This window comes from uncultured Pelagibacterium sp., assembly GCF_963972885.1.
GTDB classification, from domain to species: domain Bacteria; phylum Pseudomonadota; class Alphaproteobacteria; order Rhizobiales; family Devosiaceae; genus Pelagibacterium; species Pelagibacterium nitratireducens.
This window is the reverse complement of the sequence record NZ_CAXAXY010000014.1, coordinates 1-45,080: the sequence shown is the minus strand read 5'-3', so window position 1 is coordinate 45,080 and position 45,080 is coordinate 1. Positions and strand designations below refer to the sequence as shown.

The 45,080-nt window shown below is 60.9% G+C and carries 46 protein-coding genes and 1 pseudogene; 28 read left to right on the top strand and 19 right to left on the bottom strand.

Annotation, left to right across the window (positions count from 1 at the left end; translation table 11 throughout):
* Positions 1-212: 212 nt before the first annotated feature.
* On the bottom strand, positions 213-1,415 hold the full coding sequence (locus tag AACZ55_RS04425; RefSeq protein WP_339643528.1) for a pyridoxal phosphate-dependent aminotransferase: 1,203 nt from the start codon (positions 1,413-1,415) through the stop codon (positions 213-215).
* Between the two features lie 169 nt (positions 1,416-1,584).
* On the opposite strand from AACZ55_RS04425, the gene AACZ55_RS04420 reads away from it, so the two are divergent.
* Positions 1,585-2,010: a CBS domain-containing protein gene (locus AACZ55_RS04420; RefSeq protein ID WP_338609762.1), complete on the top strand. Its 426-nt coding sequence runs from the start codon at positions 1,585-1,587 to the stop codon at positions 2,008-2,010.
* A gap of 55 nt (positions 2,011-2,065) precedes the next feature.
* Here the strand turns inward: AACZ55_RS04420 and AACZ55_RS04415 are convergent, their stop codons facing one another.
* Positions 2,066-2,476: a hypothetical protein gene (locus AACZ55_RS04415; protein WP_339643525.1), complete on the bottom strand. Its 411-nt coding sequence runs from the start codon at positions 2,474-2,476 to the stop codon at positions 2,066-2,068.
* 312 nt (positions 2,477-2,788) lie between these two features.
* Here AACZ55_RS04415 and AACZ55_RS04410 point away from each other — a divergent pair, with 312 nt between their 5' ends.
* Positions 2,789-3,382: a thymidine kinase gene (locus AACZ55_RS04410; protein ID WP_338609760.1), complete on the top strand. Its 594-nt coding sequence runs from the start codon at positions 2,789-2,791 to the stop codon at positions 3,380-3,382.
* Positions 3,383-3,384: 2 nt separating this feature from the next.
* Positions 3,385-3,780, top strand: coding sequence for an acyl-CoA thioesterase (locus AACZ55_RS04405; RefSeq protein ID WP_338609759.1), 396 nt, complete (start codon positions 3,385-3,387; stop codon positions 3,778-3,780).
* Between the two features lie 117 nt (positions 3,781-3,897).
* Here the strand turns inward: AACZ55_RS04405 and AACZ55_RS04400 are convergent, their stop codons facing one another.
* Positions 3,898-4,548, bottom strand: a complete 651-nt coding sequence (locus AACZ55_RS04400) for an MOSC domain-containing protein (protein ID WP_339643520.1) — start codon at positions 4,546-4,548, stop codon at positions 3,898-3,900.
* 164 nt (positions 4,549-4,712) lie between these two features.
* Here AACZ55_RS04400 and AACZ55_RS04395 point away from each other — a divergent pair, with 164 nt between their 5' ends.
* Positions 4,713-5,360, top strand: a complete 648-nt coding sequence (locus tag AACZ55_RS04395) for a peptidase inhibitor family I36 protein (RefSeq protein WP_339643517.1) — start codon at positions 4,713-4,715, stop codon at positions 5,358-5,360.
* Between the two features lie 221 nt (positions 5,361-5,581).
* Entirely contained in the window at positions 5,582-5,974 is a 393-nt protein-coding gene (locus tag AACZ55_RS04390; protein WP_338609756.1) for a septal ring lytic transglycosylase RlpA family protein, read from the top strand.
* A 628-nt stretch (positions 5,975-6,602) separates the two neighbouring features.
* On the opposite strand, the gene AACZ55_RS04385 is transcribed toward AACZ55_RS04390, so the two are convergent.
* Both AACZ55_RS04385 and AACZ55_RS04380 read right to left on the bottom strand, forming a co-directional pair.
* Positions 6,603-7,574 carry an iron-siderophore ABC transporter substrate-binding protein gene (locus AACZ55_RS04385; RefSeq protein WP_339643514.1) on the bottom strand — a complete coding sequence of 324 codons (972 nt, stop codon included), beginning with the start codon at positions 7,572-7,574 and terminating at the stop codon, positions 6,603-6,605.
* Between the two features lie 262 nt (positions 7,575-7,836).
* Complete coding sequence (locus tag AACZ55_RS04380; RefSeq protein ID WP_339643511.1) at positions 7,837-9,834, bottom strand: methyl-accepting chemotaxis protein; 1,998 nt, start codon at positions 9,832-9,834, stop codon at positions 7,837-7,839.
* 728 nt (positions 9,835-10,562) lie between these two features.
* Between AACZ55_RS04380 and AACZ55_RS04375 the strand changes: the two genes are divergently transcribed.
* Both AACZ55_RS04375 and AACZ55_RS04370 read left to right on the top strand, forming a co-directional pair.
* Positions 10,563-12,419 carry an ABC transporter ATP-binding protein gene (locus AACZ55_RS04375; RefSeq protein WP_339643508.1) on the top strand — a complete coding sequence of 619 codons (1,857 nt, stop codon included), beginning with the start codon at positions 10,563-10,565 and terminating at the stop codon, positions 12,417-12,419.
* Complete coding sequence (locus AACZ55_RS04370; protein WP_339643505.1) at positions 12,416-14,320, top strand: ABC transporter ATP-binding protein; 1,905 nt, start codon at positions 12,416-12,418, stop codon at positions 14,318-14,320. The genes AACZ55_RS04375 and AACZ55_RS04370 overlap by 4 nt, the downstream gene beginning before the upstream one ends.
* A 52-nt stretch (positions 14,321-14,372) precedes the next feature.
* On the opposite strand, the gene AACZ55_RS04365 is transcribed toward AACZ55_RS04370, so the two are convergent.
* The 3 genes from AACZ55_RS04365 to AACZ55_RS04355 form a co-directional block, all read right to left on the bottom strand.
* On the bottom strand, positions 14,373-14,561 hold the full coding sequence (locus tag AACZ55_RS04365) for a hypothetical protein (protein WP_338609751.1): 189 nt from the start codon (positions 14,559-14,561) through the stop codon (positions 14,373-14,375).
* 188 nt (positions 14,562-14,749) lie between these two features.
* Positions 14,750-16,096 (bottom strand): HD domain-containing phosphohydrolase, encoded by a 1,347-nt coding sequence (locus AACZ55_RS04360; protein ID WP_339643502.1) that lies wholly within the window; start codon positions 16,094-16,096, stop codon positions 14,750-14,752.
* 63 nt (positions 16,097-16,159) lie between these two features.
* Positions 16,160-17,614, bottom strand: a complete 1,455-nt coding sequence (locus AACZ55_RS04355) for an FAD-dependent monooxygenase (protein WP_339643499.1) — start codon at positions 17,612-17,614, stop codon at positions 16,160-16,162.
* Between the two features lie 256 nt (positions 17,615-17,870).
* Between AACZ55_RS04355 and AACZ55_RS04350 the strand changes: the two genes are divergently transcribed.
* Both AACZ55_RS04350 and uvrB read left to right on the top strand, forming a co-directional pair.
* Positions 17,871-18,926 carry a hemolysin family protein gene (locus tag AACZ55_RS04350; protein WP_339643496.1) on the top strand — a complete coding sequence of 352 codons (1,056 nt, stop codon included), beginning with the start codon at positions 17,871-17,873 and terminating at the stop codon, positions 18,924-18,926.
* A gap of 140 nt (positions 18,927-19,066) precedes the next feature.
* On the top strand, positions 19,067-21,604 hold the full coding sequence (gene uvrB, locus AACZ55_RS04345) for an excinuclease ABC subunit UvrB (protein ID WP_339643494.1): 2,538 nt from the start codon (positions 19,067-19,069) through the stop codon (positions 21,602-21,604).
* Between the two features lie 345 nt (positions 21,605-21,949).
* On the opposite strand, the gene AACZ55_RS04340 is transcribed toward uvrB, so the two are convergent.
* From AACZ55_RS04340 to AACZ55_RS04330, 3 genes and pseudogenes are all read right to left on the bottom strand, one after another.
* On the bottom strand, positions 21,950-22,984 hold the full coding sequence (locus tag AACZ55_RS04340) for a DUF262 domain-containing protein (RefSeq protein ID WP_339643491.1): 1,035 nt from the start codon (positions 22,982-22,984) through the stop codon (positions 21,950-21,952).
* Position 22,985: 1 nt separating this feature from the next.
* Positions 22,986-23,360, bottom strand: a complete 375-nt coding sequence (locus tag AACZ55_RS04335; RefSeq protein ID WP_339643488.1) for a hypothetical protein — start codon at positions 23,358-23,360, stop codon at positions 22,986-22,988.
* 72 nt (positions 23,361-23,432) lie between these two features.
* Positions 23,433-23,495 (bottom strand): annotated as a pseudogene (locus tag AACZ55_RS04330) (FRG domain-containing protein); the annotation flags it as partial.
* 632 nt (positions 23,496-24,127) lie between these two features.
* Here AACZ55_RS04330 and AACZ55_RS04325 point away from each other — a divergent pair.
* The 4 genes from AACZ55_RS04325 (at position 24,128) to AACZ55_RS04310 (ending at position 26,980) form a co-directional block, all read left to right on the top strand.
* Entirely contained in the window at positions 24,128-24,697 is a 570-nt protein-coding gene (locus AACZ55_RS04325) for a hypothetical protein (protein ID WP_339643485.1), read from the top strand.
* 711 nt (positions 24,698-25,408) lie between these two features.
* Positions 25,409-25,918, top strand: coding sequence for a pyridoxamine 5'-phosphate oxidase family protein (locus tag AACZ55_RS04320; RefSeq protein WP_339643482.1), 510 nt, complete (start codon positions 25,409-25,411; stop codon positions 25,916-25,918).
* 230 nt (positions 25,919-26,148) lie between these two features.
* On the top strand, positions 26,149-26,649 hold the full coding sequence (locus tag AACZ55_RS04315) for an SH3 domain-containing protein (RefSeq protein ID WP_339643479.1): 501 nt from the start codon (positions 26,149-26,151) through the stop codon (positions 26,647-26,649).
* A gap of 115 nt (positions 26,650-26,764) precedes the next feature.
* Positions 26,765-26,980, top strand: a complete 216-nt coding sequence (locus AACZ55_RS04310) for a hypothetical protein (RefSeq protein ID WP_338609741.1) — start codon at positions 26,765-26,767, stop codon at positions 26,978-26,980.
* A gap of 61 nt (positions 26,981-27,041) precedes the next feature.
* Here the strand turns inward: AACZ55_RS04310 and AACZ55_RS04305 are convergent, their stop codons facing one another.
* Positions 27,042-27,485 (bottom strand): hypothetical protein, encoded by a 444-nt coding sequence (locus AACZ55_RS04305; RefSeq protein ID WP_339643475.1) that lies wholly within the window; start codon positions 27,483-27,485, stop codon positions 27,042-27,044.
* Positions 27,486-27,639: 154 nt separating this feature from the next.
* On the opposite strand from AACZ55_RS04305, the gene AACZ55_RS04300 reads away from it, so the two are divergent.
* From AACZ55_RS04300 to AACZ55_RS04275, 6 genes are all read left to right on the top strand, one after another.
* Positions 27,640-27,849 carry a hypothetical protein gene (locus AACZ55_RS04300; protein WP_338609739.1) on the top strand — a complete coding sequence of 70 codons (210 nt, stop codon included), beginning with the start codon at positions 27,640-27,642 and terminating at the stop codon, positions 27,847-27,849.
* Positions 27,850-27,948: 99 nt separating this feature from the next.
* Entirely contained in the window at positions 27,949-28,707 is a 759-nt protein-coding gene (locus AACZ55_RS04295) for an SDR family oxidoreductase (protein WP_338609738.1), read from the top strand.
* Positions 28,668-30,578, top strand: coding sequence for an excinuclease ABC subunit UvrC (uvrC, locus tag AACZ55_RS04290; RefSeq protein ID WP_338609737.1), 1,911 nt, complete (start codon positions 28,668-28,670; stop codon positions 30,576-30,578). The genes AACZ55_RS04295 and uvrC overlap by 40 nt, the downstream gene beginning before the upstream one ends.
* 20 nt (positions 30,579-30,598) lie before the next feature.
* The gene (pgsA, locus tag AACZ55_RS04285) at positions 30,599-31,180 is read left to right on the top strand and encodes a CDP-diacylglycerol--glycerol-3-phosphate 3-phosphatidyltransferase (protein WP_338609736.1); all 582 of its coding nucleotides are present in this window, start codon (positions 30,599-30,601) and stop codon (positions 31,178-31,180) included.
* On the top strand, positions 31,177-31,428 hold the full coding sequence (moaD, locus tag AACZ55_RS04280) for a molybdopterin converting factor subunit 1 (protein ID WP_338609735.1): 252 nt from the start codon (positions 31,177-31,179) through the stop codon (positions 31,426-31,428). The genes pgsA and moaD overlap by 4 nt, the downstream gene beginning before the upstream one ends.
* 1 nt (position 31,429) lies before the next feature.
* Positions 31,430-31,876: a molybdenum cofactor biosynthesis protein MoaE gene (locus AACZ55_RS04275; protein ID WP_339643470.1), complete on the top strand. Its 447-nt coding sequence runs from the start codon at positions 31,430-31,432 to the stop codon at positions 31,874-31,876.
* Between the two features lie 53 nt (positions 31,877-31,929).
* On the opposite strand, the gene AACZ55_RS04270 is transcribed toward AACZ55_RS04275, so the two are convergent.
* Complete coding sequence (locus tag AACZ55_RS04270) at positions 31,930-32,820, bottom strand: branched-chain amino acid aminotransferase (RefSeq protein ID WP_339643468.1); 891 nt, start codon at positions 32,818-32,820, stop codon at positions 31,930-31,932.
* A gap of 207 nt (positions 32,821-33,027) precedes the next feature.
* On the opposite strand from AACZ55_RS04270, the gene AACZ55_RS04265 reads away from it, so the two are divergent.
* A complete protein-coding gene (locus tag AACZ55_RS04265) occupies positions 33,028-33,483 on the top strand; it encodes a MarR family transcriptional regulator (RefSeq protein ID WP_338610645.1) in 456 nt (151 codons plus the stop codon).
* Between the two features lie 13 nt (positions 33,484-33,496).
* On the top strand, positions 33,497-34,330 hold the full coding sequence (locus AACZ55_RS04260; protein ID WP_338609732.1) for an undecaprenyl-diphosphate phosphatase: 834 nt from the start codon (positions 33,497-33,499) through the stop codon (positions 34,328-34,330).
* Here the strand turns inward: AACZ55_RS04260 and AACZ55_RS04255 are convergent.
* The 6 genes from AACZ55_RS04255 to AACZ55_RS04230 all read right to left on the bottom strand — a co-directional run bounded on the left by AACZ55_RS04255 (position 34,286) and on the right by AACZ55_RS04230 (position 38,477).
* Positions 34,286-35,410: an AI-2E family transporter gene (locus AACZ55_RS04255; protein ID WP_339643530.1), complete on the bottom strand. Its 1,125-nt coding sequence runs from the start codon at positions 35,408-35,410 to the stop codon at positions 34,286-34,288. The two genes, AACZ55_RS04260 and AACZ55_RS04255, sit on opposite strands and share 45 nt — an antisense overlap.
* Positions 35,411-35,565: 155 nt before the next feature.
* Entirely contained in the window at positions 35,566-35,907 is a 342-nt protein-coding gene (locus AACZ55_RS04250; protein WP_339643465.1) for a tRNA-binding protein, read from the bottom strand.
* Positions 35,904-36,719 carry a pyrroline-5-carboxylate reductase gene (gene proC, locus AACZ55_RS04245; RefSeq protein ID WP_339643462.1) on the bottom strand — a complete coding sequence of 272 codons (816 nt, stop codon included), beginning with the start codon at positions 36,717-36,719 and terminating at the stop codon, positions 35,904-35,906. Before proC ends, AACZ55_RS04250 begins: the two co-directional genes overlap by 4 nt.
* A complete protein-coding gene (locus AACZ55_RS04240) occupies positions 36,716-37,216 on the bottom strand; it encodes a YbjN domain-containing protein (RefSeq protein ID WP_338609729.1) in 501 nt (166 codons plus the stop codon). Before AACZ55_RS04240 ends, proC begins: the two co-directional genes overlap by 4 nt.
* 269 nt (positions 37,217-37,485) lie before the next feature.
* Entirely contained in the window at positions 37,486-38,220 is a 735-nt protein-coding gene (locus tag AACZ55_RS04235; protein ID WP_339643458.1) for a metallophosphoesterase family protein, read from the bottom strand.
* Positions 38,221-38,225: 5 nt separating this feature from the next.
* Positions 38,226-38,477: an accessory factor UbiK family protein gene (locus tag AACZ55_RS04230; RefSeq protein WP_014131331.1), complete on the bottom strand. Its 252-nt coding sequence runs from the start codon at positions 38,475-38,477 to the stop codon at positions 38,226-38,228.
* Between the two features lie 137 nt (positions 38,478-38,614).
* On the opposite strand from AACZ55_RS04230, the gene lgt reads away from it, so the two are divergent.
* The 7 genes from lgt to pth all read left to right on the top strand — a co-directional run bounded on the left by lgt (position 38,615) and on the right by pth (position 44,524).
* Positions 38,615-39,412 carry a prolipoprotein diacylglyceryl transferase gene (lgt, locus tag AACZ55_RS04225; protein ID WP_339643455.1) on the top strand — a complete coding sequence of 266 codons (798 nt, stop codon included), beginning with the start codon at positions 38,615-38,617 and terminating at the stop codon, positions 39,410-39,412.
* A complete protein-coding gene (locus tag AACZ55_RS04220) occupies positions 39,405-40,487 on the top strand; it encodes an SAM-dependent methyltransferase (RefSeq protein WP_339643452.1) in 1,083 nt (360 codons plus the stop codon). The genes lgt and AACZ55_RS04220 overlap by 8 nt, the downstream gene beginning before the upstream one ends.
* Positions 40,488-40,504: 17 nt before the next feature.
* A complete protein-coding gene (pgeF, locus tag AACZ55_RS04215) occupies positions 40,505-41,275 on the top strand; it encodes a peptidoglycan editing factor PgeF (protein WP_339643449.1) in 771 nt (256 codons plus the stop codon).
* A gap of 150 nt (positions 41,276-41,425) precedes the next feature.
* Positions 41,426-42,358, top strand: a complete 933-nt coding sequence (locus tag AACZ55_RS04210; RefSeq protein WP_339643446.1) for a ribose-phosphate pyrophosphokinase — start codon at positions 41,426-41,428, stop codon at positions 42,356-42,358.
* Positions 42,359-42,614: 256 nt separating this feature from the next.
* Positions 42,615-42,878, top strand: a complete 264-nt coding sequence (locus tag AACZ55_RS04205) for a hypothetical protein (protein ID WP_339643444.1) — start codon at positions 42,615-42,617, stop codon at positions 42,876-42,878.
* Between the two features lie 181 nt (positions 42,879-43,059).
* Positions 43,060-43,701, top strand: a complete 642-nt coding sequence (locus AACZ55_RS04200; protein ID WP_339643441.1) for a 50S ribosomal protein L25/general stress protein Ctc — start codon at positions 43,060-43,062, stop codon at positions 43,699-43,701.
* A gap of 112 nt (positions 43,702-43,813) precedes the next feature.
* Entirely contained in the window at positions 43,814-44,524 is a 711-nt protein-coding gene (gene pth, locus AACZ55_RS04195; RefSeq protein ID WP_339643438.1) for an aminoacyl-tRNA hydrolase, read from the top strand.
* The last annotated feature ends 556 nt before the right edge of the window (positions 44,525-45,080 follow it).

Genomic DNA, 45,080 nt, shown 5'->3' with positions numbered 1-45,080 from the left:
GCGGGCCATATTCGGCTTGTCGATGAGCGACGCGCCTTCTCCTCCTCCCTAGGCCCCTCGCTCCCGGCAACCGAGCGAATGATGTATCCTCCTCCCACATCCTTCGCTCAACCGACCTGAGCCGTCTCCTCCTCCCTCGGCAGGGTCGTAAACTGAGAGATTAGGGCTTTGCCCTCGATCAAGGCTCCGTCTTCGGACGGAGCCTCTTTTTTTCACTGCACGCCCGAGCAAAACGCTTCGATCCGGTCCATCGCATCGGCAAGCTGGCTGTCCGAGGCCGCATAGGAAATCCGGAAATGGCCGGCCAGCCCAAACGCCGACCCATGGACGAGCGCCACGCCATTCTCCTCGAGCAGCGCCATCACCACGTCTTCATCGGTGGCCAGAACCCGCCCACCGGCGCTGGTCTTGCCGATCAGCCCCTTGCATGACGGAAACACATAGAACGCCCCTTCAGGCGTCAGGCAATCGAGCCCTGCGAACGTGTTGAGGCGCCCGACCACATAGTCGCGCCGCTTCTGAAACGTCGCCCGCCAGTCCGCCAGAAACCCCTGCGGCCCATTGAGCGCCTCCACGGCCGCCCATTGCGAGATCGAAGGCGGATTGGTCGTCGACTGGCTCTGGAGCTTGAGCATGGCCTTGAGAATTTCCCTGGGGCCCGTGCAATAGCCGATGCGCCAGCCCGTCATGGCATGCGACTTCGACACCCCGTTCATGGTGAGCGTCCGCGCCATCAGCTTTGGCTCCACCTGAGCGATCGTTGCAAAACGGCGCCCGTCGTAGACCAGCACCTCATAAATATCGTCGGTCAGGATATGGACGTGTGGATATTTCATCAGCACCGCCGCCAATCCGGCCAGTTCCGCCTCGGTATAGGCAGCGCCCGAGGGGTTTGATGGGGTGTTGAGGATCAGCCACTTGGTCTTGTCCGAGATCGCCGCCTCCAGCGCCTGCGGCGTCAGCTTGAATCCCGTCTCCTGGCTCGCCTGCGCGAAAACCGGCTCCGCGCCGGCCAGCCGCACGATTTCAGGATAGCTCACCCAATAGGGCACCGGCACCACCACCTCGTCACCGGGATTGAGCGTCGCCATCAGCGCGTTGAAGATGATCTGCTTGCCGCCTGCCGAGACAAAACAGTCCTCGGCCGCCACATCGAGCCCGTTGTCGCGCCCGAACTTGGCCGCCACCGCTTCCTTGAGCTCGGCAATGCCCTCGACATTGGTATAGCGGGTTTCCCCCCGCTCGATGGCGTCGATTGCCGCCTTGCGCACATGTTGGGGGGTGTCGAAGTCGGGTTCACCGGCCGATAGCGCGATGATGTCCTTTCCGGCCTGCGCCATCTGGCGCGCAAGCTGGCTGATCCCCACGGTCGCAGACGGCTGCACGCGCGAGAGGGCGTCAGAAATAAGTCCCATGACATTTCTCTATTATCTAAATGGCCAACGGTGCCATTCTATAGCCCGTGATTGCGAACCTCGCCATGCCACCGGCAGTGTCAATCGCCAATTCGTCGACCTTTCCGGGCCCTTGCGCGTTTGTCCGGCACAAGGCAAGCTGAACGTTCGCGATGAGGAGGTAGAGGCCATGTTTGTTGAATCGATCCTGACCATCAAGGGCAGCGACGTCGTGACGGTCCCGTCGGACTCCACCATTGGTGATCTGGTCGCCACGCTTGCCCGGCACAACATCGGCGCCGTTGTCGTGGTCGACAATGGCAAGGTCGAAGGCATCATTTCCGAGCGCGACGTCGTCCGCCATCTTGCCGGCAGCGCCGAGGGCTTCCGGGCCAAGCCCGTCTCCACGCTCATGACCCGTGCGCCCAAGACCTGCTCAAGATCCGACACCGTCGATCAGGCAATGAACATCATGTCCCAGGGCCGGTTCCGCCACCTGCCGGTCGTCGAAAACGGCGAACTGATCGGCATCATCTCGATTGGCGATGTGGTCAAGCGCAAGATCGAAGAGGCCGAACAGGAAGCCGGAGCGCTGCGCGAATACATATCGAGCTGACCCGGACAAGGGGTGCCGCACCGGCCGCAAGCGGCCTGGAACGGGCGATCGAGCGCTACTCGATCCGCCTGAGCCGGATGTTTTCGCAGATCACGAACAGCGCGCAAGCTTCGAGCTGCATGGTATTGTTGTCGGTCTGGGTCACCGTGCCCCCGATATTGAAGCCTTCAAGCGTTACGGTCCCCTGCCACCGGTTGAGCCGGACATGCCGCGCGTTCTTGAACATGTAGGTGTTGAGATATTTGGTGTTGCGCGCGTCCTGCTTGTCTTGCTGGATCCACACCAGTTCCGCGCACAGCCGGTCGCCATTTTCGCCGCAATAGGTGAACTCGTAGCGCGATTCCCTGTTGTCGGGCTCCCACAGGCCGATGGGATTGAATTGGTCCTGCGCCATTGAAGGCGCGGTCGCCATGATCGCCAGAGCAAAGGGAACCAGCTTGAGAAGGGTGCGAAAACAACGCGCCATTGAGGCTAAACTCCACCAGGATTGAGATATGTCAATGTCGGATCTTTTTGGCGTGGTTCAACTGAACATCAGATGAACCGGCATCCCATGCACCGCCGTCATATCAGCGTCATGAGACGACAATAGGGTTGTCCTTGCAGCCGGCATACCTCGCCGGTCCGCCCGACGCCGATACCCCATTCGGCACCACCTTTTCGGTCGCCCACCCCGGCGACCGTTTTCTTTTCCTGTGGAAGAGGCCACCGACAGGTCCGCCATCGGCGCCTGCTCGGGTTACAAGCGCCTGTCGATCACAGTTTCCGGAACGGCCCCGTGGCCAAGCTCTATTTTTCCTATGCCGCGATGAATGCGGGCAAGTCCACCCTGCTTTTGCAGGCGGCCCACAATTATCGCGAACGTGGCATGCGCCCCCTGCTCTACACATCCGCCCTCTATGTCGAGGACGGCATCGGGCTGATCCGCTCGCGCATCGGCATTGCCGAACCGGCCCTGCTCTACGGGCAGGATGATGACCTCTATCAGTCGGTCCGCGACCATGAGGAGGAATCCAAAGTCGATTGTGTTCTCGTCGACGAGGCCCAGTTTCTGACCCGCGATCAGGTCTGGCAGTTGGCCCGCGTCGCCGATCGGCTCGGCATTCCCGTGATGTGCTATGGCCTGCGCACCGATTTTCAGGGCAAGCTGTTCCCCGGTTCCATGGAACTGCTCGCCACCGCCGACACCCTGCGCGAAATCCGCACCATCTGCACCTGCGGCGCCAAGGCGACAATGGTCGTGCGTCAGGATATGAACGGGCGTGTCTTGACCGACGGCGATCAGGTTTCCATCGAAAAATCGGTATACCTTTCGCTCTGTCGCAAACACTGGGAAGAAGCTGTCGGCCGCTGGCCGGTAAAAGGACCATGACCATGCAAGACGATACACTCCAACCCCGCGGCGCGATGACCATCCGCACAATGCCCATGCCCGCCGATACAAACGCTGCCGGCGACATCTTCGGGGGCTGGGTGATGAGCCAGATGGACATCGCCGGTGCGATCTGTGCCGTCGAGAACGTGGGCGGACGCGTGGCCACCGTCGCCGTTGAAGCCATGAGCTTTATCGCCCCGGTCAAGGTCGGCGATGTGTTTTGCGTCTATACCTGGATCGACAGGATCGGAAACACCTCCATCAAGGTCGGCATGGAAGCCTGGACCAAGTCCCGCGATCTGCCCCTGCGCACCAAAGTGACCGAGGGCCACTTCATTTACGTCGCGCTCACCGACGACGGAAAAAAGCGCTTGGTTGGCGAAACCAGGTCCTAAGCGTGTCCAGCAAAACCATGTCCTCGACGCGATCGGGGATGGGAACGGTTTTGCGGTTCGGACACGCGATAAACAAGGGTATGGAGTCGAGGACTTGATTCAATCAAATCCTCGGCCCTAAAGCGCCGCCAGCCGTTCGAGATTGTCGGCCCGATCGCGTTCGGCGAGCGGCAGCGCCAGCAGCCGCGTGATCATTTCGCGCGGCAGGGGCTTTTTCATTGCCATAAACACCAGGGCAAAATGCTCGCCCAGCGAAATCCTGTCCCCCGCGAACGGGATCAACTCAATCGCCTGTCCCGTCTCGAGATATCCCTCTGCGACAACCCGCAGATAGGCACCGGGCCGGCCCGCATCGCGGAATTTCTTGACGAACCCCGGATCGCCCATTCGCCTGGCGAAAGTCGCGCACGGAATGCGCGAGGAGGTCACCTCGAGAACCACATCCCCAACAGCCAGCCGGTCTCCGATGCACAGATCTGCGCTTTCGATCCCCGATACGGTCAGGTTTTCTCCAAACATCCCCGGACCGGTCGCAACATCGCGCGCCGCCCAGAACGCGTAATCCTCACGCGAATAGAGATAAAGCGCCTGCCCCGGACCGCCATGGTGTCTTGTGTCCACAACCGCATCGCCTTCGAGGCCCAGACCGCGCACCCGCACCGCCCCCGCCACGGACTGCTTGCAGATCCCGGTGCGCTTGTCCGGTCGCCCGGCATCCAGAGCGACCGGCTGGCCGACATTGACGCTTTCAAGGAGCATTTGAGACATCTCGCCGATCAACCCCGTTCATTCGCGGTTCAAGTGAAATCGTCAATCTGTGTAACCGAGCATCCCCCTCGCGGTAAACCGCGCATCGGCAGGGACAAATGGAACCAAAGGGGCCACTGGCAGATTTTTGCCACAAAGCCCCAATCTCTCGAAGGGAGAGCAATATGAATTTCAGGAAAATTGCTGCCGCGGCGATCATCGCGGTGACCGGCGTTTTGGCAACTGTCACCGGCGCCCAGGCCTATCAGGCTTTCGCTACGACGGCCCTTAACGTGCGCACAGGACCGGGCACCAATTATCCGGTCATCGCCGCGCTTTCGACCAATCAGGTTGTCGAGGTTTCCGGATGCAACAACGCCAACACCTGGTGCCAGGTGACCGCCACCAATATCCGCGGCTGGGCCTCTGCGCGGTATCTGCGTCCGGTCAATGACGGACGCCCCTCGCCCGCACCGGCTCCGTCACCCGCGCCCAATCAGCCCGATATCGGCTTTTCCATCAACACACCCAATTTCAACGTGACCATCGGCAACAATCGCCCGACCGAACCCGCCCCCGACGGCCGTGTGTGTTTTTACGAAGAATACAATTACGCCGGCCGCAGCTTCTGCGCAGCGGACAACGACAACGAGCGCTTTCTGGGCAATTTCTGGAACGACCGTATCCGCTCGGCCCGCGTCGAAGGCAATGTCAGCGCCACGGTCTGCACCAGCTCCAACTTCAATGGCCGCTGCGCCGTGATCGATCGCTCGGTGCGCAATCTGGGCATGCTCTCGGACGACATTTCGTCCTATTATCTGGGCCGCCGCTGATCGCAACGGACCCAACGTGATCCAGACCCGCCCGGTCCGTCCGGGCGGGTTTTGCATGCAGTTTTGCCAACCCGTCTCGTGGCGTTGCCCAAAAGCCACGGTTCCTGACCAATTGCCGCAGAAACGGCTCTGCCCATTTTTTGACCGATTCGGTCCTCGTTCTTGTCACATCTTCGTGTAGAACCCTTTCCCGTCGCCAAACAAAACGGGTCAGGACCCTCATGAAATTCATCAAGCCTGCAGTGCTGGTTGCAGCACTCACTCTTGGAGCTTTCCCCCTCGCCACCTCAGCCATCAACGCACAGGACACGATAGCCATCGTTCAGACCCTGTCAGGCACCGCATCATGGTATGGCGGCAAGTTCCACGGCAGAAAAACCGCCAATGGCGAAACCTACAACCAGCACGCATTGACCGCTGCCCACCGCTACCTGCCGTTCGGCACCGAAGTGGTGGTGACAAACAGCAACAATGGCGAAAGCGTCGTGGTTCGCATCAATGATCGCGGCCCCTTCACCGGTGGACGCATCATCGATCTCTCGCGCGAAGCGGCCAACCGGATTGACATGATCAATTCGGGCACCGCCAAGGTTACCGTCGAAGTCATCGGCTGATTTCTCCCGGCCCAAAGCGGTTTCCCACAGGGCGTTCCGAACCTCCGGAGCGCCTTGTTTTTATTGGGCTTTTGCCACCGCATCGCCCTGTTCTCCACAGAGGGGCGCAGACCGAAACCAAAAATTTACCGACAATTTGAGTTTTCCCCAAAACGTCCTGTTAACCGCGCATAGTCTGGGTGCCGCAAGGACATTTCCTGAGATGCACTTGCGGCCGCGGCAGAAATGCCGCCGGCGTTGTGCGGGATGTTTGGCGACATGCGCACACGCCGGTTTGGGGGCTGTATTGAATGCGGTGCTTGCGCCAATTGCGCTCGGGCATCGCGGTTTACGTCCTTGGCCGGTCCGCCAACCGGTCAACTAAAGGCTTGTCCATGTCCCACAAGATGACGACCCAGAAATTGGTATCGATGTCCGTCGCCGCCCTGACGGGCGCAACGCTGTGCGCCCTGTTCACCATGGTTCTTTTCGTCACCGGCGCCCTGGCGGCATAGAGCGTGTCCAGCAAAACCATGCCCTCGACGCGATCGGGGATGGAAGCGGTATTGCGGTTCGGACACGCGACAGAACAAAGGTTTGGAGCCAAGGATTTGAGTCAATCAAATCCTGAACGGCTCTAGGGCCAATCTCACTCGGCCTTCTCGGCGGCTGCCGCCAGTTGCGCGACATAGTCTTCAAGTCCCCAGCGCAAGGAAAGCGCTGAAGGCGGCGAGACGGCGGCCACCTGTTCGATCCCCACGATCGACGCATAGGCCCCCGCCTGAGTCTGGGGCAGACGCGCAATGTAGGGCTCGGCAAAGAACGCATCGGAATCTGACTGGTTTTCATAATAGGAAACCAGAATGTCCGAGACCAGTTGGTCGGCATTTTCATAGCTGACCGAGAAATAGAAATTCTCGTCGTCCCCGCCCAACGCATCCAGACTCGGCGCATAGACCAGTCCCAGATCGGTCAGGAACTTCACCCGCGAGTCGAGCCCGGCATAGATGGCCAGCGAGCCGTCATAATCGTTGAGCCCGATAAATGTGGTGCCCGCCAGCCCTTCATGCTGGGCGACGGTGTCGGCGACAAATTGCTCGGTCTCTGCCACCAGCGTCTCGGCCTCCTCGGCCAGCCCCAGTGCCTGCCCCACCGTAAGGGTCACATCCTGCCATGGCGCGCTCCAGGCAGCATCCTGATAGGCGATGGTCGGCGCGATCTGGCTCAGCCGTTCGTACTGCTCCTCGGTGATTCCCGAATAGGCCGCAATGATGATGTCGGGATCAGCCGCCAGGATCTGTTCGTAAGGCGGCTCGTCGCCCTCGGCCAGGATAGCGGGCATTTCTCCGCCCATCGCGTCCAGTGCCTCTTCCGCCCAGGGGTGGATGCCGTTATCGCCACCGCCATAGGAAATGAACGGAATGGCCACCGGCTTGACGCCCAGCGACAGGACCGCGTCCGTGTTTCCCCACGCCCATGTCGCAACACGCTCGGGCTGCGCCTCGATGGTGGTCTGCCCATAGGCGTGCGCGATGGTCACCGGAAAATCCTGCGCCAGCGCCGGCCCTGCCGGCACACCACACATCGACAGCACCAACACTGTTCTGATTGCAATCCTCACCGCAAAACTCCTTCGATCGCGACGGCTATAACATGATTTCAAAACTCATATTTATAAAGCCGGCCCCGCGCAAGCCTGACAAAGGCAAAAGCCCGCGCGGCTTACCGCGCGGGCTCTTCACAATGATGTCTGCGGTCTAGAGCGTGTCCAGCAAAAGCATGTCCTCGACGCGATCGGGGATGGAAACGGTTTTGCGGTTCGGACACGCGCCAAAACAAGGACTTAGAGCCAAGGATTTGAGTCAATCAAATCCTCAACGACTCTAGAACTCCGACCAGTCATCCTTGAGCGCGGCATTGCCCTGCGTCAGATACGAGCGCGCCGCCTTGGCCACTTCAGGTTTGCGCGTTTGCGGCGCGGCGGTTTCGCTGGCAATCGCGGTGTTTTTGTCGATGGTGAAAATCTCCACCACCCGGTCGAGTTCGGAAGCCTGCGCCTCGGTCTGCTCGATCGCCGCGTTGGTTTCCTCGACCAGCGCCGCATTGTGCTGGGTCATCTCGTCCATCTGCTGGACGGCGGTCCGCACTTCGCCAATCGCCGTTGTCTGCTCGCGGTTGGCTTCGGAAATTCCCTGCATCAGTTCGGAATTTTCCCGAACCGCCGCCAGGATATCGCTGAGCTTGGACGCGGCCTCAGCCACCAGTTTCGATCCGCCATCGACTTCATTGGCGCTTTGCTCGATCAGCGCCTTGACCTCCGCCGATGCGGACGCCGCCGATTGTGCCAGCCGGCGCACTTCGACGGCGACAACGGCAAAGCCCTTGCCCGCATCCCCGGCCCGCGCCGCTTCCACCGAAGCGTTGAGCGCCAGAAGGTTGGTCTGGAAAGCGATGTCGTCGATCATGCCGATGATGTTGGAGATCTTGCCCGAAGACGTCGTGATGCGCTCCATCGCCGTCGTTGCCTTGACCATCACCGTGCCGCCCGCATTGGCGAGTTCGGCCGCCGCCTGGCTCTTGCCATAAGCGATTTCGGCCTTGTCGGCATTGCCCTTGACCGTAAAGGTCATCTGTTCGATGGCCGCCGAGGTCTCCTCGATCGCCGCCGCCTGCCGCGTCGTGCGTTCCGACAGATCGTTGGCTCCGGCCAGGATTTCGCCGGTTGCCGTTTTGAGGCCGCGCGACGTCGTCTTGAGCTGCGCCACGATCTCGGTCAGCTTTTCGGCAACCGAATTGGTGTCATCACGCAGCGCCGCAAAGGCGCCCTGATACTGGCCTTCCATGCGCTGGGTCAGATCGGTCCTGGCCAGCGCCGAAAGCACATGCCCCGCCTCGCCCAGCCCGGCATTGACCGTTTCGAGCATCGCGTTGAAATTGGCCGCCACACGGTCGATGTCTTCATCGCCGAAGGTCTCGGTGATCCGCTTGGTAAAATCGCCTGCGACGCAGGCCTCGATCACCCCGTCGAACGCCGTCTGGAACCGCTCCATCATCTCGGCCCGCTCTGCGGCGGTCCTGGCATTGAGCAGCCGCTCGGCCTCAGCCGCTTCCATGGCCTGCCCGTTAGAGCGGAACACCTGCAGCGCCTTGGCCATCTGGCCCAGCTCATGCTCGCGCTCGCTTCCCGAAATGTCGGTATTGAAATCGCCATCGGCCAGACGCCGCATCATCGCTGTCATGCCCGAAATCGCGCCCGAGAGCCAGCGGCCCATCGCAAACGCGCACACGGTGCCGATCAGCAGCGCCGCAACGATCTCGGCGATCAGGATCGTCATATAATAGCTTTGCTCGCCGTCGATCCGCGCGCCCAGCGCATTCTGCTGATCGGTAACCTGGTCGGACAGACGGTCGTAAAGCGACTGCATCTGCGGGCCCAGCTCATCGAGCGTGCGTGCTGCGGCGACCTGCGCCGTGACATTCATCGCCTCCTGGGCGGCAATCATCTCTTCGGCGGCGGTCAGGTATTGCTGGGCGAGCACTTCGACTTCACCGATCGTGGCCAGCGCCTCCGGGTCACCGGCAAAGTGGGCAAGCCCGTCGGCGTCGTTGGTGGCAACATCTTCGATCATGACCACCAGTGCTTCGGCCGTCTCTGCGGACGGCGAGAGCCGGAAGTCGAAATTGAGCCGCCGCGCGGCCTCGAGGTCGCGAACATAATCGTTGATTTCCTGGGTCTTGGCGGCACTTTTCTGGTATCCGTCGAGAAGTCCACTCATCGCCTGCACACCGAACTGGCCAGCCAGACCGACAAGTACAAGGCATCCCATGAGAACGCCAAAGGCGCCATAAACCCTGAATTTAACGCTGAGTTTCGAAAACATTCTGTCTTTCAATCCGTAATTCGAGCCCTGAGCCCTTTCGCCCTTCTGGACGAGAGGTTGTCTTTGAGAGGGAGGATTGAATGCCAGGGACAACACAGTGCCAGCCAAACGCGCAATCCGCCCGTTGCCCCGGCCAATGCCGTCCCTGATCACCGCCGGAGCTGTCGCGACCCTAGGCAGAAATACTTAAAATTTTCGACACATTGCGCCCGGGCGCGCAAAACCCGCGACCCTCATGCCCCGCCTGAACCGACCATTCAGTCCCGGTTCAGCCGGCACATGATTTTATCGCCTCACCGCACACGAAACCGTCAACGATGAAACCAAACATCGATCGGCCTCGTTAAGGACGGTACAGAGGCATCAAACACTGGAGGCTGAAAATGGCCCGCACCCTTATTCAGATGAGCATCGGAACCGCCGCTGGCGCCGTCATGGTCACCATGATGGTCACAGTGATGGCCTTCACCGGCGCCTTCGCCTGACCGGCAAGCTCACTCATTCATTCCCATGCATCAAGACCCTCGCCGATCCTCCCCGGCGGGGGTTTTGATTTTTCGTCGACGGGTTGGCCGCTTCAGTGGTGGCAAATTGCCCTTTGGCAGCCGGTAACATCTTGCAACATGTTACAAAACGGCCTTGAATACACGGGCGAGTGATTTGCCCGATTTTCCTCAAGACCGATTCCCGCGTCACCATCGGGCGCTTTTTGATGTCTGGATACCCAAGTGACCACCCTCACGGCTGGCCGGCAGCGTTCGCGTGGCGACGCCAGGGCCCATGTTGCAGCCGCCCATTCCGGCAAGGATCGCCGGCCCCTCCTGCGGATCGCCCTTCTGGCCTTCCGCCACCACTGGCAGGTGGCGATCGCCGTCGTCGCGACCATTGTCGCCGCCCTGCTCCAGCTTTCGATTCCCCGCCTTCTCGGCCAGGCCATCGATCAGGCGCAGAATATCCTTTCGGTCTCCAGCCAGGATGCCGAACGGGCCCTCTGGGCCAGCGCCATCACCCTGCTCGTCGTCTCGATCCTGCGCGGCGTGTTCACCCTGCTCCAGAACTATTTCGCGGAATCGGTGGGCCACCACGTTGGCTATGAATTGCGCCTGGCCTTCTACGACAAGGTCCAGCGCCTCCCCTATGCCTATCACGACAAGGTCCATTCGGGCGATCTGATCACCATCGGCCTGCTCGATCTCGACGGCATCCGCATGTTCTTTTCGACCGGCCTGATCCGCGTCGTCCTGCTCACCATCCTGATCGGTGTCGGCGCCTGGATGCTGATTTCGACCGATATCGTGCTCGGCCTTCTCGCACTCAGCTTCGTGCCCTTCGTCGCCTGGCGCTCCTCGGTGGCCCAGTTGACCCTGCGCAAGACCTGGCTGACCCTGCAGGAAAAGCTCTCGGTGCTCACCCGCATCATGGAAGAAAACCTCGGCGGCATCCGCGTCGTCCGCGCCTTTTCGGGTCAGAAGCACGAGCTCAAAAAGTTCGACACCGCCTCCGACGATGCCCTGGGCCTTGCCCATCAGCGCACCAACATCCGGGTGAAAAACACTTCGATGATGACCTTTTCCTTCTTTGCCGCCATGGGGCTGGTGCTCTGGGTGGGCGGCAACAAGGTCATCGCCGGCGAAATCAGCGTGGGCACGTTGGCCAGCTTTCTCACCTTCATGACCATCCTGCAGATGCCGGTGCGCCAGCTCGGACTGATGGTCAATTCCTTTGCCCGCGCCTCGACCTGTGGCACGCGCTTCTTTGCCTTCATCGACGCCCCCGTGGACATCAGGGACAAGCCCGGCGCCACCGATCTTGCCGTCACCGACGGCACGCTCAGCTTCGAGCATGTGGGCTTCACCTATGACGGCGCCGCCCACCCCACCCTCAAGGACGTCAGTTTCACCGCCCGCAAGGGCCAGACCATCGGCATCGTCGGCGCCCCCGGCAGCGGCAAATCCACCCTCGCCCATCTGATCGCCCGTTTTTACGACGTCTCAGAAGGCAGCATAAAGATCGACGGCCAGGATGTCCGCGACGTGACGCTGAAATCGCTGCGCACCAGCGTGGCTGTCGTGCAGCAGGATACGTTCCTCTTCACCACCACGATCGAAAACAACATCGCCTACGGCAACCCCTGGGCCAAGGAAACCCGCATCGAAAAGGCCGCCGAAAGCGCCCAGCTCCATAACTACATCATGGGCCTGCCCGCCGATTACGATACCGTCGTCGGCGAACGCGGCGTCTCGCTCTCGGGCGGCCAGCGTCAGCGCCTTTCCATTGCCCGCAGCCTGGTGCTCAAACCGGCTGTGATGGTGTTCGACGATTCCACCGCCGCCATCGACGCCGGCACCGAACACCGCATCCGCTCGGCCATCCGCCGCTTTGCCAAAGACCGCATCACCATCATCATCGCCCACCGCCTATCTTCGCTCATGGACGCCGACACCATCTTCTTCCTTGAGGACGGCACCATCGCCGAGCGCGGCACCCATGACGAACTGCTCGCGCTGGGCGGCCGCTACCGCGCCCTCTACGATCTCCAGACCCGGCCCACCGAAGACATCGAACTAAAAGAGGCCGGACAATGACCGCGACCGATCTCGACGACGAACACGACACCGCCACCTTCCCCGGCCAGCGCCCGCCCCGCGCCACCGTGGGCAGCGCCCATATCGAGGAGGAAGTGTTCGGCAAGGCCTATGACCCGCGCACCATCCGGCGCATCTGGGCCTTCGTGCATCCCTATCGCCTGCGCATCTATCTTTCGGTCATCGCCGTGCTGATCTTTACCGCCACCCAGCTCGCCATTCCCCTGATCGTCGGCAATGCCATCGACACTGCGCTGGTCGATCCCCTCGCGGGCGGAGGCGGCCTGATCTGGTCGGTTGCGATCTTCGCCATTGTCGTCACCCTCAACTATGCCGCCTCTTGGATCCAGGAAAAGCAGGTCGGCAACGTCGCCGAAAACGTGCTGTTCGACATGCGCCGCGCCATGTTCGCGCGCCTGCAGATCGTTGCGCTCGGTTTCATGGACAAGACCGAAGTCGGGCGCCTGATGAGCCGGCTGCAGGGCGACGTCAATTCCATGCAGGAATTCCTCGAAACCTCGATCGTCTCCATCGGCGATCTGGTCCTGCTGTGCGGTATCGTCGTCGTGCTTTTGAGCCTCGATTGGGGCCTGGGGCTTTTGACCCTCGCCACCATGCCCGCCCTGTTCATCGTCCGCATCTTCTGGCTGCCGCGCGCTAAGCGCGCCTTCTGGGCCGCCCATGAGACCAATTCGGCCACCAATGGCGCCATGGCCGAAGGCATCAACGGCGTGCGCACCATCCAGAACCTCGACCGTCAGAAGGTCAATTTCGACCTCTATGACGACAAGGCCTGGTCGAACCTGAAAACCCAGTTGACCGGCTCGCGCTACGCTCAGGTCATGGTGCCCATCGTCGACAGTTTGACCGGCATCGCCATGGCCACCGTCATCGTGGTCGGCGGCTCGCTTGTGCTCAACGGCTCCATGCAGATCGGCATCATCGTCGCCTTCCTGTTCTACATCCAGCGCTTTTTCGATCCCATCCGCTCGCTGACCATGCAATATTCCATCATGCAGCGCGCCATGACCTCGGGCCGCCGCATCACCGAAGTGCTCGACGTCCCCGTCTCCATCGCCGACAAGCCAGACGCGGTAAACCTCACCCGCGACATGGATGGGTCGGTCGATTTCGACAATGTCGTCTTCGGTTACGATCCCAAACGCCCTGTCCTCAAAAACGTCTCCTTCCACGTCAATCCCGGCGAAACCGTCGCCCTTGTCGGCCCCACCGGCTCGGGCAAGACCAGCGCCATGGCGCTCGTGCATCGCTTTTATGAAGTCCAGTCCGGTGCCGTCCGCGTTGGCGGCCACGATGTGCGCGACGTGACCCAGGAATCCTTAGGCGAACAGGTCGCCATGGTGCTTCAGGAGCCGTTCCTGTTCACCGGCACGGTGTTTGAAAACATCCGCTACAACAAGGCATCCGCCACACTCGACGACGTCATCGCAGCGTCAAAGGCCGTCGGCGCCCACGAGTTCATCACCCGCCTGCCCGATGGCTACGATACCGTCCTCGAACAGCGCGGTTCCAACTTCTCACTCGGCCAGCGCCAATTGCTCAGCTTCGCCCGCGCCCTTGTCGCCGACGCCAAAATCCTCGTCCTCGACGAGGCCACCGCCAATATCGACAGCTACACCGAACGCCAGATTCAAAAGGCGCTCGAAACCCTGCTCGCGGGCCGCACCGGCCTCGTCATCGCCCACCGCCTCGCCACCATCCGCGGCGCCGACCGCATCATCGTGCTCCAGAACGGCGAATTGATCGAACAGGGCAACCACGATCAGCTCATGGCCAAAAACGGCCTCTACGCGCGCCTCTACACCATGAACTACTCCAGCTTCGACGACATCCCTGACGACGTAGTCAACGCCGCCACCGCGGGGGATGGGACGACGTGAGGCGGCTAGCACCCCACTCACCGCAGTACCTGAGACTGCGCTTTAGGGTCGCTCAGGCGTTCGGAGTATCCCGTCCGTCCGGCTCTTTAGCGACACCCTTGAACGGTCCATCACTCTGCTTCCGGTCCATGAACTGACCCGTGCGCTCGTCGCGCTTTTGCCAATTGCCATTTTCATGCTGAAATTGCGTACGGCCAGTAACCGCGCCGCGCCTGTAACCGTCACCAGTATTCTTGGCCATCTCAATCTCCTTGGATTGGCACAACACCGAGAGTTCGTCACGTAAAGTAACACGAATCAAGACGTGTTCTTATTATGTTCCAGAATTTAACGTCACAGGTCAACCGGAAACTGGTAGGGTCGACCCAACGGATCAGGCAGACTTTGTGGTGAGAGATCGCGGCTGTCTACCTTGGGCGATAAGAAAGCCTAAGCCACCGCCTGCTCCGACCGCGCCAGCGCCCGTTCCAGCGCTTCGATGCACAAAGGGTCGTGCGATGCCCCCGCCCCCTCCCACAAGATCCCCATCGCCTTGGACACCGGCATTGCCGCGCGATAGGGCCGGTCGGCGGTCAGCGCGTCGAACACGTCCGCGGTCGAAATGATCCGCGTGTCGAGGTCGAGGTCGTCGGCCGTCTTGCCGTTGGGATAGCCCTTGCCGTCCAGCCGCTCGTGATGGGCGCCCGCCACCACGGCAAGATCGGCAAACGCGCCGATGCGCGATAAGATGTCCTCCGACAGCCGGGCGTGGTCGCGCATGGAAACCCATTCGTCATCGTCGAGCTTGCCCGGCTTGTCGAGCACGCTGTTGGAAACGCCGAGCTTGCCGATATCGTGCAACAGCGCTGCGCGCTTGAGCCAGCGCCGGCGGGCCGGATTGTACCCCATCTCCTCGGCGATCAGATCGGAAAACACAGCAACCCGCTCGCTGTGACCCGAAGTGAACGGGCTCTTGGCGTCGATCACGCGCGCAAAAGCCTGCGCGATATCGTCGAGATAGCCCTCATCGGCCCTCTGAACCTCCTGCCCCGGTTCGAGATCGAGCACCACCTGTTCGATGTCATCGCGCCCCAGCATCGCCCAGAACGTCTCGTCCGCGGCGACGTCGGAAAAGGCGAACACCACCGCGGGGTCGAACCATGTGCCCGAACGCGCCGCGATTTCGGCAATCGCGGCCTCCGGCCCCCCGGACATGAAGAACACGTCCACCACCTGCGCCAGCAGCGCGATGCGTGAAAACAGCGAAATGTCGGTGCCCGCCTTGCCCAGTGGCTTGCCGCCACCGTTCCACTGCTCGTCGAGATCGAGAATGGCCTGCGCCACGGTTTCGGAAAACCGCATCTGGCGGGCAATCTCCGCTCCGCGCTGGCACCGCGTTTCGATCAGATCGGTGACGATCTCGCCGCCATTGCGCATGATGTTGACAACCGAGCGGAACCGCTCGGCCAGCCCCGCCTCGGCCCCCGTATGCGACAGGACGAACCGCAGAACCTGCGGCAGGCTGCCGTCGAGATGCTTGAAGTCGCGCTTGAAGGTCAGATCGTCGGCCAGATACAATTCACAGATCCGCGCCGCGTTGGACGAACACCCCAGATCCTTGAGCAGCAGCGCATAATAGAGATCGCGCAGCGCCGCCTCGTCCATGCCCATGGCCCGGCCCACCTGCACCCCGGTCCAGCAGCACCGCATGCAATGGCCGGGAGGTTGCCCCTCGGTCATGTCCAGGGCCCGGCTCAGTGCCCCAAGCACCTCGGCCAACCGTATCGATCCGCTCATCCTGCCCTCCCCCCGCGTCTAGGGAATTTTCCCCATCGTAGGAGTACAAGGACCAAGGCCGGGTTAACGCGGTCCGAACCAGGTCTCCAGCGCGCCGGTTGGATCAGCCCCGTTTCCAACCCCAACCCACGCGACATAGCCGTCGGGCCGGATCAACACAGCGCCCGGCGCCTCGACAGTCCCAAGCACCGGAAGCTCCCATGTCCCGTTACAATCGGCCCTCACCGCCTGCACCCGATCCGCCCATGGCCCAGTGTCGGACCAGCCATTTTCATCGAACCCGATCAGCACCGGCCGCGCTTCATGCAGCAGGCTGTAGAGCCGGATCGCGCCATCAGCGGTCACCAGGTCGAGATCGGGCATGCGCCGCCCCAGCAGCGGATGCCCTTCGCCCAGATCGTAGTGAACATCGAGCCCCGACATCATCCCGGCGAACCGCTTGCGCGGCGCGTCCATGGCCAGCACCTCCCCCATGATCTCATTGAGCGCCTTGGTCCGCTCGTCGCCCCGCCCCAGAGCGATCTGCGCCAGCGTGTTGCGCAACACCCGCGCCGCAATCGGGTGCCGTTCGGCGTGATAGGTGTCGAGCAGCCGCTCGGGAGAGATCCCTTTGACCACCTGCGCCAGCTTCCAGCCCAGATTGACCGCGTCCTGAACCCCGATATTGAGCCCCTGGCCACCCACTGGGGAATGGACACGCGCAGCATCGCCCGCCAGCAACACCCGGCCGTCGCGATAGGCCACAGCCTGCCGCGCCATATCGGTAAACCGCGAAAGCCATGTGACGTTGTGCACGCCATAATCGCTGCCAAAGACGGCCACCAGCCCCGCCTTGAGGTCATCGACCGTCGGATCGCTCTGCCCCGCATAGCGCTGGGTCAGAACGATCCGCACCTTGTTCCCTTCGCCCATCGGCCCCATCGCCTGGGTGCCCACCTCGTCGGCATGCAGGCCGAATTCGGCCGCCTCGGCCAGCTCCGCCTCGGCGATCAGGCTGCTGACCGAGGCCTCCCAGCCGGCAAATTCGATCCCCGCCAGCTTACGCACCAGGCTCCGCCCGCCATCGCACCCCACGAGATAATGCGCCCGCAAAGCCTGTCCGCCATCGAGCACCACATCGACCCCGTTCTCGTCCTGCTCAAATCCAGTGACCGCGCGGCTGCCATAGATCGGCACCCCGAGCTCCTGGACCCATCCGGCCAATATGCGTTCGATATGGTTCTGCCACAGGCCCAGCCCGTAATTGTGCCGCGTCGGAAAATCGCTGATATCGAGCCGCGCCGGACCGAACCCTGCCACCTGTAGCGCCGTGCCTTCGGCCAGAAACCGCTCGGCGATACCCCGCTGGTCCATGATCTCGATGGTGCGCGCGTGCAGCCCGCCGGCCCGCGCACCCGGCATATCCTGGTTCGCCCGCCGCTCCACAATCGCGACATTCACCCCCGCCAGGACCAGCTCTCCCGCCAGCATCAGCCCCGTCGGCCCGCCCCCGGCAATTACCACAGCATGTTCGGTCATCCGCCTTCCCCTCTTGCTCTCACCAGAGCGCCGGACAATACGCCCAACCAAATCGATGCCAATTCTTGAACTGAACTCTTTCGACCCCAGATGTGTCATGGCGGAGCACACCTTGGCTCCGTCCAAATTCCCGATATATGTCCCGCCAGCCTCCGATGCAGCGTGTCCGGAATTGTCCTGGGCCGGAACCATGCCACCCGCCGAACATTGCCTCTTGCCAGGGCCGCATGTGCGGCGAAACTATGGAAGGGCGCCAATGACGCTTCTGATACTTTACATCGCGCTGGCCATCGGCATTTCGTTCTTGTGCTCGATGCTCGAAGCGGTGCTGCTCAGCATCACCCCCACCTTCACAGCCACCATCGAAGAAAAAAAGCCGCGCGTTGCCAGCCGCATCAGGCAGCTCAAGGACGATATCGACCGCCCCCTTTCCGCCATTCTCAGCCTCAACACCATTGCCCACACCGTCGGCGCTGCTGGCGCCGGTGCGCAGGCCCAGATCGTTTTCGGCGATGCCGCGGTGACGGTGTTTTCGGCGGTCCTGACCTTCCTGATCCTGGTACTGTCCGAGATCATTCCCAAGACCCTGGGCGCGCTCTATTGGCAATCCTTTGCCCCGGCCGCCTCGCGCATCCTTCCGGTGCTGATCTGGGTCATGTGGCCTCTGGTCAAGATGTCCCAACTGATCACCGTTCTGCTCTCGCGCGGCAAACCGCAGCCCCCGGTCACCCGCGAGGAGATCGTTGCCCTGGCCGATATCGGCCGGCGCGAAGGCATCATCGACCGCGGCGATTCCAAGGTCGTCGCCAACCTGCTCAAATTCGACCGCCTCACGGTCAAGGACATCATGACCCCGCGCACCGTCGCCTTCGCCCTCGACCAGCAGACGACGGTCCGCCAAGCCATCGACCGCCGCAACGAGCTCCATTTCAGCCGCATCCCGGTGTATGACGGCACGATCGACGCACCCACCGGCTTCGTGCTCAAGACCGACATCCTCAATCTTGCGCTCGAGGAAGAGTTCGACCGCAAGCTGGAAAATTTCCGCCGCGAAATCACCAGCGTCGTCGAAACCACTCCGCTCGAAGAGCTGTTCGACACCCTCGTCCACAAGGACCGCCACATGGCGCTGGTCACCGACGATTTCGGCGGCACCGCCGGGCTCGTCACCCTCGAGGATCTGATCGAGACCCTGCTGGGCGAGGAAATCGTCGACGAGGGCGACTCCATCGCCGATCTGCAGGCCTATGCCCGAAAGAAATGGGAGGAGCGCGCCGCCCAGCAGAAGGATCGCGGACCGGTCCTCTCCTGACACATCCTGTCAGCAGCAACTGTTCACACTCCGTTCCGTTGGTGGTAAGAGTGCGGTCAGACAAAGTTGCAGACTTTTTCGGTTCGACCGCGCGACCCGCTCTATTGAATCAGTCCCCCCGCGGCCCGATATGGTGCTCCATGACCTCCGAGAAAAAATCCCCCTCCGCCGGACGCCCCGGCAAAGCCGATTTCTCCATCGATGATTTCATCAAGGAAATCGAAAAGGCTGAGGACGCCCAGGCTTCAAAGCCCCTTTACGCCGAGCGCATGCGCAACAAGCGCGCGCTGGATCGCGCAGACCAGAAGGCTGCCGCCGAATCCCAGGAAACCGAGCGCCTCGCCGGCAAGGGCAAGGACAACGCCAAAACCAACGCCCGCAAGGCCAGCGATGCGAAAGGCAAACGCAGCGCCGCCACAGGCATGTCGCTCAAGGCCCCAAAATCCAAAGCCAACTCCGTCGAGCGCCCCACCAATCTCGATGGCTTCGCCGAAGCCCCCCAGGCCGGCTTTCACACGCCATCGGATGTGACCAACTCCTCGGCCGGCGTATCGGCCACCGTCGCCGCGCTCGAAAAAATCATCGCCGAGGGCCGCAAGGAGGTCGAGGGCACCAATGCGTGGAAGCCCCACCGCCCCGCCGCGCTGAAAAAGGACAAGGGCGGCATCCCCTTCCGCCTCCAGACCGACTACACCCCCGCCGGCGACCAGCCCACCGCCATTGCCGAACTGCTCGAAGGCGCCAACAACGGCGAAACCGATCAGGTCCTGCTCGGCGTCACCGGCTCGGGCAAGACTTTTACCGCCGCCCAGGTCATCGCCCAGACCGGCCGCCCGGCCCTCATCCTCGCCCCCAACAAGACCCTGGCCGCCCAGCTCTATGGGGAGTTCAAGAACTTCTTCCCCGACAACGCGGTCGAATACTTCGTTTCCTACTACGACTACTATCAGCCCGAAGCCTACGTTCCGCGCACCGATACCTATATCGAAAAGGAATCCACCATCAACGAGCAGATCGACCGGATGCGCCACTCGGCCACCCGCGCGATCCTCGAACGCGACGACGTCATCATCGTCGCCTCGGTCTCCTGCATCTACGGCATCGGCTCGGTTGAAGACTACACCACAATGACCATCTGGCTCGAAAAGGGCCAGAAGATCGACCAGCGCGCCCTATTGAACGAACTCGTCGCCCTGCAATACAAGCGCGGCGACATCGGCTTCGTGCGCGGCACGTTCCGGGTGCGCGGCGACACCATCGAAGTGTTCCCCGCCCACTATGACGACGCCGCCTGGCGCATCACTCTGTTCGGCAACGAGATCGAATCCATTTCCGAATTCGATCCCCTGACCGGCAAGAAATCGGCCGAACTGACCGCCGTGCGCGTCTTCGCCAATTCCCACCACGTCACCACCCGCACCACGATGAATGCGGCCATCAAGGAGATCAAGCGCGAGCTCAACGCCCGCCTGCAGGAGCTCAACGGCATGGGCCGGTTCCTTGAGGCCCAGCGCCTCGAACAGCGCACCCTGTTCGATCTCGAAATGATGGAGGCCACCGGCTCCTGCGCGGGGATCGAGAACTATTCGCGCTATTTCTCGGGCCGCAAGCCCGGCGAGCCGCCCCCGACGCTCTTTGAATACCTCCCCGACAACGCCCTGGTCTTCGTCGACGAATCCCATGTCACCATCGGCCAGCTCGGCGCCATGTATCGCGGCGATCTGCGCCGCAAGGCAACGCTGGCCGAATACGGCTTCCGCCTTCCGAGCTGCATGGACAACCGCCCCCTGCGGTTCGAGGAATGGAACGCCATGCGCCCGCAGACGGTCTATGTCTCGGCCACCCCCGGCGCCTGGGAGCTCGACCAGACCGGCGGCGTGTTTGCCGAACAGGTCATCCGCCCCACCGGCCTGATCGATCCGGTCGTCGAAATCCGCCCCGCCACCACTCAGGTCGATGACGTTGTCGATGAAATCCGCTTAACCACCGAAAAGGGCTACCGCACCCTGCTCACCGTCCTCACCAAGAAGATGGCCGAGGATCTGACCGAATATCTGCACGAGCAGGGCATTCGCGTGCGCTACATGCATTCGGACATCGACACCATCGAGCGCATCGAGATCATCCGCGATCTGCGCCTGGGCAATTTCGACGTGCTGGTTGGCATCAACCTGTTGCGCGAAGGCCTCGACATCCCCGAATGCGGCCTCGTCGCCATTCTCGATGCCGACAAGGAAGGCTTTTTGCGCTCGGAAACCTCACTGATCCAGACCATCGGCCGCGCCGCGCGCAACGTCGACGGCAAGGTGATCCTCTACGCCGACCGCGAAACCGGCTCCATGGAACGGGCTCTGGCCGAAACCAACCGCCGCCGCGAAAAACAGCTCGCCTACAACGAAGAACACGGCATCACCCCGCAATCGGTCAAGGCCCGCATCAACGATATCGTGGATTCCGTCTACGAACGCGACCACGTCTCGGTGAAAATCCGCCCGGGCAAAGACGGCAAAGACACCGTCCCCGTCGGCGCCAACCTCGCCGCAATCATCAAAGACCTCGAACACCAGATGCGCGAAGCCGCAACGAATCTGGAATTCGAAAAGGCGGCAAAACTGCGCGACGAAATCAAGAAGCTGCGGGATATGGAAATGGATACGCTGGAGGGGCCGGGGGGCTAACGCTCCGCTTGCTCTGCTCCAGCCCCGCTGGGGGCTGGACCCGATCCGGAACTCAGCAGCATACAACTCTCCCTTCGCCAGCGGATAGGACCATAGAACTACGCTTAACCGTCCAAGATGCCGAATGATTTGAACAGCTGCGATAGGCTGACGGCACCATCGAAACAGCATGATTTCTTAGCATTCACCAAGGCGGCCACAGCGCTGGCTGTGTTGAGTTGGAGATGTGTTTGGGATTGGCAGCGGGCCGCCGGGTAGGGCTCCAAAAGACGAAATCAAAGGCTTCTTGAGCATAAACTGGAGGGCCTTGGGAGGTCAGGGCGTCCTTCAAAATACGGCCCTATTTCAATGACGTTGCACCCAAGCATCGAACTCTCGCTGCAATATATCGACGCGCCGACGATGCGACCAGCCGTCATTAATGCTCCGCGAGGCAGCTTGATAGTCGTCAAGTTCGTTCTGTGAAAAACTAGAACCCTCCGCTCTTAGCGCTACAGCAAATTGTTCTAGGAATTCACGCACAAGATGAAGTTCACCTACATCAGTATTTCTTATGAACCAATAGTATACGGGAAGCGGCCCTTGAGAGCCCAGAAGAGGATCGCGAATACCAAAAACCTGAACCATTTTTTGCAAGACGTTCATCACGTTTTCGAACGCACTCTCCGCATGGAGATGGTTTTCTCGAAATTCATCCACCATCCGATCAAGACTAACCTTTTTTGTATCAATAACATCTCCGTGCAATTCGAATAGAAGTATTTTTGCAGCCGCGTTTAGATTTTGACCGCGTTTCGTTTGATATTTTACACAGCTAGAGAAAAAGTCGTGACTTACTATTTTACAAACGTATTTCGGGATGGGCCCGATCATAGCGTTTCGTTTCTCGGCACCTGTTAACGTCGACCCTTTGTTTAGTCGAACAAATAGTTCATTAATTTTATCCAGCTCATCCGTCACCACATGCATAATGGGCATGGGATACTCTTCGAGCACAGCAGCGACCCAGTCGTACCTGCGAACAAGATCTTTGTAGTACAACCCCCCAATATTTATGCCATCAGATCTTTGATAAATGAAATTTCTGTTCAGTGTAAACTCATTCGATATAAAACCAAATATTGCCTCAATTCTTTGCTTTCCATCAATAACGGAAAACTGAAGACTTTCCTCATTTAGATCTGTTCTAATTGTTGTAAAATCAGCCAAATACAACTTAGGAACATCATATTCGTTAAGAATACTGTCGATGAGAAATTGCTTATCCTCTAATGACCAAATGTTTCCCGCTCGCTGGTATTCAGGCTCCATATCGATGCGGTGACGGAGGCTATACCAATATCGGGCAGATCGAAAATTTCGCGCTTGTACCTCAAACATATCAGTATCCGTACTTTGCTTTGATCTCGACGGCCAAACCTTCCAAGTCTGGATAAACACTTGAATGCGTCACCCCGTACTGCTGAAGGTCGTAAAACATCTTGGGAGCAGATGCAGAATCGATATCAATTCTCATTAGAGGTACATCGCCAGCCCATCCCTTGTGATCGTTGCAATATTGCTCCAACGTCTTCTTCTGTTGCCCAAAAATAATGAATTTGCCTCTTTGGGCGCTTATCCGCGCATTGTTAATCACGCCTTCTATAGCGAGAGGCTCCGAGCGTTTGCTACCACCCGAATTGGTTGGGTGATATTGGTCTACGATCGGATCATCAGTAGGATAAATGGTATCTGCACCACTGATGTCTGATAACATGCCAGCGTTCCATCGAGCAGGATCTAGCACCCAAAGTGCCGGGCCTTTTGCGCCTTTGCTGTTTTGAAATGTACTCAGCGCGAAGAAGAGCCCGATCAGCGGACTGGAGGTCCAGTCCAATAACCGTGTAGGCAGGCGGTAGTGCTACATTAGGAAAAGTTGATCCCAAATGTCAGTCCTGAGCAGGGTATCGTACATAGGCGAGCGAAAATGAAACTCCTTATAGAGCCGTCCTTCCCGCGAAATGACGACGGGCATTTCTTCCTTCGTGCGATGGAGGCCGGGTGAGAGCTTAAAGTTCTGCGAACTTAGCCCACGATACCATATTTCTCTGTCCGCCCTTTTTTGCCGGATCTCTTCTATGTGTTCGAAAACCTCCAGAAGCTTGGACGCTTTAACAGTTTCAATCTGCTTCATACCGCTAGACACCCCCAAAGTAACACCACTTTGCCAAAGTCGGACGACTTAGCAAGTATAACGATGCCAAACGTCAGGGTTTTCCACCCATCCCCTAACCTAGCGCGCCCAAATATCATTCAATTGCACGCCGCTTCATCACGGGGTGAGTGACCGGAAGCACGAGTATTGTGGCTGGGCTCGAAAGCCAACCCGACATGACTTGGAAGGTTTCGGCACGCACATGGGATTCACCGAACCGCAGATTCTTTGCGGATCCCGCCCCACTTATCCCCGCCGCTCCCACCGCCCCTATCCTCTCCTGTCACCCTCCGCCCCGCCGGAGCCAGACCTGACACGGAGACCGGCCCATGCCCCGCCACAAGAAACCCACCCCCACCCCTTCTGAATCCCGCCAAGACACCCACGCCGCCTATGCCGCGCTGATGGCGCGGCTCACCGCCTTTCAGGCCGAAATCTCCGCGCAGGCCAAATCGCGCGCCACCGCCGAGATGCCCGAGCCCGTCCTGAGCATGGCCGTCGATCTCATGGCGCAGATGGCGCGCCTGATGGCCCGCGCCATCGAGACGCGCGGCCTGCCGGTGCTGCCTGCCAGCGAGCCCACCAGTTTTTCGCAAGCCACCATCGCCTTCGCCCAGGCCCATCACGCCTTCATGGCGTTCGGCAGGCGCAAGGGGTTCGACAGGCCCGTGGCCGATGCGGAGGCCAAGGCACAGCATGAAAGGAACGTCGAGGATCTCGTGCGGATGATGAATGGCCGCATCCTGCGTGGCATTCGCGACGGCTATCTCTGCCCCGTGCCCGATGACGACCCGGACCGCGAGACCGAACGCCGGGCCATTTCCGACGCTCACACGGCGCTGGTAGCCCGCATGGAGGCCTATCTGGGCCACGGCATCGACATCGGCGACGATTGGTAAGGCCGGGCGGCGGCCGAAAACTAATCCCCGCCCTCTCCGCCTCGCCTAATCTTGGCTCACGACCGCACCAGGGCGAAGATGCATACGAGCTTCCGGTGAGGGCGGGATTGGAAAAAGGGGGAGCATGCGACCGTGCCCATGTCGCATCGGCCTCCGGGCATTTCGATCCCAACCGACAGGTCGGTCCGGGTTCCTCGCGGGTCGCTGCGGGGAAGGCCCAAAGCGGACGGATGGCCAGGCGAGGATGGGAGTCCACGTCATACCGGGGCAACCCGGAGGGGCACCGTGGATAACGCCAGCGATGGTGTTATCCCGACAAACCCCAGCCCGAGACGCCGCCATAAGCCAAAAACCCCGGTCATGAACGGCGAAGCTGGCTTCGCTTGACTACAAAAAATCGGATGAAGCTTGCTTCGCCGTTCATCGCCCACCCTTGTCCCCCGAGGCCTTCCGGCCGTCGGCCGCTTCCACGCGCGCTAACGACTACCCCCCACCGTCATCCTCGGGCTTGACCCGGGGATCCGCTTGGTGGGGAAGCCGCTGAAGGCGTTTTCGACGACGGCATTGCGGGTTTCACTCCTTCCGTCAGCGTGGCGGCGTTGCAGATCCCCGGGTCAAGCCCGAGGATGACGCGCGGGAGCAAGAGCAAACCATCGGGCAACTTTTTCAGCGCGCACGCCGTTCTCCCCGAACACAAAAAGGAGTTTGCTCATGTCCCACCACACCGAACAGGCCGATCAGCTTTCCCCCGCCCAGACCGAAGACAGGATCTGGAAGCTCGCCGACGACATAAGGGTGTGCATGCTCACCACCTGGAGCGGCTCCGAGCAGCATTCCCGCCCGCTCTCCGCGCATGTCGACCGCGACGCGCACGCGCTCTATTTCCTCGTCGATGAGGCCGGCCACAAGAACGAGGAGATCGAAAAATACCCCGAAGTCTCCTGCGCCTTCGTCGACAAGGGCGCCAATGATTACGTGGTGATCGCCGGCGAGGCCGAACTCTCCAACGACCGCGCAAAGATCGCCGAAATCTTTTCCAACTTCGCAAAAGCCTGGTGGGACGATGAAAACGACCCCGCCATCCGCCTCCTCACCGTCACCCCCTCGCGCGGCGAACTCTGGGACGGCCCCGGCAGCGCCGTCGCCAAGGCCAAACTGGCTTTCGCCGCTGCGACCGGCGGCGATATCGACATGGGCGAGACGGGGAAAACCCGAATGTAATGGACGAGGCGCAGCCGAGGACCCCGGCCAATTTTTTGGCCGCCCCGTCGGAGGCGCAACGAAGGGCATAGGTCCGGATTTAGGACCGTCATGCCCGGAGTGGGGCGCGCCGTGAGACATGTAAAACTCAACCTAAACATTACATTCAGTTAAGGTTCAGCTTGAATGGGCTTTATTGAGGGCCAAGGCAGACGGAAAACCTGCCGGCAACACTCGATGGGAGAAGCGTTATGGCTCTCGGAAAAACAGCAATAAGGGGCGGCCTTGCCGCTCTCATGGTCGCGATGATGACCGCAGGCGCGTTTGCCTGGGAAGCCTACGCGACAAACGCCCTCAACGTGCGCTCGGGTCCGGGCACCAATTATGGTGTGGTGACCACCCTCCAGCGCAATCAGGTCGTCGATGTGCAGTACTGCCGCTCGGGCTGGTGCTTTCTCGATACGGGCCGCTACGGCCGCACCGGCTGGGCGTCGCAGAACTATCTGCGCGAAGTCGGCAACTGGACGCCGCCCCGGCCCAACCCGCCCAGCTGGCAGCCCCCGCGCCCCACACCGCCGAGCTGGCACCCCAATCCGCCGCGCCCGCCGTTCTGGGGCAACAATCCGCCCCGCCCGCCGCACTGGAACAATCCGCGGCCTCCGCACTGGAACCCGGGCCCGCCCCCGCGTCCCCGGCCCGACAGCCAGGTGTGCTTTAACGGCCCCAACGGCTATTTCTGCATCGGCAATTGATCGGCTCCAAACCGTGACAGATGGCCGGCGTGTTCACCGCTCCGGCCATCTTGCTTTTTCCCCGCGCCGGAACGATATGCTAGCTTCACTGTCAGTCGTATAGCGGACCCATCCGATGAAATCCTACGTCAAGCTTGCATCCGGTTTCATGCTCTCGGGCATTGGCGCCGTCGCTCTCGAACGCGCCATCGCCAGCGGCATGGCCAGCGGCAATATCCATCTCCCCGCCGGCTCCGGACCGTTTGTATCCGTTTTGGCTCTGGCGCCCCTGGCTCTCATCGCCGCCGGCGTTCTGGTCTATGTCGGTGGTGCGGTTCTGGGGCTGAAATAGGAGCGTTGCCGGAAAAGGTGAGGACCGGCTTTTCGGTTCGGCAACGCGACAAACAGGATTTTCAGTTTGTTCGAAGCCGCTCGGCATCCAGCCCGCGCGCGGCCAGCCGCGATCTGAGGCTGCGGCGCATGAATACGGTCACCCCGTAGAGCGCCGCCCCGCCCACTGCCAGCGCCAGAGTGAACGCCTGCATCCCGCCCGCTTCGATGCCGAACCCGAGCGCCACGAAAAACACCGCCATCCCGCCGATCGTCGCCACATAAAAGCGTCTGTCGCTCTCGGCCCGCACCTCGCGCCCCGCGCTCAAAACGGTCTCCCGCCGCTCGATATCGCTCATCGCCGAAAGCGGCTCGGGCACCCCCTCGCGCTCGAGGCTGGCCAGATAGGCCTCGGCCCGCTCGCCGATCCTTTTTTCGACCCGCTGCGTATTCCACTTCGCCAGCATCAGATTGCCAACAATGGTAATCGCCGCCAGTCCCAGCGCCGCATAGAGCACGATAATCAAGCCGCCTGCCTCCGTGATTGATGTTGCCCCTCCAACATGGCCATCACCGATCCTTCCCGCAAGCTCTCCCCGCACGATCATCTCATGCTAATCTCGTTCACTCTGGGGTCAGGAACGATCCGGTATCGTGACAGGTCATTCTAGGAGCCGGTCCATGAGACTATCCCGCTGGGGCATCGCCTTCATGCAACTTGGAGCTCTGCTCCTGGCCATCGGCCTTTTGCCGCTGGTCGTCATGGCAACGCTGTTCCCTGGCGCGCCCGCCCTCGTTGCGGTCCTGCTCAGCCTGTCCGTCGCCCCGCTTGGCGGCCTATGCGTTGTCGCCGGCCTCATAATGTGGGGGATCGGCAGGTTCCGCCGATAGAACGCCAGTTGCGTTTCCATTACGTTCTCCCTATCTCAGAAGCATGAATTCCGAAAAAATCGATCCCGAATCGGATGGCAACCGACCGAGGAGCAAATCATGAGAGGCACCGCCCTCATCACCGGCGCCGCCGACAGAATTGGCGCGGCTATTGCGACCCGCCTGGCCGCCGAGGACTATGCGGTCGTCATTCATTACCGCTCGTCCGGCGAAAAGGCCCAGGACCTGGCCGATGCCATCGCGGCCGATGGCGGTCGCGCCGAAATCGTGCGTGCCGACCTCGCAAAGCGCCAGGACCGCATGGGCCTGATTGCCAAAGCTGCCGAGCCGTTCGGTCCTTTGACCGTCCTGGTCAACAATGCTTCGGTCTTCGAGCCCGACAGCGCCGACACTGTCCATGAGGATTTGTGGGATCTGCACATGGCCGTCCATGCCGAAGCGCCGGTCTTCCTCGCCCGCGATTTCGCCGCCCAGCTGCCCGACGACGAAAAGGGCAATATCGTCAATCTCATCGACGAGCGCGTCCTCTCGCTGTCACCCGACTATTTTTCCTACACGCTCTCGAAATCCCTGCTGTGGACCGCCACCCGCACCCTCGCCCAATCCCTGGCGCCCCGCATCCGCGTCAACGCCATCGGCCCCGGCCCCACCCTCGCCAATGCCCGCCAGTCCGAAAGCGAATTTGAAGCCTCCCGTCAGCGCTTGCCGCTGCAGACCGGCGCCGATCCCGACGAGATTGCCGACGGCGTCTTCTCGATCCTCAACCTGCCCTCGATGACTGGTCAGATGATCGCGCTCGATGGTGGCGAGCATCTCGAATGGAGCGCGCGCAACGCGCCGACCCCCCGCAAGCAATGACAGACGAAACCCTCCCCGGCCCCGATATCATCAAGCGCTTCGTCAAAACCCTGCCCACCGGCGCGGGCGTTTATCGCATGATCGATGAGAAGGGCGACGTCATCTATGTGGGCAAGGCCCGCAATCTCAAATCACGCGTCACCAATTACACGAGCTATGAAGGCAATTCGGTCCGCATCAACCGCATGATCGCCTCGACCCGGTCGATGGAGTTCGTGCGAACCGAGACCGAAGCGGCAGCCCTCTTGCTCGAAGCGAACATGATAAAGCGCCTGCGCCCGCGCTTTAACGTGCTGCTGCGCGACGACAAGACGTTTCCCTACATCCTGATCGCAACCGAACACGAGGCCCCCGAACTCACAAAGCACCGCGGCTCGCGCCGCCGCAAGGGCGACTATTTCGGGCCGTTCGCTTCCGCCGTCGCCGTCAGCCGGACCATCACCGCGCTGCAAAAGGCGTTCCTCTTGCGCAATTGCTCGGACAGCTTTTACGCCGCGCGCACCCGCCCGTGCCTCCAACACCAGATCAAGCGCTGCGCTGCGCCCTGCACCGGCGTCATTTCGATCCCGGACTACAATGAACTTGTCGCCGAGGCCCGCGCCTTCCTCTCGGGCAAGACCAAGGCGGTGCAGGATCATCTGCAAAAGGAAATGAACGGCGCCGCCGAAGCGCTCGATTTCGAACGCGCCGCCATGCTGCGCGATCGCCTTGGTGCGCTGGCACTCATTCAGGGCTCTACCGGGACCGGCGCCCAATCGATCCCCGAGGCCGACGTCTTCGCCATCCACAACGAGGCGGGCAATTTCTGTGTGCAGGTGTTCTTTTACCGCGCGCACCAGAACTGGGGCAATTACGCCTTCTATCCGCGCGCCGACGATGACAGCACGAACGCCGAAGTGCTCGAAGCCTTTATCGCCCAGTTCTATGAGAACCGCACGCCGCCTCGGCTCGTCCTGCTCTCGGAGGATTTGGCCGAACCCGACTTGCTGCGCGAGGCCCTGTCCTCCCGCACCGACCGCGTCGTCCGGATCGAAACGCCGCGCCGCGGCGAAAAACGCACGCTTGTCGACAACGCACTGACCAATGCACGCGAGGCGCTGGGCCGCCACCTTTCGGATTCGGCCAGCCAGCGCAAGCTGCTCGAAGCCATGGCCGAAACCTTCGGTCTCGATGAAACCCCGCGCCGCATCGAAATCTACGACAACTCCCATATCCAGGGCACCAACGCCGTGGGCGGCATGGTCGTTGCGGGTATGGAAGGGCTATCGAAAAAGCACTACCGCACCTTCAACATCAAATCGAAAGACCTCACCCCCGGCGACGATTTCGGCATGATGCGCGAGGTGCTCACGCGCCGGTTCACCCGGCTGGCCAATGAAAGCGACCCCCAAGCCGAAGACGATTCCACCGAGATGCCAGACTGGCCCGACGTCCTCCTGATCGACGGCGGTGCCGGCCAGACCAATGCCGTCAAGGCGGTCTTGGCCGAAATGAACCTGCCGCGCGATGTGACCGTCATCGGTATCGCCAAAGGCGAGGAACGCAATGCGGGCCGTGAGACTTTCTACATGGAAGGCAAGGAGCCCTTCATGCTGCCGGCTCGCGATCCCGTTCTCTATTACGTCCAGCGCCTGCGCGACGAAGCCCACCGCTTCGCCATCGGAACGCACCGCGCCCGGCGCAAAAAGGAGATGGTCAAGAACCCCCTCGACGAGATCGGCGGCATCGGTCCCACACGCAAGCGTGCGCTGCTCCAGCATTTCGGCTCGGCCAAGGCGGTCTCGCGCGCCTCGGTCGCCGATATCGCCGCCCTGCCCGGCATCTCGACCGCCATGGCTCAACTGATCTACGATCACTTCAACCAAAGATGACCAGGGGCCAAGGACACACGATGACCGAAACCAGATTCGACATGGCCCGTCTGCCAAACCTTTTGACCTACGGCCGCATCTTCGCGATCCCGGTCATCATGCTGTTTCTTCTCGCCGACAATTCGCCCCTGCGCTGGCTGGCGCTGCTGCTTTACATCGCTGCCGCGGTCACCGACTTTTTCGATGGATACCTTGCGCGCAGATACGGTTCGGTCTCCCCGATCGGCCGCATGCTAGACCCCATCGCCGACAAACTGCTGGTTGGCGCCCTGCTGCTGGTCTTCTGCTTTGATGGAAGTTTTGGCGTCTGGGACCTGATCCCGGCCACGATCATCCTGCTGCGCGAAATCTTCGTGTCCGGCCTGCGTGAATTCATGGGCACCGAAAAGATCACTGTGCCGGTCTCAAAGCTCGCCAAATACAAAACGACGGTTCAACTCGTTGCGCTCGGCATCGTCATCGCCGAGCCGCTTATCCCCGGCACGCGGGAGTTGAGCGATATTCTCCTCTGGCTCGCCGCAATTCTCACCGCCATCACCGGCTGGCAATATTGGTCGGGGGTTTCGGCACACATGGCGCGCAACGAGGACGATCCGATATGAAAATTCTCTATTTCGCCTGGTTGCGCGAACGCCTCGGACGGGACAGCGATGACGTGACCCCACCCGATTCCGTCGCAACGATAGCCGACCTCATCGAATGGATGACCCGTCACGACGAAGGCTTTGCTTTGGCCGCGGCAAACCGCAAGCTCATCCGGGCCGCCATCGACGACGAACTCGTCGACCACGAAACACCGCTGGGAGACGCCAAGACCGTAGCGCTTTTCCCGCCCATGACGGGTGGTTGAGATGGGCGTCAGCCTGCAAGCCGATCCGTTCGATCCCGGAACGCTCTTCAATGCCTTTCTCAAGGCAAACGAGGGTGCCGGGGCTGCTGTCACCTTTACCGGCCTGGTGCGCTCCACTCGCGAAGACCCGATCTCTTCGATGACTCTCGAGCACTACCCGGCTCTTGCACGGCGCCAACTCGAGCAATTGCGCACAAACGCAATCGAGCGCTTCGCTCTCCTCGATGCCGAAATCATCCACCGTTTCGGCAAGCTCTATCCCGGCGAGCCGATAGTTCAGGTGATGACCCTCGCCCCGCGCCGGCAAGCCGCTTTCGACGCCGCCAACTTCATCATGGATATTTTGAAGACCACCGCCCCTTTCTGGAAAAAGGAAGAGGGACCGGACGGAGCCCGCTGGGTCGAGGCAAAGGACAGCGACGACAAGGCCACCGCCCGGTGGTCATGAAAAAAGCCGGAGATTTCTCCCCGGCTCCCAAATCTCTGCGATAGTGCAGCTTTTTATTCCGCAGCCGCCTGCTTGGGCTGCACTTCGCTCATATAGGCTTCAACCAGCGTCCGGCAGGCATCGGCCGGGGTGAATTTGTACTCGCCCACTTCAGAAACCGGCGTCACTTCGGCGGCCGTGCCGGTCAGGAAGCACTCGTCGAACTCTGCAAGCTCTTCGGGCTTGATGTGCCGTTCGGTGACCGTATAGCCATTGGCCTTGGCCAGCCCGATCAGCGTGCGGCGCGTGATGCCATCGAGGAAACAGTCCGGCAGCGGCGTGGTGATGTCCTTGCCTTTGACAAAGAAAACGTTCGCGCCCGTCGCTTCGGCCACATAGCCGCGATAGTCGAGCATCAATGCGTCGGCATAGCCCTTGTCCATGGCTGTGTGCTTGGAAAGCGTGCAGATCATATAAAGACCCGCGGCCTTTGCCTTGCATGGAATGGTTTCGGGCGAGGGCCGCTTCCAGTCGGCCCAGCAAAGGCGAATGCCTTTCAGGCGCTCTTCTGTGGAAAAATAGCTCGGCCACACCCAGGCGGCGATTGCCAGGTGCACCTTGTTGTCGCGTGCAGGCACCGAAAGGGTTTCGGACCCGCGCCAGGCGACCGGGCGCATATAGGCATCGACAAGATTGTTCTTGGCCAGCACCTGACGGCAAGCTTCGTCGATCTCGTCGGCCGAATAGGGAATTGTGAAATCGAGCGTCTTGCCCGAAAAGATCAGCCGCTCGGTATGCTCACGCAGCTTGAACACCTCTCCGCCATAAGCGCGCTGCCCCTCAAAGACGCTGCTGGCATAGTGAAGACCGTGAGTCAGCACATGGAGCTTGGCATCCTTCCAGGGAACCATCTCTCCATTGTACCAGATCCAACCGTCTCGCTGATCCATTGGCACGGTGGCCATCTTTATCTCCCGATTATACGTTTGTTGGCTTTGGGCCGTTCGGCCACGATCTGTGCCCCATATTGCAGTATTCTCTCACCACTTGGCAAACCAAAGCGGCTCTGTGATAACTCATTAGAAGGCAAAGATATTGGTAGGACGATGCCAGCGCATTCGATAAATGTCAATAAGGCTGACATAAATTCAGCCATCTACGATTTTCCCGAGATGCCCATCGATATCATGGGCCTGTTCTTCTTTGCCTACCGGGACTTCGTTCGCGATGCGGATGCCTTGCTCGAAATGCAGGGGTTCGGCCGGGCCCACCACCGTGTCATCTATTTCGTCAATCTGCGTCCGGGCATGACGGTGGCCGATCTGCTCGATATCCTGCGGATCACCAAGCAGAGCCTGGCGCGCGTCCTGCGCCAATTGATCGACAGCGGATATGTTGCCCAGCGACATGGCGAGACCGACCGCCGCCAGCGCCTGCTGTTTCCCACCGAGAAGGGCCGCGACTTTTTCGAGGTTCTGAGCGCCACTCAGGCCCGCCGCATCGAGGCTGCTTTTGCTGCCCTGCCCGAGGACACCCGTGACTGCGTCCGACACTTTTTTGCCGAAATGACCGAGCGGGGCGACCACCAATTATTGCGCACCCTGCGCCTCATCGAACCGATGTCATAGGACGCCCCTTAAATTGGATATCATCAGCACGGTCTTTCTGGCCCTCGTTCAGGGCATCACCGAGTTCTTGCCCATCAGTTCCTCGGCCCATCTGATTCTGGGCCGCTGGCTGCTCGGCCTTCTGGGCGTCGCCTCAACAACCATGACGCCCGCTGAGGAACTTGCGCTCGATATCGCGCTTCACGTCGGCTCGCTTGGCGCGGTCATCGTCTATTTCTGGCGTGACGTCATCATGCTGTTCATGGGACTGGTCGATGGCATTACGGGCAGGATGGGTCCGCGCTTTCGCACTCTGCTCGTCGTGATCGCCGCCTCGCTTCCCATAGTGGTCATTGCCTTTCTCGCCAAGGACCTGGTCACCGAGGCCGGCCGCAACATAACGATCATCGCCTGGACCACGATTATCTTCGGCGTTCTGCTCTGGCTGGCCGACCGGCGCCCCGAACAAAACGGCACGCTCGAAACCCTCTCGCTTCGCGATGCAATGGTTGTCGGCATCGCCCAGTGCATCGCCATCATTCCTGGCGTCTCGCGCTCTGGAATCTGCATGACGGCTGGACGCTTCGTGGGCATGGACCGGCCGCTTTCGGCCCGCCTTGCCATGCTGCTTTCGATCCCCACAATCCTGGGCGCCGGCGTGCTGGCTGGCTACGATCTCTATCAGGCCGGCAATGCGCAGGTGACGTCCGACGCGCTGTTTGGCGGCGTCCTTGCCTTCTTTGCCGCATTGGCCAGCATCGCGCTGTTGATGAAATGGCTGCAGCGCCAGTCCTACACGCCCTTCGTGATCTACCGCGTCGTGCTAGGCCTGCTCCTTCTGGGCCTGATCTATGCGGGCATCGCGTAAATCCTCGACCTCGGGCGGCACGGCAAGACCCGCGCCGCCGTCATTGTCGACCTGGTCGAGATCGTGAACCCACTCGCGCCACATCGAGACAAAAAGCGCCATCAAAACCGGGCCGATGAACAGGCCGACAAAACCCATCGTCTTGACCCCGCCGATCAGCCCGAAAAACGTCGGCAGGAACGGCAGCTTGATCGGCCCCCCGACCAGCTTGGGCCGCAGCGTTTTGTCGACGATAAACAGCTCGACCGAACCCCAGACAAACAGCGCGATGCCCGGGACGATCGATCCGCTGGCCATCAGATAGATCGAGACCAGCGTGAACGAGAGCGGCGCGCCACCCGGAATCATGGCTGCCACGCCCGTGACCACACCCAACAGCACAGGTGACGGCGCACCCGCCAAGGCATAGGCGATCCCCAGAACGATGCCTTCACCGATCGCGATGATGGTCATGCCCGTTACCGTCGAACTGATCGTCGCCGGCACCACCCGCGACAGCCGCTGCCAGCGCGTGGGCAGAATGCGCTCGCCGAACCGGTCGAGCTGCTCGGCCAGGTTGGCGCCATCGCGATAAACGAACAACAGCGCGATCAGCATGAACAGCAGGTTCAGCGCCAGATCGAGAAAACTTCCCCCCGCGGCGAGCACCGTCTGGTAAATGTTGTAGGCGTTAGCACCCCCGATATAGGCGACATACTGGCTTAACGCCCCGGGCCGCCCAACATAGAGATCCCATTGTTCAGTAGCCCATTCGGAAACGAACGGCAGCGTTGCGAACCAGTCCGGTGCGGCGGCTCCATTTGCGTTGGTCGCGACACCCCATCGAATAAGTTGCTGAGCTTCATTGGTCGCGTAGCTCAACGCCATCAGAATGGGGATCAGGATAAACAGCACGATCACGGCGATCATCAGGCTCGCCGCCAGCGTGCGATTTCCGCCCACCGTGCCCAGAACGCGCCGATAGACCGGCCAGCTCGCAAAGCCGATGATCAAGGCGGCAAGAACGGGAACGAGAAAGCCGTGAAAGAAATAAACACACGCCAGCAGGATCAGGATGATCAGCCAGCGGGCCACCGCCATGGGCGGCACCAGCGCCGAGCGCTTCGATCCAAGCAGACGGGGTTCGCGTTCGGTGGGAATAAGGTCCGGCTTGGTCAATTGCTAATTCCGGTCTGAGGAGGCTCACCTATATGGCAAAGCCACGCACCAAGACAAGCGAGCCCTTCTCATGCCGATTACATCAGCTTGCGTCCGTTGGGCACCGGCTTGTCGATCGCGGCGAGCACGATGGCGCCACTTTCATCCTCGAAACCAAGCGTGAGCACTTCAGATTTCAGCGGCCCGATCTGGCGCGGCGGGAAGTTTACGACCGCCATAACCTGACGACCGATCAGTTGCTCGGGCGTATAATGAACGGTGATCTGGGCCGAGGATTTCTTGATCCCCAACTCCGGTCCGAAATCGATGAGCATTATGATCGCCGGCTTGCGTGCCTCCGGGAACGGCCGCGCCTCGACGATCGTCCCGGTGCGGATATCGACCTTGAGAAAGTCGTCAAACGAAATGGCTTCGCTCATTGCCCCAATTCTTCACTTCGCTTGCGGGCTGCGCTGATCGCCCGTTTCATCAAGGCGCCAAGCCCATCGGGTGCCATCAACACATCGAGCGCTGCCTGCGTCGTTCCGTTGGGAGAGGTGACGTTCTTGCGCAATTGCGCGGCCGTGCTGTCATCGGCTTCCAGCAATGCAGCAGCCCCGATCACTGTTTGGCGCGCCAGGACCATGGCCTGTTCCGGGCTCAGCCCCTCGCCTTCACCGGCCGCCGCCATGGCTTCGACGAGATGGAACACATAGGCCGGCCCGGATCCGGAAACCGCAGTAACCACATCGATCAGTGTCTCGTTTTCAACCCAGACCACGCCACCCGCTGCCGCCAAAAGCGCCTCGGTCAATTGTCGGTCTTCGGACGTAACCGCATCGCCGGCAAAAGCGCCCGAAATGCCCTTGCCGATCTGGGCAGGCGTATTGGGCATTGTCCGCACCACGCGGTCGGTGCCCAGACCTGCAACAATCTTGTCCGAAGAAATTCCGGCAGCGATCGACACCACAAGCGTTTCGGTCCCAACCAACGGCCTTGCCACGCCCAGCACGCCATCCATGATCTGGGGTTTGACGGCCAGCACCACGACACGCGGCGTCTCGTCGGGAAGATCGGTGCGCAGCACGGCGCCGTGCTTGCTGGCAAATGCCGAAACGCTGTCATGGGGCTGCGGGTCGACCAGCGTTAGCGCCGGACCGGGCAGGCCGCCCCGCATCCAGCCTGCCGCCATCGCCATACCCATCTTGCCGGCGCCGATCAGCAGCACCGAGCCGGCAGTCGAAAGGCTCATGCTTGCCCCACGGTTTCAAACATCACTTCCGCCAGGGCATCGGAGGCAGATTTTCCGGCCCAGACCACGAACTGAAACGCCTGATAATAGAGATCGCAACTCTCGGTCGCCGAGCGCAACAGCGCTTCGCATTGCTGCGGCGAGACCTCCGCGCCGCCCGAAAGCAGGTGCGAGTTCCGGAACAGAACCACGCCTTCCTTGCTCCAGATGTCGAAATGACCGATCCAAAGCTGCTCGTTGATCAGCGAGATGAGCTGTTTGATTTCACCACGGCGCGCCTCGGGCACCTTCAGATCGAACGCACAGGCCAGATGGAGCGATTCCATCTCCTCCATCCAGTTGAACGACACGTGATAGTCGCTCCAGCCCCCTTTGACCGAAATGGAGATTTCGTCAGCGTCCTGCCGCTCGAACGACCAGTCGCTGATCGCGGCAATGTGCTCGATAATATCGACCGGGTGAATGGTCCGATCCAGTTCCAATTCGAGGAGTGACATGGCTGGCTCCGCACGCTTATGCGTTGGGTTCGAAGATGCAGCGGCCGACAGGATGCCGGACGCCTTACGCGGCACAACCGAACCGGCTCGGCCGGGGACAGGATGTACGAATCGTCATTTGTCTCGACTGTACACTGCACCTCCGGCAGGGACCCAGAAACGCGGGCCCAAAACCGAAATTCTCTTGTGGATGATCGGAGCGATATGGTTAACGGGTTCTTAACAAACCCTTCAAACCACAGGGTTTTACACCACTGTCACAAAGCGCTCTAGCGCGTGCGCCCTTCGGCGAGATCGCGGGCCCAGGTTTCATTGCCCCATGCCCGCGCCATGGCAGACGCCGCCATGTTGTCATAAGCCACCTGCCGCAGATTGACGTGCCATTTTCCCGCCGAGAGCTCGACAATGGCATAGGCGGCCGCCGGCGAAAGCCGCGCCGCTGACACAGGATCGTTCATGTTGAACGAGGGCCGCCCCACGCTGCCAGGATTGAAAACGATCCGCCCGTCGTCCAGCGTCACCACCCGCGCAATATGGGTATGGCCACAACAATAGACCGGATAATCGCCATGGGGCAGTTCAGCCTCTACCTCTTCGAGCGAGGAAACACGGAAGCCGTGCTTTTTGACCTTGCGGTCGAGCCAATAGGTCTCGTCCGATCGCGGCGCTCCATGGCTCATAAAGATTGCATCGGCATAAATGGCCGTCTCGGGCAGTTGCTTGAGCCAATTCATCGGCTCACCCTCGATAGCGTCGATGATCTTCAGATCATCCTCATCGAGCAAATCCGCATCGCCTTGTGCGAGGTAGCGATCGGTATTGCCGCGGATCGCCACCATATCGAGTTCAGCCATGACCGAGGCGGTCTTTTTGGGCCACAGGGGTCCGGCGAAATGATCGCCGAGATTGAGGATCTTCTCCACGTCGTGCCGCGCGATGTCGGCCAGCACCGCTTCAAGCGCCAGCACATTGGCGTGGACGTCGGAAATGACCGCGACCCGCATGATACTTAGGTGGTCTTCTTGCGGCGTTTGAATGCTTCGAGTTCGCGGCGCAGGGCTTCGATTTCCTCGCCCTGGATGCTCACCAGTTCGCGCAATGCGTCATAGTCCTCGCGCTTGACGAGGTTGAGATCGTTGACGACCCGCTCCATCTGGCCCCGGATGGCTGTCTCCGCCTCGCGGCGCGCACCATCGGCAACCGAGGCGGCATCGTTCATCAACCGCCCCAGATCGTCGAAAAACTTTTGTCCTTGCGACATCGCTCACTTCCTCTTGTTTGGCCGTCCGGCCCACTGCCAACTATGTAGGGGCTCGAGGACCGCTTGACCAGAGCCGGTCCGGGCGGCATGGTCCCGCAAAATCGCAATCAGCTTCGAGGCCCCACGTGCCCTTCCCCATGATCGATCCGGTCGCCTTTGCCATCGGACCCATCGTCATCCGCTGGTATGCACTGGCCTACCTGGCCGGCATTTTCCTCGGCGTAGGATACGGCATGCTCCTGCTCAGGCGCAAATCGCTCTGGGTCAATGGCACTCCACCCATGACCCCCGACGAATTGTTCGACTTCACCTTCTGGATCGTCATCGGCATCATCGTCGGCGGACGGCTGGGCTACGTTCTGTTCTACGATCCTTTGGTCTTTGCCGCAAACCCCGGCCAGATCATTGCCCTCTGGGACGGCGGCATGAGCTTTCATGGCGGCATGCTGGGCCTGATGGTTGCCATGATCGTGTATCTCAGCCGCAAGAAGGCCAACATCCTGTCAGGCCTGGACCTGCTCGCCTGCTGCGCCACCATCGGCCTGTTTCTCGGCCGGGTTGCCAATTTCATCAACGCCGAACTCTACGGCTCTGTCACCACAATGCCCTGGGGCGTGATCTTCCCCGGCGGCGGCGACCTGCCGCGCCACCCCAGCCAGCTCTATGAAGGCCTGCTCGAAGGCGTCCTCCTGTTCCTCGTCATCCGCTATTTCACGCACGTCAAACTGGTGCTGCGTCGCCCCGGCACCGCAGCAGGAATCTTCGGCGTCGGCTATGCGCTTTCGCGTATCTTCGTCGAATTCTTCCGCCTGCCCGACAGCCATATCGGCTATCTCGCCTTCGGCTGGCTGACCATGGGCATGGTTCTTTCGCTGCCTATCTTGATTACGGGCATTGCATTGATTGTCTGGAGTCAAAAGCGTCGTCATGGCTGAGCCGGGCCCCTCCCTGGGCGATCTGATCGACATGCAGATCCGCCAGCAAGGACCGATGTCGCTGGCGAGCTATATGGGCCTGTGCCTGACCCATCCCACACGCGGCTATTACCGCAAGGCCGACCCGCTCGGCACCGGCGGCGACTTCATCACCGCCCCCGAAATCAGCCAGACCTTTGGCGAAATGATCGGAGCGTGGATCGCCGATCTCTATCTCCAGATGGGCAGTCCGGAAAAATTCACGCTTCTCGAGCTCGGGCCCGGACGCGGAACGCTTCTTGCCGACGCCCTCCGCGTCGCAACCCGTGCCACCGGCCTCGCCGAGGCTCTCGACCTCAAACTCTACGAAACCAATCCGGTCCTCGCCGCCATGCAGCGCGAAAGGCTTTCGGCCCATTCGCCCGACTGGATCGAGGACGTCGAAACCCTTGGCGCCTCTCCGCTCATCATCATCGCCAACGAATTCTTCGACGCGCTCCCGGTCCGCCAATTCGTCAGACGCGAGGGCAAATGGTATGAACGCAGCGTCGGACTTGCCGATGGCCAGCGCGTCTTCGGTCTGTCGCCCACGCCTTATCAGGAAGCTCTGATCGGGGAGGCTTTCGCATCGGCGGAAGATGGCGAGGTCGCCGAAATCGGGCTGGCGGGGCAACAGTTCATGGGCCAGCTCTGCCGCCTTCTCGGCCCGCGTGGCGGTGCGTTGCTCACCATCGATTATGGCTACGCGCACACCCAACCCGGCGAAACCCTGCAGGCTCTTGCCCGCCATGCTCCCGTCGATCCCCTCGCTCAACCCGGCGCGGCCGATCTCACAACGCATGTGGATTTCGAAGCTCTGGGGCGCGCTGGGCGCATGGCTGGGTTGACGGTCCACCCCATTGTGACCCAGGGCAGTTTTCTTACATCATTGGGGCTGGCCGAGCGTCATTTAGCACTCGCCACGGCAAACCCGCAAAAGGCCGCCTCCCTCGCATCGGCCTTCGACCGGCTCACACGGGCCGATCAGATGGGTGAGTTGTTCAAGGTTCTGTGCGCTGCCAGCCCGGGACTGCGCCCAGCGGGGTTCCCCGCGTAGAGAAAGCCTGCCTCACAATGCATCCGCCCATCGAAAAAAGCCCAGCAATCACCGAAGCGCCTGCTGTCCGTCACGGATTTTTCGGACGGCGCGGCGGCGTGTCTGAAGGCGAGTTCGCCTCGCTCAACGCCTCGCGCTCGGTTGGTGACGACGCGGCCAATGTCGTCGACAATGTTCATCGCGCCGTCATGGCCCTCAAGGGCGGCCCCATTGAAGTCGCTCTCGCCAAACAGGTTCATGGCACCCACGTCCATGTCGTCGACAATGGCTTCAGGGTTGGAGATCGTCTCGAAGCGGACGCCATGGTCACCACCCGGTCGGGCATCGCGCTGGGCATTCTGACTGCCGATTGCGCGCCCATTCTGCTTGCCGATCCCCAGGCAGGGATAATCGGCGCGGCCCATGCCGGCTGGAAAGGTGCCGTCGGCGGCATATTGGCCAATACCGTCGCCGCCATGGAACAGTTGGGGGCTTCGCGCGCCAACATCATCGCCGCCATCGGCCCGGCCATATCGGCCCCAAATTATGAGATCGGCGAGGAGATGGCCGACGAGATTCGTGCCCAGTTCCCCGACGCTGCCGATTTCATCATCACCGAGGGCTGGCCCCGGCCCCATTTCGACGTGCCCGGCCTCGTGCTCTCGCAGGCAAAATCGCTGGGCATCGGCACAGTCGAATCGGTCGGAAGCTGTACCTACGCCCATCCCGATCTCTACTTCTCCCACCGCTACGCGACCCACAACAACACACGCGCGGGCCGCCAGATTGCGCTCATTGCGAGGGGGTGACACCCTGTGCAGACGGGCAACACCGTTAACCGCCCTTCACCTTCATTCAAAAGTCATATTGAGTTTGCGGCCTTCGGGGTCTAAACGTCCGCCCCACAAGCTCGGGGCATTGGCGGCCTCTGGCGATCAGGGCACATATAGAGGCTGACCATGAAGCTGGTGACGGGCAACTCAAACCTCACCGTGGCCAAGGCCGTTTCCGACTATCTCGAAATTCCACTGACCGACGCGTCGGTCAAGAAATTCGCCGACAAGGAAATTTTCGTGGAGATCCACGAAAACGTGCGCGGCGAGGATGTGTTCATCCTCCAGTCCACGTCCTTTCCGGCCAATGACAATCTCATGGAATTGCTGATCCTGATCGACGCGATGCGCCGCTCCTCGGCCCGTCGCATCACGGCGGTCCTGCCCTATTACGGCTACGCGCGTCAGGACCGCAAATCGGCCCCCCGCACGCCGATTTCGGCAAAGCTTGTGGCCAACCTCATAACCCATGCCGGCGCCAACCGCATTTTGACCCTGGATCTGCACGCACCGCAAATCCAGGGTTTTTTCGATATCCCGACCGATAATCTTTACGCCGCTCCGGTCCTCACCCGTGACATCGCCGAAAACTACGACACCTCCAAGGTGATGATCGTCTCCCCCGACGTCGGTGGCGTATTGCGGGCCCGCAACGTCGCCAACCGCATCGGCGCGCAACTGGCCATCGTCGACAAGCGCCGCCCGCGCGCCGGCGTATCCGAAGTGATGAACATCATCGGCGACGTCGAGGACCAGTCCTGCATTCTGATCGACGATATCGTCGATTCCGGCGGCACGCTGGTCAACGCGGCCGAGGCGCTGCTCAATGCCGGCGCCAGGGAAGTTTCGGCCTATATCACCCACGGCGTCCTCTCGGGCGACGCACCCGAGCGCATTGCTAAATCCCGGCTCAAGGAACTGGTCACCACCGATTCCATCGATATGACCGAGGCCGTCGCCAAGGTCGGCAAGATCCGCCACATTTCGATCGCAACCCTGATCGGCGAGGCAATAGCCCGCACAGCGTCCGAACAGTCGGTTTCGAGCCTGTTCGACTGAACGCCGCACGCAGCCAGCGTTAACAACACCTTAACACCAGGGCCCGGAATCATCCCGGCTGCCGCCCGATCGGCGAATCTCTCACGCTGCCATTGTTCGAATGGAAGCGAGGGGATTTTGACCGATGACCACGACTCAGCCACAAGCGCTGCCTGTACGCGGAACCTTGCACTGGCTCCGGCATTTTCCTTTTCTGCGGAAGATCCGGTGGGGCGAGCCAGCCATGACCGCGTACGCTGCGTATGTGGAAGTATCAGTGAAAAAGACCCCTCCCCGCCACCCTCTGGTGGCCCCGCGCTCAAGCGCCGAGACCGAGCTGTTGGCTCTTCTCGATGAAATTCCCGGTTGGCCCGACGCAATGCTCGTGCACATGCACAAGCGCTTCGGCACCAGCCGCCTGTTCCGTGTCCATCACGATCCCGATGGACCGTTGACCGAACGCGCCATGACACTGCGCGCCGCGGCGCTCGATGAAATGAGCCGGCGCGGGCTCGAAGCACTGACGGAAGACGAAGACTAGCGCTATCGGGCCTCTTGCCCAATTTTTCCGCCTCCTGTATAGACCCGCTCCATGAAGCGCTCGTCACCCCTGGAGGACGGGCGCGCGTTTCGTTCGGAGCGTTTCCAGAAAAAGTGGACACCACTTTTTCGGTTCGGAAACGTGACAAGGAAAAATCCGGAGAAACGCACCCAACCAATGGATGATTTCCATGAGCGTCGAGCTGAAGGCTTCGGTGCGGGACCGGGTGGGCAAGGGGGCCGCTCGTGAACTGCGTCGTCAAGGTCTGGTTCCTGCCGTTATTTACGGCGATAAGAAAGCCCCTCTTTCCATCGCGATTTCCTACAAGGATACGTTCCGCAAGATTCATGACGGCGGGTTTCTCTCGCACGTCATCGAGATCGATGTGGACGGCAAAAAGCACCGCGTGATCCCCAAGGATTACCAGCTTGAGCCCGTGCGCGACTTCCTCGTGCATGTGGACTTTCTCCGCGTGGGCAAGAATTCGACCCTTACCGTCGAAGTTCCCGTCCACTTCGAGAACGAAGAAAAGTCCCCCGGCCTCAAGAAGGGCGGCGTGCTCAACGTCGTGCGGCACACTGTCGAAGTGTCCGTTCCGGCCGATTCGATCCCCGAATACCTCGTGGTCGATCTGTCCAAGGCCGAAGTCGGCGACTCGCTGCACATCTCGGCCGTGGACCTGCCCGAGGGTGTCGTCCCGACCATCACCGACCGCGACTTCACCATCGCCACCATCGCTGCTCCGTCTGCCCTGCGCTCGTCCGAAGGCGCTGAAGACGCGGACGCCGATGAAGGCGACGAAGGCGAAAAAGACGAAGACTAAAACCTTCGGGCCGGCGGCTCGGAGCGCTTCCAGGAAAAGTGGCATCCACTTTTCCGGTTCGGAAGCGTGACCAGCAAAAAGCCGCCGGCCCCGCTTTTCCCGGAGAGATGCGATGCACCTGATCGTAGGGCTCGGCAATCCCGGCGCCGAATATGCTGCCCACCGGCACAATATCGGCTTTCTGGCCGTCGACGAGATCGCCCGCCAGCACAGTTTCCCACCCTTTCGCCAGAAATTTTCCGCCCTCGTGTCCGAAGGCGTGATCGATGGCGAAAAAATCATGCTGATCAAGCCCCAGACCTTCATGAACCGCTCGGGCGATTCCGTCGCCCAGGCTGCCCAGTTCTATAAGCTCGCTCCTGCCGATATTTCCGTCATCCACGACGAACTCGACCTCGCCCCCGGCAAGGTGCGCGTCAAGACGGGCGGCGGCAATGGCGGGCATAATGGATTGCGCTCCATCGAAAGCCATCTGGGCAAGGATTTCGTGCGTATCCGTCTGGGCATCGGCCATCCGGGCCATAAGGACCGCGTGCATTCCCATGTGCTCTCGAACTTCCACAAGGCCGAAAACGAATGGCTGGAACCGCTGCTCGACGCGCTTGCTAAAAATGCCGCTTTGATTGCCAAAGGTGACGCGGCAGCGCTGATGAACAAGCTTGCGCTCGCCCTTCCTTCAGCATCGAAGTCCGAAGCGGATAAGTCCGCACCCAAAGCGCAAAGCCATGTCCGGCAGGCCCGCCCATCCACTCCCCAGACCAAGCTCCCCGAATCCGGTCCCATGGCCGACATGCTCAAAAAGCTGTTCGGGAAGAAGGACTGAGGCCGCGACGGTTAGGGTTTCACTCCCGCTCAAGCCCCTGACACAGATGTGTGCGGCAGAGTGAATTGGAGACCGGTCGACGGATCGGCGCCAGCGCCCCTCCTCGCTCCTCTGCCCCACCGCTCCCCCGGATTCCCGCTCCATTGCCCCCGCTATTTCCTCCCCTCGCTTCCCCGGCGAAAGCCGGGGTCCATGTGTCTCTCCTCTCGCACCGGAGTATGGGCAAGGCTGCTGGGTCCCGGATCAAGTCCAATATAGCAGTGGGGCTTGGGCCGCCTTCTCGGCTCCATCACCACCATTCACCCCACCCCATCGTCATCCTCGGGCTCGACCCGGGGATCTGCTGCGTCGGGCAGCCGGTGAAGGGGTTGAGGAGCCGTGAGACGCGAGGGGGCGCCACTTCTGCGCTGCACAACAGCAGCGTTGCGGATCCCCGGGTCAAGCCCGAGGATGACGCGGGGGAGGATGAGATGCTGGAGAGCAAGCCCTTACCCGCCCAGCCGTAAAAAACTTTATCCCCGCCCCATCATCCTCGTGCCATTCTCCTCCCACGGCC

What these genes read in the sequence shown, in the direction of transcription:
- AACZ55_RS04395 (WP_339643517.1), top strand. Translation starts at nt 4,713, where the DNA reads ATGAATTTCAGGAAAATTGCTGCCGCGGCGATCATCGCGGTGACCGGC.
- AACZ55_RS04275 (WP_339643470.1), top strand. Translation starts at nt 31,430, where the DNA reads ATGGGCGTCAGCCTGCAAGCCGATCCGTTCGATCCCGGAACGCTCTTC.
- AACZ55_RS04425 (WP_339643528.1), bottom strand. Translation starts at nt 1,415, where the DNA reads ATGGGACTTATTTCTGACGCCCTCTCGCGCGTGCAGCCGTCTGCGACC.
- AACZ55_RS04350 (WP_339643496.1), top strand. Translation starts at nt 17,871, where the DNA reads ATGACGCTTCTGATACTTTACATCGCGCTGGCCATCGGCATTTCGTTC.
- AACZ55_RS04270 (WP_339643468.1), bottom strand. Translation starts at nt 32,820, where the DNA reads ATGGCCACCGTGCCAATGGATCAGCGAGACGGTTGGATCTGGTACAAT.
- AACZ55_RS04335 (WP_339643488.1), bottom strand. Translation starts at nt 23,360, where the DNA reads ATGTTATCAGACATCAGTGGTGCAGATACCATTTATCCTACTGATGAT.
- AACZ55_RS04360 (WP_339643502.1), bottom strand. Translation starts at nt 16,096, where the DNA reads ATGAGCGGATCGATACGGTTGGCCGAGGTGCTTGGGGCACTGAGCCGG.
- pth (WP_339643438.1), top strand. Translation starts at nt 43,814, where the DNA reads ATGCACCTGATCGTAGGGCTCGGCAATCCCGGCGCCGAATATGCTGCC.
- AACZ55_RS04380 (WP_339643511.1), bottom strand. Translation starts at nt 9,834, where the DNA reads ATGTTTTCGAAACTCAGCGTTAAATTCAGGGTTTATGGCGCCTTTGGC.
- AACZ55_RS04370 (WP_339643505.1), top strand. Translation starts at nt 12,416, where the DNA reads ATGACCGCGACCGATCTCGACGACGAACACGACACCGCCACCTTCCCC.
- AACZ55_RS04230 (WP_014131331.1), bottom strand. Translation starts at nt 38,477, where the DNA reads ATGTCGCAAGGACAAAAGTTTTTCGACGATCTGGGGCGGTTGATGAAC.
- AACZ55_RS04420 (WP_338609762.1), top strand. Translation starts at nt 1,585, where the DNA reads ATGTTTGTTGAATCGATCCTGACCATCAAGGGCAGCGACGTCGTGACG.
- AACZ55_RS04355 (WP_339643499.1), bottom strand. Translation starts at nt 17,614, where the DNA reads ATGACCGAACATGCTGTGGTAATTGCCGGGGGCGGGCCGACGGGGCTG.
- AACZ55_RS04340 (WP_339643491.1), bottom strand. Translation starts at nt 22,984, where the DNA reads ATGTTTGAGGTACAAGCGCGAAATTTTCGATCTGCCCGATATTGGTAT.
- AACZ55_RS04315 (WP_339643479.1), top strand. Translation starts at nt 26,149, where the DNA reads ATGGCTCTCGGAAAAACAGCAATAAGGGGCGGCCTTGCCGCTCTCATG.
- pgsA (WP_338609736.1), top strand. Translation starts at nt 30,599, where the DNA reads ATGACCGAAACCAGATTCGACATGGCCCGTCTGCCAAACCTTTTGACC.
- lgt (WP_339643455.1), top strand. Translation starts at nt 38,615, where the DNA reads ATGATCGATCCGGTCGCCTTTGCCATCGGACCCATCGTCATCCGCTGG.
- AACZ55_RS04235 (WP_339643458.1), bottom strand. Translation starts at nt 38,220, where the DNA reads ATGCGGGTCGCGGTCATTTCCGACGTCCACGCCAATGTGCTGGCGCTT.
- AACZ55_RS04295 (WP_338609738.1), top strand. Translation starts at nt 27,949, where the DNA reads ATGAGAGGCACCGCCCTCATCACCGGCGCCGCCGACAGAATTGGCGCG.
- uvrB (WP_339643494.1), top strand. Translation starts at nt 19,067, where the DNA reads ATGACCTCCGAGAAAAAATCCCCCTCCGCCGGACGCCCCGGCAAAGCC.
- AACZ55_RS04265 (WP_338610645.1), top strand. Translation starts at nt 33,028, where the DNA reads ATGCCCATCGATATCATGGGCCTGTTCTTCTTTGCCTACCGGGACTTC.
- AACZ55_RS04415 (WP_339643525.1), bottom strand. Translation starts at nt 2,476, where the DNA reads ATGGCGCGTTGTTTTCGCACCCTTCTCAAGCTGGTTCCCTTTGCTCTG.
- AACZ55_RS04240 (WP_338609729.1), bottom strand. Translation starts at nt 37,216, where the DNA reads ATGTCACTCCTCGAATTGGAACTGGATCGGACCATTCACCCGGTCGAT.
- AACZ55_RS04300 (WP_338609739.1), top strand. Translation starts at nt 27,640, where the DNA reads ATGAGACTATCCCGCTGGGGCATCGCCTTCATGCAACTTGGAGCTCTG.
- AACZ55_RS04405 (WP_338609759.1), top strand. Translation starts at nt 3,385, where the DNA reads ATGCAAGACGATACACTCCAACCCCGCGGCGCGATGACCATCCGCACA.
- AACZ55_RS04320 (WP_339643482.1), top strand. Translation starts at nt 25,409, where the DNA reads ATGTCCCACCACACCGAACAGGCCGATCAGCTTTCCCCCGCCCAGACC.
- AACZ55_RS04390 (WP_338609756.1), top strand. Translation starts at nt 5,582, where the DNA reads ATGAAATTCATCAAGCCTGCAGTGCTGGTTGCAGCACTCACTCTTGGA.
- proC (WP_339643462.1), bottom strand. Translation starts at nt 36,719, where the DNA reads ATGAGCCTTTCGACTGCCGGCTCGGTGCTGCTGATCGGCGCCGGCAAG.
- AACZ55_RS04400 (WP_339643520.1), bottom strand. Translation starts at nt 4,548, where the DNA reads ATGTCTCAAATGCTCCTTGAAAGCGTCAATGTCGGCCAGCCGGTCGCT.
- AACZ55_RS04210 (WP_339643446.1), top strand. Translation starts at nt 41,426, where the DNA reads ATGAAGCTGGTGACGGGCAACTCAAACCTCACCGTGGCCAAGGCCGTT.
- AACZ55_RS04325 (WP_339643485.1), top strand. Translation starts at nt 24,128, where the DNA reads ATGCCCCGCCACAAGAAACCCACCCCCACCCCTTCTGAATCCCGCCAA.
- AACZ55_RS04365 (WP_338609751.1), bottom strand. Translation starts at nt 14,561, where the DNA reads ATGGCCAAGAATACTGGTGACGGTTACAGGCGCGGCGCGGTTACTGGC.
- AACZ55_RS04310 (WP_338609741.1), top strand. Translation starts at nt 26,765, where the DNA reads ATGAAATCCTACGTCAAGCTTGCATCCGGTTTCATGCTCTCGGGCATT.
- moaD (WP_338609735.1), top strand. Translation starts at nt 31,177, where the DNA reads ATGAAAATTCTCTATTTCGCCTGGTTGCGCGAACGCCTCGGACGGGAC.
- AACZ55_RS04220 (WP_339643452.1), top strand. Translation starts at nt 39,405, where the DNA reads ATGGCTGAGCCGGGCCCCTCCCTGGGCGATCTGATCGACATGCAGATC.
- AACZ55_RS04250 (WP_339643465.1), bottom strand. Translation starts at nt 35,907, where the DNA reads ATGAGCGAAGCCATTTCGTTTGACGACTTTCTCAAGGTCGATATCCGC.
- AACZ55_RS04200 (WP_339643441.1), top strand. Translation starts at nt 43,060, where the DNA reads ATGATTTCCATGAGCGTCGAGCTGAAGGCTTCGGTGCGGGACCGGGTG.
- uvrC (WP_338609737.1), top strand. Translation starts at nt 28,668, where the DNA reads ATGGAGCGCGCGCAACGCGCCGACCCCCCGCAAGCAATGACAGACGAA.
- pgeF (WP_339643449.1), top strand. Translation starts at nt 40,505, where the DNA reads ATGCATCCGCCCATCGAAAAAAGCCCAGCAATCACCGAAGCGCCTGCT.
- AACZ55_RS04255 (WP_339643530.1), bottom strand. Translation starts at nt 35,410, where the DNA reads ATGGCGGTGGCCCGCTGGCTGATCATCCTGATCCTGCTGGCGTGTGTT.